Origin of the sequence: Phycicoccus sp. 3266 (assembly GCF_031456495.1) — a bacterium.
Lineage (GTDB): Bacteria > Actinomycetota > Actinomycetes > Actinomycetales > Dermatophilaceae > Pedococcus.
Genome location: NZ_JAVDUW010000001.1, coordinates 1,984,073 through 2,038,370, shown reverse-complemented (window position 1 = coordinate 2,038,370; position 54,298 = coordinate 1,984,073). Strand labels below are relative to the sequence as shown.

Here is a 54,298-nt window from a genome sequence, read left to right as displayed (position 1 = left end):
TCGGCGCCCCCGCCGGGGGCCTACCCCCGGCGCGGGGGGTCGCCACCGGGGGCGCCCCGTAATTCCCGGGCGCGGGGGGGGGCGCGGCCGGGGGGGGCCGGCGCGGGGCGGGGCCGGCGGCCCGCCCCCGGCGGGGTCAGCTGCCCCGGTAGGTGCTGTAGCCGTAGGGGTTGAGCAGCACCGGCACGTGGTAGTGCTGGTCGGCGTCGCCGATCGTGAAGACGACGACGACCTCGGGGTAGAACCCGGTGGTTCCCTGCGCGGCGAAGTACTCACCCGACGCGAACCGCAGCCGGTAGTCGCCCGCCTCGATCCGGTCAGGGCCGATCGTGCCGACCCGGCCGTCCGCGTCGGTCACGCCCTCCCCCACCGGGTCGCCGGCGGCCGTCTCGAGGCGGATGCCCACCCCCTGGGCCGGCCGGCCCAGGCTGGTGTCGAGGACGTGCGTGCTGAGGGTCCCCATCAGGAGGCCACCTCCCGGAGTCGGAGCAGCGCGATCTCGCGCAGCTGGCGGACGGTCTCGTCGCGCTCGGTGGCGTCGTCGTTGCCGAGCCGCCGGTCCAGCTCGGCCAGCACCTCGGGTGCCGACCGGCCGGCCGCGCGGATGATGAACACCCGCCCGAACCGCCGTTCGTATGCCGCGTTGCCCTCGGCGAGCGCCCGCGCCACCTCGGCGTCGGACCGGTCGACGCCCGACTGCTCGCGGGCGCTGGCCTCCGCGTGGTGGGCGGGCGAGGACGCCCGCTCACCGATCCGCGGGTGGCCTGCCAGCGCGTCGTCGAGCTCGCCGTCATCGAGGTGACCGGCCGCCCGGGCGGCCTGCGCCTCGAGCTCGGGCCACTCGGCATACGGGCGGCCGTCACGGACGGCGGCCACCCACCGTGGCACCGGGAGGCACCGGCTGAGCACCGCGTCCGCGTCCTGCGGCGGCAGCGTGTTGAACTCCGTCAGGGTCACGCCGTCCTCCTCAGTCGTGGGCGAAGCGGGCACGGGCCGCGTGGATCGGGTTGGCGTCGGCGACGAGGTCGTCGAACCGGTACCCGGCGATCTTGGCGATCTCCACGAGCGCGGCGGCGTGCTCCTGCGACTCGGAGTTCTCGAGCCGGTCCCATCCTGCCCGCACGATCTGCTCGAAGGAGTCGCGGTCGCGCACGCAGGTCACCAGCGGGAAGCCGAACCGGTCGCGGTACCGGCTGGTGAGGTCGGACAGCTCGCCCTGGGCCTTCTCGTCGAGGCGGGTGAGGCCGAGCGAGGCCTGGTCGACGAGCGAGCCCTGACCCTCCATGCCCTCGGCCACGCTGTCGGCGCCGAGGTCGGGGTAGGCGTCGATGAGCTGCCGCTGCTCCTCCGCGGTCGCCGAGAACAGCGCCTCCTGGAACGAGCGGCGCAGGTCGGTCGTGTCGCTGAACGGCCTGCTGTCGTAGGCGCGCTCTGCAGCCCACCGCGGACCCTGGAAGAGGCCGCCGAAGGTGTCGACGAACTGCTCGCGCGACATCGAGTTCACCTCGGCCAGACGGACCAGCCCGCTGCCGGGAGCGCCGGCGACGGCCGGGCCGCGGCTCGTGCCCACGTGGTGGAAGAGCAGGTTGAGGACGATCGCGGTGATCGAGCCGAGGGTGATGCCCGAGCCGAGGATGATCTGCGCCCACTGCGGGACGGCCTTGGCCACGTCGGGCTGGGCGGTGACGTACATCGCCAGGCCGACGCTGGTCGCCACGATGACGACGTTGCGGTGGTCGTGGAAGTCGACCCGCGACAGCGTCTGGAAGCCGACGACCGCGACGGTGGCGAACATCGCCAGCGCCGCACCACCGAGCACCGGGTGCGGGATCCCTGCGACGATCGCGCCTGCCTTGGGGATGAGCCCGATGAGGATCATGATCGCGCCGGCGGCGGCGACGACCCAGCGGCTCTTGACCCGGGTGAGCCGGACGAGGCCGACGTTCTCGGCGAAGCAGGTGTAGGGGAAGGAGTTGAAGACGCCGCCGATGGTGGTCGACAGCCCGTCGGCCCGCAGCGCCCGCGCGATGTCGTCGCGACCGACCCGCTTCTCGACGATCTCACCGGTGGCGAACACGTCACCGGTCGTCTCGACGGCGGTGATGAGCATGACGACGATCATCGAGATGATCGCGGCGATCGAGAACTTGGGCCAGCCGAAGTGGAACGGCGTCGTGACGCCGACCCAGCCCGAGCCCGACACGGCGTCGAAGTTGGCGTCGCCCAGCGCCCACGCGACGAGCGTGCCCACGACGAGGCCCACCAGGACCGCGACCGTGGCCATGAAGCCCTTGAAGATGCGCTGGATCGCGACGATGAGCGCGAGCGTGCCGATGGCGTATGCCAGGTTGGCGCCACTCTCGGGGTGCAGCGTCGGGCCGGCGCCGCCGGCTGCGTCCGCCGCTGCCACGGGCAGCAGGGCCAGGCCGATGATCGTGATGACCGACCCCGTGACCACCGGCGGGAAGAACCGGATCAGCCGGCTGAAGTACGGCGCGATGAGGAAGGTGAAGAGCCCGGCGACGATGACCGCGCCGTAGATGACGAGCAGGCCGTCGGTGCCTCCACCGGCCGCGAGGCCGATCGCGATCATCGGCGACACCGCCGTGAAGGTCACGCCCTGAAGCAGCGGCAGGCGCACGCCCACCTTCCAGAACCCGACGGACTGGATGATCGAGGCGATGCCGCACGTGAAGAGGTCGGCGTTGATGAGGTGGATCAGCTGCTGGGTCGACAGGCCGATCGCGCTGGCGAGCAGGATCGGCACGATGACCGCGCCGGCGTAGAACGCCAGGACGTGCTGGAAGCCGTAGACGGCGAGCCGTGGGACCGGCAGCACCTCGTCGACGGGGTGGCGGGACGTGCGCGAGGTGGTGCGGGGTGTGTCGGTGGCTGCGCTCATGACAGGCACCTTCCTTCCGGCAGAAGGGTCGGGATGGGTTGGGGTGGAACGGGTGGTGCTCAGTGGGACGTGCCGGCGAGCTCGTCCTTCTCGCTCTCGGCGGCGGCGAACACCGAGGCGCCGGGCCGGTTGCCGGCCCTGACCTCGTTGAAGAGCACGTTGAGCAGGACGGCGACGACCGCGGTCGCGCTGATGCCCGAGTGCATGATCGTGGCGAACCAGTCCGGGAAGCGGTCCCAGAAGGTCGGCGCCGCGATCGGGATGATGCCGACGGCGATCGCCACCGACACGATGACCATGTTGAGGTTGTCGTGGTATCTCACCCGCGACAGCGTCCGGATGCCGCTGGCGGCCACCGAGCCGAAGAGCACGATGCCTGCGCCACCGAGGACGGGGTACGGGATCGCCGCGACGACGGCCCCCACGACCGGGAGCAGCCCGAGCAGCAGGAGGACCCCGCCACCGGCGGCCACGGCATACCGGCTCTTGATGCCGGTGAGCGCGACCAGGCCGACGTTCTGCGCGAAGGCGCTGGCGGGGAAGGTGCCGAACACCGGGGCGACGGTCGTCGCGGCCATGTCGGCGCGCAGGCCGTCGGCCACCCGCCGGGCGTCGACGGGCGTGCCCACGATCTCGCCGATGGCGAGGATGTCGGCGGTGGTCTCGGTCATGATGACGAAGACGACGATGGTCATCGAGACGATCGCGCCGGCTTGGAACGTCGGCGACCCGAAGTGGAACAGCTGCGGCAGCGCGACGATCTTGGCGTCGCCCACGGAGGAGAAGTCCGCGCGTCCGGTGAGGGCGGCGATGACGGTGCCCACGACGAGGCCGATGAGGATCGACAGGCGCGAGATCGCCCCCTGGAAGACCCGGCTGATCACGAGGATGACGAGGAGCGTCAGCCCGGCGAAGCCGATGTTGCCCATCGACCCGAAGTCGGGCGCCTTGTCGTTGTTGCCCATGGCCCAGCGGAACGCGACCGGCAGCAGGGACAGGCCGATGACGGTGATGATGGTGCCGGTGACGACCGCCGGGAACAGGCGTACGAGCTGGGCGAAGAAGGACGAGGCCACCAGACCGATGAGTCCGGCCACGATGATCGAGCCGAAGACCGGGCGCAGGCCGCCCTCGCTCGCGATCGCCACCATCGTCGAGACGCTGGCGAAGGAGATGCCCTGGACGATCGGCAGCCGGCTTCCGAACGGGCCGAGGCCGAGCGTCTGCAGGAGGGTCGCGAGGCCGCTGACGAACAGGCCGGCCGTGACGAGCAGGGCCATGTCGGTGGGCTTGAGGCCGGCGGCACCGCCGACGATCAGCGGGGGCGCGATGACGCCGCCGTACATCGTCAGGATGTGCTGGGTACCGTAGGCGAGGAGGGGACCGGGACCGTACTTCTGGTCCTCGGGGCGCCCCTGGTGCTGACGGGGGTTCCTGGGCGCGGACGTCGTTGTCCGCTGTCGCAGTCGCACGCCGGCCTCAGCAGAACCCGGGGACGGTGAGCCAGGCGTCGCCGGCGTCCGACCCGCCCTCGCGCTGCACCGTCGCCTCGATGAGGCCGTACGGGCGGTCGGCGGCGATGAACACCTCACCGTCGTTCTCCACCCCGAACGGGCTGAGGTCGACGAGGAAGTGGTGCTTGTTCGGCGCGGAGAACTTGATCTCGGCGACCTCGGGGTGGGTCTCGAGGACCGCGGACCCCATCGCGTAGAGCGACTGCTGGAGCGCGTGGCTGTAGGTCGTCGCGAAGGTCTCGAGCAGCACGGTGCGGATGTCGTCGAACGACTTGTTCCAGTCGACGCCCTCGGTGGTCTCGTAGCGCCAGCGGGCGACGAGCGAGGTGGCGAGGATGCGGTCGTCGGTCTCCTGCAGGGTCGTGTACTCGTCCTGGAGGAAGCCCTTGAACTCCGAGCCGGTCGACTTCAGGACGACGAGGTCCTTCAGGCCGGAGACGACCCACTGGCGCGGGGTGTCGCCGCTGCGGTCCTGGGTGACGACGGTGGTGCGCACCTCGCCGCCGCGGCGGGCGAAGGCGTGGTCGTGGCCCTGGCCGCCGACGTCGATGCGGTCCCAGGCGTACTCCTCGACCTCGACGCGGCTGGCCGTGGCGGCCGGCGTGACGTCGAGGAATCGGGAGCCGAGGGCGAGCGCGTAGTCCTCCGGGGAGGTGATCCCGTGCTGCTTGGCGAAGGCGAACGCCGTGTTCTTCTGCGTGTCGGTCGGCAGGACGTTGGCCTGGTCGCCGGTGACGTGCGCGTCGGTGAAGTCGCCGCGCAGGGCGCTGGAGACGTTGAGGTCGCGGATCTCGTGGCGTGCCGTGTCGCGGTAGATCCGCACGACGCGGTTCTCCGCCTTGCCGTACTGGTTGGGTCCGAGGACGTAGGTCATGACAAGTGCTCCTCGCGGGTGCTCCGTCGGGCCGCGCGGCTGGTGCCGGGGCGAGTGGGTTCGGGTCCGGGCGCCCGCGCTGTGCGGGGCCGTGTGCCGCGGCACGAGGGCCGGTGGGCCGTATGCCGCGTGGCGCCTGGGATGGTGCGCCGGTCGGTTCCTGATTCCGTGATGCGGAAACCTATTTACGAATGATGGAACGATAGGTGCGCGCTGGAGCCGCGTCAACAGTTTGTTGAAAAGGAGTGTGGCCGAAATGTCGGCCCCACGGAAGGTTCGCGCGCGCCCAATCCCGACATCACCGGCACGCGGCGCCGGCTCATGGCCCCCGAAGTCCCAGACTTGCGCGCCATTGAGCCCCTGAAGACCCGAAGTCCCAGACTTCGGTGCAACGGAGGCTCTATGGCCCCGAGGTCCCAGACTTCGGCGCAACGGAGGCTCCCTGGCCTCGAGGTCCCAGACTTCGGGGCCGGGCGGCCAGGGGGCTCAGCTGGCCGGCGGCTCTGCGGGCTCGCGCACCCGGTTGAGGTAGTTGTAGACGGTGAAGCGGGTCAGGCCCATCGCCTCGGCCACGGTCTCCGCGCTGCGGCGCATCTCGAACGCCCCCCGCTCCTCGAGCAGCCGGACCGCCTGCTGCTTGCCGGCCCGGGGCAGGTCGGCAAGTGGGCTGCCGAGCTCCTCCTCGACGGCCGCGATGAGCCGCGCCAGCCCGTCGGACAGGTCGGGCGCCGGCGCGGTGCGACGACCGGGGCCCCGGCGGCGGGCGGCGGCCAGCTGGGGCGCGGGCGTCTCGCCCAGCGTGGCCGCGAGGTCGCTGACGGTGAGCGTGACCCGGGTGGCGCCCTGGGAGAGGGCCGCGCGGACGGCCTCGGCCACCGCGGTGACGACCACGTCGGCGTCGCCGTCGACGGCGGTGCCCAGGGGCCCGAGGTCGGGCTCGAGGCCGGCATCCGTGAGGGCGGCCGCGGCAGCGGTCACGTGCGCGGGGACGTGCTCGTCCTCCCCGTGGAACGGCTCGGTGGTGAACTCGGCTCGCACCCGCATGGCGCTCACGGTACTTCGCAGCGGTCCCGACCGTGCACATACCTCTGCTAGCAGAGGAAGAAGCGCCCCAGCAGAGGGTGGAACCTGCGCTGAGGGCGCGAACCTCTGCTAGCAGAGGTTCGTGACCGAGCGAAGGCGGGCTACTGGCAGCTACCCGGCGGTGCGCTTGGCCAGGACGTCCAGGCGGTGGCGGTCGATGCCGGTCAGCTCCTTGACCTCCGCGTCGTCCGTGGCGCCACAGTCCAGTCCTCGCACCACGAAGTCGGCGAGCGCCCGGGCCGTCGCCGGCTCGTCCATCACCCCGGAGTCGACCTGTCCGACGTAGTTCCGCAGCCGCTCGGCAGCAGCCGGCAGGCCCTCGCGGTAGAAGGCGTACGTCGCGGCATACCGGCTCGGGAGCTGTGCCGGGTGGAGGTCCCAGCCCTGGTAGTAGCCGCGCTCGAGCGAGCGCCGCACGAGCCGCGCGTGCAGCGCCCAGGCGGCGCGGACTGCCTCGCGACCGCCGACCGGGAGGATGTTGGTGGAGCCGTCCGAGAGCCGCACCCCGGTGCCGGCTGCGGCCACCTGCATCACCGCCTTGGCGTGGTCGGCGGCCGGGTGCTCCATCGACTGGTATGCCGCGGCGACGCCCAGCGAGGCCGAGTAGTCGTACGTGCCGTAGTGGAGACCGGTGCAGCGACCGGCCGCGGCGTGGACCATCCGCGCCACCAGCGCGGTGCCGTCAGGCCCGAGGATCGCCTGTGGCGTCTCGACCTGGATCTCGAAACCCATTGCGCCCGAGCGCAGTCCGAGCCCCGACTCGATCCGTTCGCAGGCCACGACCATCGCCTCGACCTGCTCGACCGACGTCACCTTGGGCAGCGTGACCACGAAGCCCTCCGGCAGCGAGCCGTCGGCCGCGACGGCCTCGACGAACCGCGCCAGCGTCCGCACGCCCCGCGCCCGCGTCGGCGCCTCGAAGCTCTTGAACCGGATCCCGTGGAACGGCGCGGCCGTCCCGCCGCGCACCGACTCCAGCAGCGCCGCGGAACTGGCGTCGACGGCGGCGTCCTCGACGTCGTCCGCCGGCGCCCCGTAGCCGTCCTCGAAGTCGATCCGCAGGTCCTCGACCGGCTCGGCGGCGAGCTTGGCCCGCACCCGGCCCACCACGTCCTCGGCGAGGTCGGGGCCGATGCCGAGCAGCGCGGCATACGCCTGCGCGTCCCCACCGTGCTCGTCGAGGACGGCCAGGGCCTCCTGGCCCCACCGGGGCACCAGGCCGGCGTCGTACCGGCTGGCGGGCACGTAGACCGTGTGGACCGGCTGTCGGTCGGGGCGCTCGCCCGGGAAGCCTTGCGCCAGAGCGGAATCCGCGTCGGCCAGGTGCGCGTCGAGCTCACGGGTGAGGTCGGTGGCGTCGAACGTCATCGGGTCAGCCCTTCCCTTCCACGCCCGCGGCGTGCCGCACGGCGGACGCCACCGCCGGCGCCACCTTCGGGTCGAAGACGCTGGGCACGATGAAGCTCGCGTTGAGCTCGTCGGCGTGGACGCAGTCGGCGATGGCGGTGGCCGCGGCGATCATCATCTCGTCGGTGATGTCGCTGACCCCCGCGTCGAGCAGGCCGCGGAAGAACCCCGGGAAGGCCAGGACGTTGTTGATCTGGTTGGCGTAGTCGGAGCGACCGGTCGCGACGACAGCAGCGTGCCGGCTCGCGGCGATCGGGTCGACCTCGGGGTCGGGGTTGGCCAGGGCGAAGACGATCGCACCGGGCGCCATGCCGGCGATGTCGTCCTCGTCGAGCAGGTTGGGCGCGGAGACGCCGATGAAGACGTCGGCCCCGGCCAGCACCTCCTTGAGCGTGCCGAGGACCTTGCGGGGGTTGGTGTTCCGGGCGATCCAGCCGCGGAACTCGTCGGTGTGCTGCGCCTCCGGGTCCAGCGCCCCGTGCCGGTCGCAGCCGACGATGTCGCCCGCCCCCTGCGCGTCGAGCAGCCGGACGATCGCGTGCCCCGCCGCACCGACGCCGGAGACGACGATGCGCACGTCCTGCACCGTCTTGCCGACCACCCGCAGTGCGTTGGTCAGCGCGGCCAGGACGACGATGGCGGTGCCGTGCTGGTCGTCGTGGAAGACGGGGATGTCGAGCTCGTCGCGCAGCCGCCGCTCGATCTCGAAGCAGCGCGGGGCCGAGATGTCCTCGAGGTTGACGCCGCCGTAGACGGGGGCGATCGCCTTGACGGTGCGGATGATCTCCTCGGTGTCCTGCGTGTCCAGGCAGACCGGCCAGGCATCGACGCCGGCGAACTGCTTGAACAGCGCGGCCTTGCCCTCCATCACCGGGAGCGCCGCCGCCGGGCCGATGTTGCCCAGCCCGAGCACCGCCGACCCGTCGGTGACGACGGCGACGGTGTTGCGCTTGATGGTGAGGCGGCGCACGTCCTCGGGGTTCTCGGCGATGGCCAGGCAGACGCGGGCCACGCCGGGGGTGTAGGCGCGGGAGAGGTCGTCGCGGTGCTTGAGCGGCACCTTGGGCACGACCTCGAGCTTGCCGCCGAGGTGCAGCAGGAAGGTGCGGTCGCTGACCTTGCGGACCTTCACCCCGGGCACCGCGGCGATCCGCGCGGTGATCCGGTCCGCGTGGTCGGCGTCCGAGGCGTTGCACGTGACGTCGACGACCAGGCTCTGCCCGCGCGACTCCACGACGTCGAGCGCGGTGAGAGCGCCGCCGGCCTCCGCGACCGCCGCCGCCACCACCCCCGTCGTGTCGATCGCTGCGGGCGCCTCGGCGCGCACGGTGATGGAGTACCCGGGACTCGGTGCAGGCATCGGTCGGCCGCCTTCTTCCACGATACGGAGTGACACTTCTGTCTGACGGAAGACTAGGGCTTGGCGTCCCCACCGGACAACCCCCGTCCACCGCATCCCACTGCGGCTACTGTGCCCCCGTGACGACGACGGACCTCGACGGTGGCGCCGACCGCGGCCCCCAACCACCCCGGGCCCTCATCGTCACCCTGCTCGGGCTCTACGTCCGCGACCTCGGCGGCTGGATCAGCGTCAGCGCGCTCATCCGGCTCATGGCCGCCGCCGGCGTCGACGAGCAGGCCGTGCGCTCCGCGCTGACCCGACTCAAGCGGCGCGGCATCGTCGAGTCCGAGCGCCGCGACGGCGTGGCCGGCTACGCGCTGTCGGGGTATGCCGGTCGCGTCCTCGAGCTGGGCGACCGCCGGATCTTCGCCACCCGCCCCGACTCCGAGCGCGACTGGGTGCTCGCCGTGTTCTCGGTGCCCGAGAGCGAGCGCCAGAAGCGGCACACCCTGCGGGCCCGGCTGTCGTGGCTGGGGTTCGGGACCGTGGCGTCGGGGGTGTGGATCGCACCCGGGCACCTGGCCCAGGACACGCGCGAGGCCCTCCTCGCGGACGGGCTGGAGCCGTACGTCGACCTCTTCCGCGCGGAGTACCTCGCGTTCGGCGACCCGGCGACCAAGGTCGCGCAGTGGTGGGACCTCGAGGCACTCGAGCAGCTCTACGACGACTTCCTCGAGGCGCACGAGCCCGCCCTGCGACGGTGGGAGCGCGCCACCCCCGAGACTGCGGCGGGGACGGAGGCGGCCGAGGCGGCGGCCGGGGTGGAGGCATCCGGCCCCGACACGTTCGGACCCGAGGCGTTCGCCGACCACCTGCGCGCGCTGACCGCGTGGCGCCGGCTGCCCTACCTCGACCCCGGACTGCCGACCGACCTGCTGCCCGCAGGGTGGTCCGGGACCCGGGCCGCGGAGACGTTCTTCGCCCTGCACCGCACCCTGGCCGGGCCGGCGCACGACTTCGTCACCGCGCAGGCCGCAGCCTCTCGTCCGGGATGACCGCGACGCCGAGGATCTCGATCATCGCCTCGGGCTGCCACAGCGCCGTCGTGCCGATGCCCGCCATCGCGGGGTAGACCGGCCCGGCGAGCTCGCGCCAGACCTCCCCGATCTCGCGGCCATGGGCCTGGTAGTCCGGGATGTCGGTCAGGTAGATCGTGATGCTGACGAGGTCCTCCGGCACGCCCCCGGCCTCCGCCAGGGTCGCCAGCACGTTGGAGAACGCCTGCCGGAACTGCTCGACGATACCGCCGGGGACGATCCGCATGTCTGCGTCCAGGGCGGTCTGGCCGCCGAGGTGGAGGGTGTTGCCCGACAGCGTCCCGTGCGAGTAGCCGCTCGGCGCGGGCAGCGAGGCCGGGTTCACGGCGACGGGGGTCAGCGGGTGCGCGGGCATCGGGTCCTCCAGCGGTCGGCGGGTCGTCGGCCGTCGACCGGGACGCGTCGTCGCGCGCCGGCCGGATCCACGGCACACCCCGAGCCTAGCGGACCTATTGACGTTTGACGACGGTCGTGAAAATCTCGCTATATGCAGTTCGGCACCGTCGCCATGCGCGGCACCACCACGGCCGCGGCGCGGACGTCGGACGGCTGGCGGGCGCTCCCCGCGCCCGACCTCTCCGCCTACCTCGCGGGCGGTGGTCGGCTCGACGACGGCGCCCCGCTCGGCGACGCGCTCGACGACGCCGAGGTCCTCACCCCGCTCCCCCGCCCGGGCAAGGTCGTCTGCTGCGGCCTCAACTACGGCGACCACATCCGCGAGACCGGCCGCGACCTGCCCACCCACCCCACGCTGTTCGCCAAGTACGCCGACAGCCTCGTCGGCCCCACCGACGACATCTGCCTGCCCGCCGACGTCGACGTCGACTGGGAGGCCGAGCTCGCCGTCGTCGTCGGCGACACGATCCGGGGCGCCGACCGTGCGACCGCGGCAGCCGCGATCGCCGGGTACACCGTGGCCAACGACGTCTCCGTGCGCGACTGGCAGTACCGCACGCTGCAGTGGTTCCAGGGCAAGGCGTGGGACCGCTCGACCCCGGTCGGGCCGGTCGTCGTGACACCGGACGAGGCCGACCCCTCGGCCGGGCTGACGATCACCTGCCGCGTCGACGGCGAGGAGGTCCAGCACGACAGCACGAAGACCCTCGTCTTCGATGCCGCCGACCTCCTCTCGTACATCTCGACCTTCACCGTCCTGCGCCCCGGCGACCTCGTGCTCACCGGGACGCCCGGCGGGGTCGGCACCGCGCGCGACCCGCAGCGCTTCCTCGCCGACGGCCAGGTCCTCGAGACCGAGATCGCGGGAATCGGCTTGCTGCGCAACACGATCCGCCTCACCTGACGACCGCCCGGACCCGCACACCCCCTTCCGAAGGAGCACCCGTGGAACCCGACTTCAGCAAGTACCAGCTCGAGGGCGACCCGACCCCCTGGGCGAACGAGAACGGTCTCGTCGTCCCGGTCGTCACCCGGGCCGGCTCGGAGCTGGGCGACACCGGCCAGTCCGGCGGCGCGAGCCGCATCTCCGGCGTCAGCATCCAGCACACGCCGGCCAAGCGGCTCTGGTTCGGCAAGGTGAGCAACGAGGCCGGGTACCGCTCGGTCCCCCACCACCACGGCGAGGCGGAGACCGGCGGCTACGTGCTGTCGGGCCGGGCGCGCATCTACTTCGGCGAGCGGTTCGAGGACTACCTCGACATGGAGGAGGGCGACTGGGTCTTCGTGCCCCCGTTCATGCCGCACGTCGAGTGCAACCTCGACCGCAACAACCCGCTCACCTGGATGACCACCCGGACGCCCGAGAACATCGTCGTCAACCTCCCGCAGGTCGACGACGCCGTCCTGCGCAACTGGGTGGACCGCCCGTGACCGGACCGACGTCCGAGGTGCTCGCCCGCGCCCTCGTCCTGACCCCGGCCGCGCCGCAGCACTTCGACCTCGCCTTCACCGCGACCACCCAGCCGTGCCCGTGGCCGAAGGCCTACGGCGGCGACATGGTCGCGCAGGCGGCCGCCGCCGCGATGCTCAGCGTCACCGACGGCAAGGCCATGCACTCGATGCACAGCTACTTCATGCGGCCCGTCGACATCGGTGCGCCGGTGACCTACGAGGTCGAGGTCCTGCGCGACGGCCGCGGCTACGCCACGCGGCAGGTGCGGGCGTTCCAGAACGGCAAGGCCGCCTACGCCTGCCTCGCCAGCTTCGCCGCCGGCGAGGACGGTGGCCGGTATGCCGCGCCGGCGCCGGCCGAGGTGCCGGCACCGGACTCGCTGGCCAGCTCCGCGGCACACCTCGCGGACGTCGCACCGGGCGACGGCACGACGATGACCGCGGAGTCCAGGGAGTACTGGTCGGGCGGGCGCAGCTTCGACATGCGGCACGTCCCCGGCCCGGTGTACGTCGAGGTCGACGGTGGCCGCGCACCGCAGCAGGCCGTGTGGGTCAAGCCGTTCGACGCCCTGCGTCCCGTCGACGGGCTCACCGACGCCATGCGCGACCTCGCGGCCCTGGCCTACGTCTGCGACTACACGATCCTCGAGCCCGTGCTGCGGGTGCTCGGGGTGCCGTGGGCCCAGCCGGGGCTCGTCACCGCCAGCCTCGACCACGCGATGTGGTTCCACCGCGTGCCGGGACCCGGGGTCCTCGACGGCTGGCTGCTGTACGCGCAGGAGGCGGTCGCCGCCGACGCCGGCCGTGGCGTCGGCCTCGGCCGGTTCTTCACCCCCGACGGCGAGCACCTCGCGACCGTCGTCCAGGAAGGCATGATCCGCACCAGCTCCGGAGGCTCGTGATGTCGTCCACCCCCACCCGTCCCCGACCCGGCCTGTCGCCGAGCGGTCACACCGACACCTTCGCCCGCGACCACCTGCCGCCGGCCGAGCAGTGGCCGGTGCTGGAGTTCACCACGCCGGAGCTGCAGTACCCCGACCGGCTCAACGCCACGGTCGGGCTGCTCGACGAGACCATCCGCACCCACGGCCCCGACCGCCCGGCGCTGCGGACCCCCGACGGCACGGTCTGGACCTACGGCGAGCTGCTGACCCGCACCAACCAGGTCGCCGCCGTCCTCACCGAGGACCTCGGGCTCGTGCCCGGCAACCGCGTCCTGCTGCGCTCGCCCAACACCCCGTGGACCGTCGCCGCCTGGCTCGGAGTCCTGCGTGCCGGAGGCGTCGTCGTCACGACGATGGCCGCGCTGCGCGCCCGCGAGCTCGGCCCGATCGTCGAGAAGACGCAGCCGTCCGTCGCCCTCGTCGACCACCGCTTCGTCGAGGACGTCCATGCCGTCCGCGACTCCGTGGCGCCGGGCCTGCTCGTCGTGCCCTTCGACGGCGACTCCGACGACGACCTCACCCAGCGGGCCGCCGCCAAGTCCGGCGACTTCAAGGCCGCCGACACCGCAGCCGACGACGTCGCCCTCTTCGGCCCCACCTCGGGCAGCACCGGCGTCCCCAAGATCACGACCCACTTCCACCGCGACGTCCTGTCGATCGACAACACCTTCGGCCGGCACCTCCTGCGCCTCGAGCCCGACGACGTGGTCGCCTGCACCGCGCCGTTCGCCTTCACCTTCGGGCTCGGCATGCTCGTCGTCTTCCCGCTGCGGGCCGGCGCCTGCGCACTGCTCACCGAGTCCGCCACGCCGGTCCAGCTCGCCGAGATCGTGGAGGAGCACGGGGTGACGGTCCTCGCGACGGCCCCCACGGCATACAAGCAGGTCATCAAGAGCGGCAGCCTCGGGCGGCTGCGCGGCCTGCGCAAGGCGGTCAGCGCGGGTGAGCACATCGCCCAGGACGTCTGGGAGGCGATCCGCGACGAGCTGGGGCTCAAGGTCATCGACGGAATCGGCGCCACCGAGATGCTGCACATCTTCATCTCCGCCGCCGGCGACGACATCCGGGCGGGCAGCACCGGGAAGCCCGTGCCCGGGTACCGCGCCACGATCCTCGGCCCCGACGACCGGCCCGTCCCGCCCGGCACCGAGGGCAGGCTCGCGGTCATCGGCCCCGTCGGCTGCCGCTACCTCGACGACGAGCGCCAGCTCGGCTACGTCGTCGACGGCTGGAACGTCACGGGCGACACCTTCGTGCAGGACGACGACGGCTACTTCTTCTACCGCGCCCGCACCGACAGCATGATCGTGTCCTCCGGCTACAACATCGGCGCGCCCGAGGTCGAGGCGGCGATCGACGCGCACCCCGATGTCGTCGAGGTCGGGGTCGTGGGCGAGCCCGATGCCGAGCGCGGCTCGATCGTGAGCGCCTTCGTCGTCCTGCGCGAGGGAGTGGCCGGCGACGACGCGAAGGTCCGCGAGATCCAGGACCACGTCAAGGCCACCCTCGCCCCCTACAAGTACCCGCGCCGGGTCCGCTTCGTGGACCGGCTGCCCCGCAACACCAGCGGCAAGCTCCAGCACTTCAAGCTGCGCGAGCAGGCCCAGCACGCCCAGGCCGACGCGGCCGGCAACGCACCCGAGGAGTCGTCATGAGGATCGCGGTCGTCGGCGGGGGGCCCGGTGGGCTCTACCTCGCCGCCCTGATGAAGCAGCTCGACCCGGCGCACGAGGTCACCGTCTGGGAGCGCAACGCCCCCGACGACACGTTCGGCTTCGGCGTCGTGTTCTCCGACGAGACGCTCGGCGGGATCGAGAACGCCGACACCACGATCCACGCCGCCATGGAGCGGCAGTTCGCGCGCTGGACCGACATCGACGTCACCGTCGACGGGCGGTCCTCGACGATCGGCGGGCAGGGCTTCGCGGCGATGAGCCGCAAGGAGCTGCTGCGGCTGCTGCAGGAGCGGGCGGCCGAGCTCGGCGTCGTCGTCCACTACCGCACCGAGGCGCCCGACACCGAGGAGCTGCGCGCGACGCACGACCTCGTCGTGGCCGCGGACGGCCTCAACTCCCAGGTGCGCACGCGGTATGCCGATGCGTTCGGCCCCAGCCTCGACCGCCGCCACAACAAGTACATCTGGTTCGGCACCGACCTCGTCTTCGAGGCGTTCCAGTTCATCGTCCGCAACACCGAGTTCGGGACGATGCAGATCCACGGGTACCCGTACTCCGACCAGGGCTCGACGTTCATCGTCGAGATGCACGAGGACGTCTGGCGCGCAGCGGGGTTCGACCGCACCGAGCACGAGGTCTTCCCGCCCGGGGAGTCCGACGAGTACGCCGTGCAGCGGGTCGCCGAGATCTTCGCCGACGACCTGCACGGCCACCGCATCCTGACCAACAACTCCAAGTGGATCAGCTTCACCACGGTCCGCAACGAGTCGTGGCACCACGGCAACGTCGTGCTGCTCGGCGACGCCGCCCACACCGCCCACTTCTCCATCGGGTCCGGCACCAAGCTGGCCATGGAGGACGCCCTCGCCCTGGCCGCCTGCCTGCACGAGCACCCGACCGTCGAGGCGGCGCTCACGGCATACCAGGAGGAGCGCAAGCCGGTCGTGGAGTCGACCCAGCGCGCGGCCCAGGCCAGCCTGGAGTGGTTCGAGAACATCGGGATGTACGCCGACCAGGACCACGACGCCTTCGTCTTCAACCTGCTCACCCGCTCGCGCCGCATCACCTTCGAGAACCTCAAGGAGCGCGACGCCGAGTTCGCCGCGCGCATCCAGGCGGCGTACGCCCGCGAGGTCGCCCGTGACATGGCCGCGGCCCCGGCGGCCGGCAGCGCCCCCGTGTCGTCACCGGACGAGGAGGCGCCGGCGATGTTCCAGCCGGTGCGGATCGGCGCCCTGGAGCTGAAGAACCGCGTGGTGCTGTCCCCCATGGACATGTACGTCGCGGTCGACGGCGTGCCGGGCGAGTTCCACCTCGTGCACCTCGGCTCCAAGGCCTTGGGGGGCGCCGGGCTGGTGATGTCGGAGATGACGTGCGTGTCGCCCGAGGGCCGCATCACCCTCGGCTGCCCCGGACTGTGGGACGACGAGCAGAGGGACGCGTGGGCGCGGATCACCCGGTTCGTCCACGAGCGCAGCACCGCCAAGATCGGCCTCCAGCTCGGCCACTCCGGCCGCAAGGGCTCGACCAAGCTCATGTGGGAGGGCATGGACGAGCCTCTGCCCGACGGCAACTGGGAGGTCGTGGGCCCGTCCCCGCTGCCCTACGGCGAGGCCACGCACGTGCCCCGCGAGATGACCCGGGCCGACATGGACACGGTCGTCGCCGACTTCCGCGACGCCGCCCGCCGGGGCGTCGACGCCGGCTTCGACCTCGTCGAGGTCCACGCCGCCCACGGCTACCTGCTCTCCTCGTTCCTGTCGCCGATCTCGAACGTCCGCACCGACGAGTACGGCGGCTCGCTGGAGAACCGGCTCCGCTTCCCGCTCGAGGTGTTCGACGCGGTGCGAGCGGTCGTGCCCGAGCCGGTGCCGGTCACCGTGCGCATCTCCGCGACCGACTGGGTGCCCGACGGCAACACCGAGCACGACGCCGTCGAGATCGCGCGCGCCTTCATCGAGCACGGGGCCGCCGCCATCGACGTCTCCTCCGGCCAGGTCACCCAGGACGAGAAGCCGGCGTTCGGCCGGTCGTACCAGACGCCGTTCGCCGACCGGATCCGCCACGAGGTGGCCGGCCCCGCCGGTGTCGCCGTCATCGCCGTGGGCGCCATCTCCTCCCACGACGACGTCAACTCGATCCTGCTGGCAGGCCGCGCCGACCTCTGCGCCCTCGGGCGCACCCACCTCTACGACCCGCAGTGGACGCTCCACGCCGCGGCCGAGCAGGGGTATGCCGGTCCGGCCGCCGAGTGGCCCGACCCCTGGAAGGCCGGGCGCCGGCGCCCGCCGACCTCGCGCACCGACCGGGTGCCGCCGCGGCTCGCGCTGCTGCGCGAGGGCGAGCAGGGCGAGGTCCACCTGCGCTGGCGCCCCGGCGCCGCGGGTGCGGAGAGGCACCCGGCGGGTCTCGTGCCGGCGGCACCTGAGACCGTGTCGGCGTGACCGACTCCGCCACCGAGACCGTCGTGACCGACTCCGCCACCGAGGCCGTCGCGAGCGCGACGCTGCGCTCCCGGATCGAGTGGGTCGACACCGACGCGGCCGGGATCTACCACAACAGCACCGTCACCCGGCTGGTCGAGTCGGCCGAGGCGGCACTGGTCCGCGAGCGCGGCCTCCACGGCTACTTCCCCGTGGCGCCGCGGGTCCGGTTCGAGGCCGACTTCGAGGCGCCGCTGTACTTCGGGCAGGAGGTCACGACGACGGTCCGCGTCACCCGGCTCGGGTCCTCGTCGATGACCTTCGAGTTCGAGGTGTGGGGCGAGCCGTTCGAGGGGTCGGGGCGGGTGCGCGCCGCCAGGGGTCGGTACGTCACGGTCCACCTCGACCGCAGCGGCCCCGGACCCGCGCGCAGCACGCCGTGGCCGACCGAGTGGGTGGAGCGGCTCACCACCGGCGGACCGCCGGCTGACCGCCCCACCTAGGCTGCCGGCATGGGTCGTCCCCGCCTCTCCGTCGTCATCGCGAGCACCCGGCCGACCCGCATCGGCCACCACGTCGCCGAGTGGGTGCTCGACCGGGTGCCCGACGACCTCGACGTCACCGTCCACGACCTGCGCGAGCTCGACCTGCCGTTCCTCGACGAGCCGGGTCAGCCGGCCGACGGCAACTACGCCCACGACCACACCCGTCGCTGGTCGGCGGCCATGCTCGCGACCGACGCGCTCGTCCTCGTCATGCCCGAGTACAACCGCGGCTACAACGCAGCCCTGAAGAACGCGATCGACTACCTGTACGCCGAGTGGGAGGGCCTGCCCGTGGCGTGCGTCGGCTACGGCTGGCACGGCGCGTCGTACGCGAAGTCCGCCCTGCGGCAGACCCTCGAGCGGGTGAAAATGGTCGTCGTCGACGGGCCGGGGCTGTCCTTCGAGGACACGCTCACCCTGGACGGTGTCGTCGGCGCCGGTCCCTGGGAGGAGGCCGCGCTGGCGAGCATGTTCGACGGGCTGCGCGCCGCGGCCCGGGCACCGCTCGACCGGTAGGCTGGTCCACGGTGCGTCGGGAAGGCTGGTCGACACGTCCTTCGTGCTGCCTCCCCTGAAAGGCCCCTCGTGAGCCTGACCACCAAGCCCCGCCTCTTCGCCCGCTCCAGCTGGGCCGAGGCCCAACGCGTCGCGGAGGCGCTGCGCACCGAGACGGTCGGCGGCGCGCTGCTGCTCGCCGCCGCCGTCGCGGCCCTGGTGTGGGCCAACTCGCCGTGGCACACGGCATACGCCGGGCTGCGGGACACGACGTTCGGCCCGCACGCGCTGCACCTCGACCTCACGGTCGGCCAGTGGGCCGCCGACGGGCTGCTCGCGCTCTTCTTCTTCGTCGCCGGGCTCGAGCTCAAGCGCGAGTTCCTCGTCGGCGAGCTGCGCGACCCGGCGCGCGCCGCCCTGCCCGTCGCCGCCGCCCTGTGCGGGGTTGCCCTGCCCGCCCTCGTGTATGCCGGGAGCGTCACCGTCCTGGGCGCGGGGGGCGACGCCCTGCGCGGGTGGGCCGTGCCGACCGCGACCGACATCGCGTTCGCCCTCGCGGTACTGGCGGTGATCGGGACGCACCTGCCGTCGGCGCTGCGCTCGTTCCTGCTCACCCTGGCCGTCGTCGACGACCTCGTGGCCATCACGATCATCGCGATCTTCTACACCGACTCCCTCGACCTGCCCGCGCTCGGCCTGGCGCTCGTCCCGCTGGCCGCGTTCGCGTGGCTGGTGCAGCGGCGGGTCGCCCGGTGGTGGTTGCTGGTCCCGCTGGCCGCGGCGACGTGGGCGCTGGTCCACGCGTCCGGCATCCACGCCACCGTGGCCGGCGTGCTCCTCGGCCTCGTCGTGCCGGTGCGGCCCCGGGCCCGGGTGCCCGAGCGGCTGAGCACGCTGCCGCGCGACCTCGACGTCGCCGAGCGGTTCGAGCACCGGCTGCGGCCGCTGTCCGCCGGGGTGGCGGTGCCGGTGTTCGCGTTCTTCGCCGCCGGGGTCCGCGTCGTCGGCGGCGGGCTCGGCGCCACGGCCACCGACGCCGCCGCCATCGGCGTGGTGCTCGCGCTCGTCGTCGGCAAGCTGGTGGGAGTGCTCGGCGGGACGTGGGCGTTCGCCCGGTTCACCCGCGCCGAGCTGGACGAGGACCTCGCGTGGTGGGACGTCGTCGGCCTGGCACTGCTCGCCGGGATCGGTTTCACCGTCTCGCTGCTCGTGGGCGAGCTCGCGTTCGGGGCCGGCAGCCCGCGCGACGAGCACGTCAAGCTCGCCGTGCTCGTCGGGTCGCTGGTCTCCGCGTGCCTCGCGACGGTCGTCCTGCGAGCACGCAACCGGTTGTACCGCCGGCTCGCCGAGCTGGAGACGCGCGACGAGGACGGCGACGGCATACCGGACTGCTACCAGGCCGCGCCGGATGTGGAGCCGACCTCCCGCGGCTAGGGTGGACGTGGCCCACCCGACCGGACGAAAGCGCAGGTGAAGGCGCATGACCTCCCCGCAGGACACGCCCGAACGCACCATCGGACAGCTCGTCGCCGACGCCACCCACGACGTGTCGACCATCGTCCGCAGCGAGATCGCCCTGGCCAAGGCCGAGATCACCGCAGACGTCAAAAAGGCCGGGACCGGGGCCGGGATGTTCGCCGGGGCCGCGTTCGTCGGCCTGCTCGGCCTCATCTTCCTGTTCCACACGGTCGTCGCGGTGCTCGACATCTGGCTGCCGCTGTGGGCCGCCTACCTCATCACGACGGCCCTGCTGTTCGCCATCGCCGGGATCCTGGCGATGGTCGGGCGCTCGCAGCTCAAGCGGATGAAGGGCAAGCCGGAGCGGACCATCAAGAACGCCGAGCAGACCATCGACGCCATCAAGGGCGCGTCCTGACCGCGACAGCCCCGCTGCCGTCCGTCGTCGCCGCCGTCGCCCTCACCCCGAGCCCGGATCCGAGCACCCCACGATGACCCTCGACGCGTCCCTGGCCCTGGTGGAGGGTCCCTGGGAGCACCGGTTCGTCGCGGCCAACGGCGCGCGCTTCCACGTCGCCGAGCTCGGTGAGGGCCCGACCGTCCTGCTGCTGCACGGGTTCCCGCAGTTCTGGTGGGCCTGGCGGCACCAGCTGGTCGCGCTCGCCGAGGCGGGGTACCGCGCGTGCGCCATGGACCTGCGCGGCTACGGCGCCTCCGACAAGCCGCCCCGTGGGTACGACACCCACACCTCGGCCACCGACGTCGCGAGCGTCCTGCGCTCGCTCGGCGCCTCCTCCGCCGCTGTGGTCGGCCACGGGTGGGGTGGCTGGATCGCGTGGAGCATGCCGACGCTGCAGCCGACGGTGACGCGGGCGGTGGCGTCGCTGTCGATGCCGCACCCGCTCGTCTTCCGCAAGGCGTCGTTCAGCCACGCCGGGCAGCTGCGGGCCAACGCCTACCTCGGCGGGCTGCAGCGGCCATTCGTGCCGGAGCGGCAGATGACGGTGCACGGCGGGTACGTCCAGCGGCTGCTGCGCGAGTGGGCCAGCCCCGAGGGCATCTGGCCGTCGCCGGAGGAGGCGAGGCTCTACTCCGACGCGATGGCGCTGCCGTTCGTGGCGCACTCGGCCGCGGAGTACTACCGCTGGGTGGTGCGCAGCCAGCTGCGGCCCGACGGCTGGCGGTTCGCCGCCCGCATGCGCACGCCCATCCGTGTGCCCGTGCTTCAGCTGCACGGCGAGCACGACCGGGCGGTGCTGCCGTCGTCGGCCGGCGGCTCCGAGGCGTACTGCGAGGGCCGCTTCGAGCGGCACCTGCTGCCCCGAGTCGGGCACTTCCTGCCGGAGGAGGCGCCCGAGCTCGTCAGCCGCCACCTCGTCCGCTGGCTCGACGACCTCGGCTGAGGCCGCGACCGGCGGCCGTCGCTGCCGGGTCAGCCGGCGACGCAGAGTCAGCCGGCGACGCAGGGGCCGGTGCCGACCGGGGTGCTGGCCGACGCGGCCGCGTCGAGGACGGGACGGGCCTCGTCCATCGTGAGCGCGTAGCCGGTGCGGTCGTCGTCGAGCGACTTGGCGAAGACGACGCCGACCACGCGGCCGTCGGTGCTCAGCAGCGGACCGCCGGAGTTGCCCGGGCGGACCTGCGCGTAGAGCGAGTAGACCTCGCGGCTCGTGCCGGGACGGCCGTAGATGTCCGAGCCACGAGCCTGGACGACCTCGCGGACGCGGGCGGCGTCGAGGCGGTACGGGCCGTCGAGCGGGAACCCGGCGACCACCCCACCCTGGCCCCGGCTGAGGTCCGGTCCCTGGCGCAGCGGCTGGGCCGGCAGGCCGGGCACGGCCAGGACCGCCAGGTCGCGGCGGGCGTCGAAGAGCACGACCCGGCCGGTGTAGGACCGCCCGGTGCCGTGGATCCGCAGCGTCGCGCGGGTCATGCCGGCCACGACGTGGGCGTTGGTGACGACGCGCTCGGGCGCGACGACCCAGCCGCTGCCCTCCTGCCCGCGGTTGCACGACTCGGCGACGCCGGTGATCTTGATGACCGACCCGGAGGCCTCACGCACGCCGGCCGTCTGGGCGACCGAGGGGTCGGGCGGCGCGACGGGCGTGATCCGCTCGCTCTGCAGCCCGTCGAACACGCGCGGGAAGCCCTCGCGGTCGAGCACCTCGCGGAACCCGGCGAACAGCCGGGAGGTCTGCGGCGGCACGAAGCGGTCGATCGTGGCGAGGACGCGGGACTCGCCGATGGCCTTGGCGATCGGCGCCGGGGCGCCACCGCGCAGCGCGCCCGCGATGAACCAGACCAGCACCGCGGCGGAGAGCACCACGACGACGGCACCGAGGCCGGCGTCCACGGCGCGGGCCGGGCGGATCCGCACGGCCCGGCGCAGCCGCCCACCGACAGCCACGAACGCCGCCTGCCCCACCGAGGCGAGGATGAAGACGCCGGCGATCAGCACGACCGACCGCAGCAGGGGCGAGGCGTCGAGCGCCGCCCACTGGTTGACCGCGAGCGGAAGCAGCCACATGGCCAGCGCGCCACCGGCGAGGAACCCCGCGAGGGACAGCACGCTCACGACGAGGCCCTGGCGGTACCCGGTGACGGCGTAGCTGGCGAACAGCAGGATGAGGACGTAGTCCAGGACGGTCAGTCCGAGGAACATCTAGCTCCGGCCTTCCGTCGCGGTCTGGGTCAAGGCGTCTCGTCGACCCCCCGGACGGTAGCTGTCGGGCAGCGGTCGCTCAACGTCACGGTCCCACGGAACGGTCAGACCGCCGAAATCGAGCACGGCGGACAGCAACCCGGCCGTGAAGCCCCAGATGAACAGGCCGTCGAACTCGAACCCCGGGCCCCGGTAGCCGCTGGGGTGCGTCACGGTGAAGCGCGCGGCCGGGTCGAGCAGGTGCGACAGCGGCGCCCGCACGGCGCGGTGCACCTCGCGCGGGTCCACCGCGTCGACGGGACCGGGCTCGCGCCACCAGCCCAGCACCGGCGTGACGACGAACTGCCGCGGTGACAGGTAGATGTCGGGCAGCTCGGCGACCACGTCGACCGTGGCCGGGTCGATGCCGACCTCCTCGTGGGTCTCACGCAGGGCGGCGTCGGCCGGCGTCGCGTCGGACGGCTCGCGCTTGCCGCCGGGGAAGGAGACGTCACCCGGCTGGCTGCGCAGCGTGTGCGCGCGCTGGGTCAGGACCACGTCCTCGCCGCCCCCGTCGTGCGGCCCGAAGAGGATGAGGACGCTCGACTGCCGGCCGCCCTCCTCGGGCGGCGAGAAGCGTTCGAAGTAGCCGGAGTCCGCCGCGGAGATGGCGTCGCGGGCGCGGTCGATCCAGGCCGGTCGGGTCATGCCTGCACAACGTCCGGGACGTCGCCCGGTATGCCGTCGGAGTCGCCGCGCGCGGCGCCGCCCACCGGCGCATCGGGCGACGGCACGCCGGGCAGGTCCGCGGCATACGGGTTGGCGGCGCCGGGCGCGAGCTCGAACTTGAGCAGCTTCTGCGCCTTGACCGGGTCGACCTCGCCGATGCCGTACGACGGGCACAGGGAGGCGATGGGGCACGCGCCGCACGCGGGCTTCTTGGCGTGGCAGGTGCGCCGCCCGTGGAAGATCAGGACGTGGCTGAGCATCGTCCACTCCTTGCGGGGGATGAGCTCGCCGACGACCTGCTCGACCTTGACCGGGTCCTCCTCGGCGGTCCAGCCGAAGCGGCGCACGAGCCGCCCGAAGTGGGTGTCGACGGTGATGCCGGGGATGCCGAACGCGTTGCCCAGCACCACGTTCGCGGTCTTGCGGCCCACACCCGGGAGGGTCACGAGGTCCTTCATCCGCGGCGGCACCTCGCCGTCGAAGCGCTCGACGAGGTCGGCGGCGAGCCGCATCACGGAGTTCGTCTTGGCGCGGAAGAAGCCGGTCGGCTTGAGCAGCGTCTCGAGCTCCTCGCGGTCGGCGCCGGCGAGCGCGGCCGCGTCCGGGTAGCGGGCGAAGAGGGTCGGCGTCACCTTGTTGACCATGACGTCGGTCGTCTGCGCCGACAGCACGGTGGCGACGAGGAGCTGGAGCGGGTTCTCGAAGTCGAGCTCGCAGTGGGCGTACGGGTACCGCTCGTGGAGCAGCTTGTACATCCGCCGGGCGCGCCGGGTCAGGGCGAGCGGGGTCTCCTGCGCGACGTCGCGGGCACGGGGTCCTGGCACCGGCACAGCCTACGGGCGAAGGCTGACAGGCACCTGACGACGCGAACGCCCCCGCCCGCGGCCCACCCGTCCCAGCCCCCAGGACGCGGATCTGCCCACCGCAGCGCGCTTCTCGTGGCACGCCGTCCCTCTCGTGGCACACTGTCGCCCGTGGATCACGACGTGGTGAAGAAGGCCCCGCTGTTCGCAGCCCTCGACGACGAGGCCTCGTCGACCCTGATGCGGTCGATGTCGCAGACGCGGCTCGAGCGCGGCGACGTGCTGTTCCACGAGGGCGACCAGGGCGACCGGCTCTACGTCATCCGCGAGGGCAAGATCAAGCTCGGCCGCCGCTCCGCTGACGGCCGCGAGAACCTCGTCGCGATCCTCGGTCCCGGCGAGATGTTCGGTGAGCTCTCGCTCTTCGACCCGGGGCCGCGCACCATGACCGCCACCGCGGTCGCCGAGACGCAGCTGCTCGGCCTCGGCAACGAGGACCTCAACGGCCTGCTCGAGGGTCGCCCCGGTGTGGCGAAGGTGCTGCTCGCTGCGCTGGCCCAGCGGCTGCGGCGCACCAACGAGAACCTCGCCGACCTCGTCTTCACCGACGTTCCCGGCCGTGTGGCCAAGGCGCTGCTCGACCTGTCCGCCCGGTTCGGCCGGCCGGTCGAGGAGGGCGTGCTCGTCGCCCACGACCTCACCCAGGAGGAGCTCGCCCAGCTCGTCGGCGCCTCCCGCGAGACCGTCAACAAGGCGCTGGCGGACTTCGCCACCCGCGGCTGGCTGCGGCTCGAGGCCCGCGCGGTCCTGCTCATGGACGTCGAGCGGCTCAAGCGCCGGGCCCGCTGACCCGACCACGCCCCGACTTCTTGCCCGGCAGCTCCCGAGAAGCCCGGCAAACCAGGCCCCGGCGGTCGCGCCCGGGCAAGAAGTCGGACGAGGGTGGAGGTCAGCCTGTGGCGCGCAGGTACTCCAACTGCGCCGCCACGCTCTGCGCGGCCGCGGGCCACACCTCGCGGGGCACGTCGGCATAGACGCGCTCGACCACGGCCTGCACGACGTCCGGCGCCTGCGCCGCCCCGTCCGCGAGCGCCTGGCGCACCTGCTCGAGCCGCTCCGCCCGGTGGACGCGGTAGAACGCGACCATCGCCGACGCGTCAGGCACGACCGGCCCGTGCCCGGGCAGGATCGAGGTCACGGCGCCGCCACCGGTGAGGGCGGCGAGGCGCTCCAGCGAGTCGAGGTATGCCGCGAGCTCGCCGTCGGGGTGCGCCACCACCGTGGTCCCGCGGCCGAGGACGGTGTCGCCGGTGAGCAGGGCCGAGTCGGCGGGCAGGGCGAAGGACAGCGAGTCGGACGTGTGACCCGGGGTGGCCACGACACGGAGCTCGAGGCCCCCGACCCGCACGACGCCGCCGTCGGTGAGGTCGTCGTGGCCGCGCCCCACGGCACGAGTCGGCGCCCCCGTCAGCTCGGCGAACCGCTCCGCCCCCTCGGCGTGGTCGGCGTGGCCGTGCGTCAGGATCGTCGCGCCGACCCGGGCGCCGAGCGCCTCGACCTCGGCGACGACGTGGCGCAGGTGCTCATCGTGCAGCGGCCCGGGGTCGATGACGACCGCCTCGGTCGCGCCGGGCTCGAGCAGGACCCACGTGTTCGTGCCGTCGAGGGTCATCGGGCCGGGGTTGGGCGCGAGCACGCACAGCGCGCGCTCGCTGACCCAGCCGCCGTGCCAGTCGCCGACGGCGACCGACGGGGCCGGTGGCGGGGTGGGGCTCACCGCGGCAGCTCCGCCCGCAGCACCAGCCCGTCGCCGGTGTCGACGAGCTCGGGCTGGACCCGCGCGATGCGCGGGCGCTCGGCGACGAACGCCGCGGCCGACCCGGCGGCGGCGACCTCCTCGACCGCGACCACGGTGGGCGGCAGCATCAGCGCGGCGCCGTCGCGCCAGGCGGCGACCAGCTCGGCCGGCTGCACCCAGTCGGCGACGTCCGCCTCGGACGACAGGTCGTCGGCCCGCTGCCCCTGCGGCAGCAGCGCGGAGAAGAACCGGGTGTCGTAGCGCCGGGCCTCGAACTCCGGGGTGACCCAGTGGGCGCGGTAGCCCAGCAGGTCCGAGCGCAGGACGAGGTCGTGCTCGCGCAGCACCTCCGAGAGCGAGGCGTCCCGCGACAGCAGCCGCTGGCGCTGGGCGTGCCAGTGCTCGCCGCTGACGTCGTCGATGACGACCTCGGGGGACCGGCCGGCCAGCAGGACCCCGCACTCCTCGAAGACCTCGCGCACGGCCGCGGCGACCAGCTCGCGGGCGGTGCCCTCGTCGACCTGCATCAGCGCCGCCCACTCGCCGGGCGACGGGCCGGCCCACGGAAGGTCCGGGTCGGCGTCGCGCGGGTCGACCCCGCCGCCGGGGAAGACCATCATCCGCGGGGCGAACGCCATCGTCGCGACGCGGCGCAGCATGAAGACCTCGACCCCCGCCGACCCGTCACGCACGACCATGACGGTCGCGGCGCTGCGGGGCTCGACGGGCGTCACCGGGTCCCCGGCCGCGAGCCACCGCTCCGCGCGCTCGCGCAGGGTCGGCGACTCGGCGACCGGGAACTCCCGGGTGACCATGTCGGACAGGTCAGTCGTCCTCGAGCGCGACGACGATCTCGACCTCGACCGGGGCGTCGAGCGGCAGCACGGCCACGCCGACGGCGGACCGGGCGTGGACGCCCTTGTCCCCGAACGCCTTCCCGAGCAGCTCGCTGGCGCCGTTGATGACGCCGGGCTGGCCGGTGAAGGACGGGTCGGAGGCCACGAAGCCGACGACCTTGACGACCTGGGCGACCTTGTCGAGGTCACCGACGACGGCCTTCACGGCGGCGATGGCGTTGAGCGCGCACAGCTCGGCGAGCTTCTTGGCGTCCTCGGCCGGGACGAGCCCGTGGCCGTCGCCGACCTTGCCGGTCTGGACGAGGGAGCCGGACTGCATCGGCAGCTGGCCCGAGGTGTAGATGCGTCGGCCGTCCTGCACCGCGGGGACGTATGCCGCGACGGGCGGCACGACCTCGGGGACGGACAGGCCGAGCTCGGCCAGGCGGTCTTCGACTGCGGACATGTCAGGCCTTCTCCCTCTTCAGGTAGGCGACGAGGTTGCCACCGTCGCCGGACAGGACCTGCACGAGCTCCCAGCCGTCCTCGCCCCACTGGTCGAGGATCTGCTTGGTCGCGTGCACGATGAGCGGCACGGTCGCGTACTCCCACTTCTTCATGGCTCGCAGCCTAGCCACCGCTGGCAGGATGGGTGCCATGGCCCGTGACCCCATCGAGGTGCTCGACGAACGGGCCGCCCCGCCGGCCCGTACCACGGCATACGGCGAGCACGCCGACCAGGTGTACGACGTCCGGCTGCCGGCCCGCACGACCCGCGGCCTCACGGTCGTCGTGGTGCACGGCGGCTTCTGGCGCCCGGAGTACGACCGGGCGCACGCGAGCCGGCAGGCGCAGGCCTTCGCCGACGCCGGGTACCCGGTCGCGGTGGTCGAGTACCGCCGGACCGGCGTCGCCGGCGGCGGCTGGCCGGGAACCGCCGAGGACGTCCGCGACGCCCTCGTCGCGATCCGGCGTGACCCGCAGGTCGGCGGCTCCCCCGCGGTCCTGGTCGGGCACTCCGCCGGTGGCCAGCTCGTCGCCTGGGCGGCAGCCCAGCCGTGGGCCCACGGGCTGCGTGGCGTGGTCAGCCTGGCGGGAGTCCTCGACCTCGCCCGCGGGCAGGCCACCGACGTCGGCGGCGGGGCGATCGACGCGTTCCTCGGCGGCACCCCCGAGCAGGTCCCCGGGGCGTACGCCGCGGCCGACCCGATGGGGCTCAGCCCGAACGTGCCCGCCCTCGTCGTGCACGCGCGCGACGACGACGTCGTGCCGTTCGAGCTCAGCGAGCGGTATGCCGCGGCGCACCACGGGCCGTCCGTGCGGCTGCGGCCGGTGGCGGACGGCGGGCACTACGGGTTGATCGACCCCGAGCACCCGGCCTTCGCGGAGGTCCTCTCAGCGGTCGACCTGCTCGCCTCCTAGGCTTGCCGCATGGCCCACCCCGACCTGTCCCACGTGCGGCTGCACGTCGTCACGGGCAAGGGCGGCACCGGCAAGACGACCGTCGCGTCGGCCGTCGCCGTCGCGCTGGCCCGCCAGGGGCGCCGGGTGCTGATCGCCGAGGTCGAGGGCCGGCAGGGCATCTCGCAGACGTTCGACGTGCCGCCGCTCGGGCACACCGAGACCCGGATCCTGCACGACCGCAGCGGCGGCGAGGTGTGGGGCCTGTCGGTGGACCCCAAGGAGTCGCTGCTGGAGTACCTCCAGAAGTTCTACAAGGCGGGCCGCGCGGGATCGGTGCTGGAGAAGTTCGGCGCCATCGACTTCGCCACGACCATCGCCCCCGGCGTCCGCGACGTGCTGCTCATCGGCAAGGTCTACGAGGCCGCGGGCCGGCGGGCAGGCGGTCGCGACACCCGCTCGGGGCGGCCGCACGGCGAGCTCGCCTACGACGCCGTCGTCCTCGACGCGCCGCCGACGGGGCGGGTCGTGCGCTTCCTCAACGTCAACGCCGAGGTGGCCGACGTCGCACGCGTCGGCCCGATCCGCAGTCAGGCCGACTCGATCACGCGGATGGTGCGCAGCCACACCACGGCCGTGCACGTCGTCACCCTGCTCGAGGAGATGCCGGTGCAGGAGACCGTCGACGCCCTCGCCGAGCTGCGCTCGGCCCAGCTGCCCCTCGGCGCGATCGTCGTCAACCAGGTCCGCGAGCCGCTGCTGTCCGAACCGACCCTGAAGGCCATCGGGCGCTCGCGCCCCACGACGGGCGTCGCGTCCGACCTCAAGGCTGCGGGCGTGGCCGTCACCAACGGGATGGCTGCCGCCCTGGTCACCGAGGCCCGCGAATACCGCGACCGGCTCGACCTCGAGGGGCGGCTGGCCGAGGTCGTGCAGGAGCAAGGCCGGCTCGTGGCCCGCCTGGCGTACCTGCCCGAGGGCGTCGAGGCCGGCGGGATCGCCCAGCTCGCCGCCGCCGCTGCCGAGCAGGGGCTGGTCTGACGTGGCAGGCACCGGCGGCACCCGCACGGCGAACGGCTTCGACGTCGCGTCCATGGTCCGCGACCCGGCGACCCGCATCGTGGTCTGCTGCGGCGCAGGCGGCGTCGGCAAGACCACGACCGCGGCCGCGCTCGGGCTCTGGGCGGCGGAGCAGGGGCGCAGGGTCGTCGTCCTGACCATCGACCCGGCGCGCCGGCTCGCCCAGTCCCTCGGCCTCACCGAGCTCGACAACACCCCCCGCCCGGTGTCCGGCGTCGACACCTCCATGGGCGGGTCGCTCGACGCGATGATGCTCGACATGAAGCGCACCTTCGACGAGGTGGTCGAGCAGCACGCGACCCCCGAGAAGGCGGCGCAGATCCTCGCCAACCCCTTCTACCAGGCGGTCTCCAGCTCCTTCGCCGGCACGCAGGAGTACATGGCGATGGAGAAGCTGGGCCAGCTGCGGGCGCAGGCCGACCGCGACGGCCGCTGGGACCTCGTCATCGTCGACACCCCGCCGTCGCGCTCGGCGCTGGACTTCCTCGACGCCCCCAAGCGGCTCGGCTCGTTCCTCGACGGCCGCTTCATCCGCCTCATCTCCACGCCGGCCAAGGCCAGCGGGCGCGCCGGCCTCAAGGTCTTCAGCATGGGCGTCGGCATGGTCACGAGCACCATGTCCAAGCTGCTCGGCGGCCAGCTGCTCCAGGACGTGCAGACGTTCGTCGCCGCGCTGGACACCATGTTCGGCGGCTTCCGCGAGCGGGCGGACCAGACCTATGCGCTGCTCAAGCGGCCCGAGACCGCGTTCGTCGTGGTCGCCGCCCCCGAGCGTGACGCCCTGCGGGAGGCCTCGTTCTTCGCGGGCCGGCTGGACGAGGAGGGTATGCCGCTCGCCGGCCTGGTCGTGAACCGCATCCAGCGTGTGGCGGCCGAGATCTCCGCGCCGCAGGCGCGGGCCGCGGTCGACCAGCTCGCCACGGTGGAGCCCCGGTCCGCGAGCGCCGAGGTGACCGAGGACCTGCTGCGGCTGCACGCGGACCTGGCTGAGACGGCGGAGCGGCAGGAGCGGCTGGTGCGGCGGTTCACCGCCGGGCACCCCGGCATACCCGTGGTGGAGGTGCCGGCCAGCGGTGGCGACATCCACGACCTGGACGGCCTGCGGACGATGGGCTCGGCGCTCACCGCGCGCTGAGCGCTCAGGCGGTCCGGGCGAGGGTCAGGCGGTCTCGATCTGGGCCGAGCGGTGCTGGGCGAACAGGGCTGCCCACGACGTGATGTTGGGCCGGCGCTTGAGCAGCGCGCGGCGCTCGCGCTCGGTCATGCCGCCCCAGACACCGAACTCGGTGCGGTTGTCCAGCGCGTCGGCGAGGCACTCGGCGATGACCGGGCAGCGCTGGCAGACGACCTTGGCGGTCTGCTGGGCCGCGCCCTGGACGAAGAGTGCGTCGGGGTCGGACTTGGAGCACGCACCCAGCGGCGCCCAGTCGTCGACCCACGCAGACCCGTGGGGACGCTGCCGCATGTCCTGCTCCGGTGCGATCGTCATCCTGGTGCCCCTCCAGCTGTGCTCCAGACGCGTTTCCTTGCGTCTGACGTCGTTGTCGACGTTCGAAAACGATAGGAATTCGGGCGCTTCCGGGACATGGTCCATTCGTGTAGTTCTGCGATGACCGAAGGGACTAGTCATTGCGAACCACACCGTTTCGTGGCCCTGACCAGCCCGTTCGTGCCACGAGGCGGGACCCCCTCCGCCACGCGGGCAGGGAACCCGGGCGTCCCGCCACCCGGGACCGGGACGAATCGACAGTTACCCTTGGCACATGCCTGGACGCGCCGCCAACCTCGGGAACGTCGTCAGCCTGCTCGGAGCCTTCGTCGCCACGGCGCTGGTCATGGGCCTGCTGGCGGCCGGACTGCTCATCCCCGCCGTCGGCGCGACCGGCAGTGTCGCCACCGCGGGCGTGAAGGCCTTCGACGACCTGCCCAGCGAGTTCACCACCTCGCCACTGTCGCAGCAGTCGCGCATCGTCGACGCCCGTGGCCGGGTGCTCGCTACGCCGCAGGAGGAGAACCGCGTCATCGTCAGCCTCGACCAGGTCGCGCCGATCATGCGCAAGGCCCAGGTCGCGATCGAGGACAGCCGGTTCTACGAGCACGGTGGCGTGGACCCCCGCGGCATCACCCGCGCGGCCGTCTCGAACTTCCAGGGCCACGACGTCCAGGGCGCGTCCACCCTCACCCAGCAGTACGTGAAGCTGACGCTGCAGGAGAACGCCCTGCGGAACAACGACAAGGCGGCGGCCGACGCCGCCGTGCGGGTCAGCGCGGCCCGCAAGATCCAGGAGATCAAGTACGCGGTCACCCTCGAGAAGGAGATGACCAAGGACCAGATCCTCGCCGGCTACCTCAACCTGGCCTACTACGGCGACCTCGCGTACGGCATCCAGGCGGCGGCCGAGCACTACTTCTCCGTCCCGGCCAGCAAGCTCAACCTGCCGCAGGCGGCCACGCTGGCCGGCCTGGTGCAGAACCCGAGCCGCACCGACCCGTTCAACAACGGCCCCGAGCGCGCCCAGGCCCGCCGCAACGTCGTCCTCGACCGGATGCACGAGCTCGGCATCATCAACGACAAGGACTGGAAGGCCGCCAAGGCCATCCCGCTGGCGAAGATGCTCAAGCGCAAGGACCCGCTCAGCAACTGCGCGGCGTCGAGCGAGCCGTACTTCTGCAACTACGTGATGGCGTACCTCAAGGACACGAGCAACCACAACCTCGACGCCCTCGGCAAGACCGTGCCGGAGCGGGTCAAGAACATCACCCAGGGCGGCCTGACGATCCAGACCACCCTCGACCCGACCGTCCAGAAGGCCGCCCTGGCCGACCTGACCGCCCGGGTGCCCAAGGGCAACAAGGCGATGCCGAAGGACTCCTACGACAGGAGCAAGGCCGGCATCTCGCGGCTGGTGGGCGCCGCCTCCACGCTCATCGAGCCGAGCACCGGGCGGGTCATCGCCATGGTGCAGAACTCGAGCTACCCGACCACCTCCAAGCAGCAGACGGCCTACGGATACACCCAGGTCAACTGGAACGTCGACACCAAGTACGGCGGCACCAGCGGCTTCCAGTTCGGGTCGACGGCCAAGATGTTCTCCATCGTCCGTGCCCTGGAGACGGGCATGTCGGTCAACGGCACCATCCCGTCCAAGTTCGCGAGCACGACCCAGTCGGCGTACTACTCCCCCGAGGAGCAGGGGTCCTGCCACGACACCAAGCCGTACCCCATCCGCAACGACTACCCGGTGGGCGGCAAGCCGATCCCGTTCCGCAAGGCGACGGCCGACTCCATCAACACCGCCTTCGCGTCGCTGACCTTCAAGCTCGGCACCCGCAACGTGCTCAACACGATGACGAAGATGCACCTGCACACCGGCGACGGCGGCAACCTCCCCTGCTACGCCAGCTCGGTCCTCGGCACCGGTGACGTCACCCCGATGACGCTGGCCAGCTCGTACGCGATCCTCGCCAACAACGGCAAGTACTGCGCGCCGAACCCGATCCTGTCGATCACCACCCCGGACAAGAAGCCGGTCAAGATCGGCACCACCCCGTGCCAGCAGGTCATCGACCCCGACGTGGCCAAGGGTGCGACCGAGCTCCTCAAGGGCGTCATCAAGAGCGGCACCGGCACCAGGGCCTCCCTCGGCTCCCGGCCGGCGGCCGGCAAGACCGGTACCACCGACAACCACGTCGAGTCCTGGTTCGTGGGCTACACCGCCCAGCGCGCCGCCGCGGTATGGGTCGGCACGCCGTACTCCCAGCGGGGCATGAACCGGATCACCCTGGCCGGTCAGTGGTACAAGGGCGTGTTCGGTGGCGACATCGCCGCACCCATCTGGAAGGGCATCATCGAGGCCGCCTCGACCGACCTGCCCGACCGCGACTTCGGCGACGCGAGCAGCAAGGTCCTCAACGGCGACAACATCGCCATCCCGTATGTCAGCGGCATGTCCGTCGCGCAGGCCATCTCGACCCTGCAGGCCGCCGGGTTCAGCGCCCAGGTCGCGGGCACCACGAGCAGTGGCATCGCGCGCGGGCTCGTGGTCTACACCAACCCCAGCGGGACGGCCACCAAGGGCACCACGATCGGTCTCTACCTGTCCAGCGGCCAGGCGCAGCAGGCGCCGCCACCGACGACCAAGAGCACGCCGACACCCAAGCCCACCAAGACGAAACCCGGCAAGGGCTGACCGGCCGGGCGGACCAGCCGCCCGGGACCTGAGAGGGGCTCCCCACCAGCGGGTGGGGAGCCCCTCTCGTCGTATCGGTAATCAGCGGCCGGAGAGCGCGGCCTTCACGACCGCGGCCACGCGGCCGCCGTCGGCGCGTCCGGCGACCCGCGCCTGGGCGGCCTTCATGACCTGGCCCATCTGCGGCATACCGGTGGCGCCGGTCTCCTCGACAGCTGCGGCGACGATCTGCTCGAGCTCGGCGTCGGACAGCTGGGCGGGCAGGTAGGTCTCGAGGACGGCGTACTCGGCCTCCTCCTTCGCCGCGAGCTCGGGCCGGTTCGCGTCGGTGTACGCGGTCGCAGCCTCCTTGCGCTTCTTGGCCTCCTTGGCCAGCACCTTGAGCACCTCGTCGTCGGTGAGCTCGCGGGCCGTGGTTCCGGAGACCTCCTCGTTGGTGATGGCGGTCAGGGCCAGGCGCAGCGTGCCGGCGCGGACCTGGTCGCGGCCGCGGATGGCGCTGGTGAGGTCGTCCTGCACGGTGGCCTTGAGGCTCTTGTCGCTCATGGAGCCCAGTCTCTCAGGCCGCGGCAACCGGGTATCCGCGCGGCCTCCGGGGACATTTGCGAGGATGGCTGACGATGATGCGAACGGTGGGCACGACGGTCGGCGGCGCGGTCGCACTCGCAGCGGGTGCGGTGGCGTACGCGGCGCTGGTCGAGCGCAGCTGGTTCGCCCTGCGGCGCTTCACGGTGCCCGTGCTGCCCGCGGGCTCCGCGCCGGTCCGGGTGCTGCAGGTGTCGGACCTGCACCTCGTGCCGCGGCAGCGCGCCCGGATCGAGTGGGTGCGCGGGCTGGCGACGCTGGCGCCCGACCTGGTCGTGAACACCGGCGACAACCTGGCCGCGCTCGACGCCGTGCCCAGCGTGCTCGAGGCCCTGGAGCCGCTGTTCCGGTTCCCGGGAGCGTTCGTCATGGGCTCGAACGACTACTTCGCGCCGGTGCCCAAGAACCCGGCGCGCTACCTCACCCGCCGGCACGCGGAGGCGCCCCCGGGCCGCCTGCGGCTGCCCACGGAGGACCTGCGCGAGGGCATGGTCGCCGGGGGCTGGCTCGACCTGGACAACGCGCGCACGACCATCTCCGTGGCCGGCCGGGAGCTCGAGCTCGTGGGCACCGGGGACGCGCACATCCGGGCCGACCGGTATGCCGCCGTGGCCGGCCCCGCGTCCGCCTCGGCCGACCTGACGGTCGGCGTGACGCACGCGCCCTACCAGCGCGTGCTCGACCCCATGGTCGCCGACGGCGCCCGGCTCGTCCTCGCCGGCCACACCCACGGCGGCCAGCTCGCCGTCCCCGGGTACGGCGCGCTGGTCACGAACTGCGACCTGCCCACCGACCGGGCCAAGGGCCTGTCGCGGTGGTGGCCAGGTGCCGGTGCGCCGTATGCCGGTCGCGCCCAGTGGCACCAGAAGCTCGACCGGTGGGGCGAGGTCCACCTGCGCGGTGGCGACGAGTCGCAGTGGGAGGCGCCGCAGGACGCGGCGTGGCTGCACGTGTCGGCCGGGCTGGGCACCTCGCCGTACGCGCCGGTGCGGTTCGCGTGCCGCCCCGAGGCGACGCTGCTGACCCTCGTGCCCGAGACGTCCACGGCCTGACGGGAGCCGACCGGCCGGGCGGGCGACCTCCGCGACCGGACCGTTCGTGCCACATCCGCCACGAACCGCCCTCCGCGCGCCCGCGACAGGACCGTTCGTGCCACATCCGCCACGAATCGCCCTCACCGGGGGATGGAGGCGGAGGCTCGTCGTCTCCGCAACCCACCGCGTGGCGGCACGACGGCATACCGATTGGGAGGCGGAACGGGTGGTGGGCTATCCTTCATTGTCGCTGCTTCCGGACCGCGGTTCGGGGTGGCGATTGCCACGGGGTGTGGCGCAGCTTGGTAGCGCGCTTCGTTCGGGACGAAGAGGTCGCAGGTTCAAATCCTGTCACCCCGACCACACACAACAGCAGGTCAGAGGCCCTCCACCGCACCAGCGGGGAGGGCCTTCGTCATGGACAGGCGCACGGCGTCGGCGCGGATACTGGGGGCATGGGTGCTGGCGCACTGGGTGGCCTCATGGCGGCGGTGGTCGTCGCCATCGCCAGCCTCTGGGTGCTGCAGGACGCCCGGGCGCGCGCCAGGCTCGGACGACCGGTCGTCGCGACGTTCGGCGCCCTGACGGTCGACCGACCCGAGGTGTGGGCGGCCTTGTCCCTGGTGGTCGTGGTCGTGTTCCTGCCGCTGTACCTGGTGGCACGCGCCGCGGACTGATGCCCACCCGCCTGGTGCCAGGCACCTGGCCCCCACGACCCCTGCTCGTGCCGGCAACGGCGTCCGCCCGTCTGGCACGCTGGCGCCCGTGCCGACATTCACGAGCCCCCAGATCGTCCTGTTCAGCGCCGACCTCCCGCGCGCGGTCGAGTTCTACACACGGCTCGGCTTCGAGGAGGTCTTCCGGACACCCCGCGAGGGCACGCCCATCCACGTGGACCTGGTCCTCGACGGCTACCGCATCGGGCTGGCGAGCGAGACCTCGACGAGGGACGACCACGGCCTGGACCCCGTCGTCGAGGGCCAGCGCGCCGCGGTGATCCTGTGGACGGACGACGTGCCCGCGGCATACGCGCAGCTGCTGGAGGTGGGGGCCACGGCGGTCAAGGCGCCCGAGCCCTGGCTCGGACGGCTCCTCATCGCCTGGGCGACGGACCCGGACGGTCACCTCGTCCAGGTCGTCCAGGACGCCGAGCCGCCCACGACCTGAGCCGCCCCGCACACGGGGACGTCGGCAAGGCCCTCCGGGGCAGGGTCGCCGGTCAGGGGAAGGCCTTCCACGTGCCCTCGGAGACGACCTCCGGGGTGCCGTCGACGACCGCGATCGCCGTCTGCTCGTCGATGGCGTAGGCGGGACCGCCGACCTCGGCCGCCCACTTCTCGGCGTTGGCCAGGACGTTCCAGGCCATGTCGGGGTGGTTCAGGTGCGGGAAGATCGAGAAGTCGACGAGGCCCAGGGTCCGGTCGCCGTCGGTGGACCCGCTCCAGGAGACGAAGTCCTCGCCGATGTGGGGCGTCATCACCATGCTGCCGGCGCTCACGCCGACCCAGACCGTGTCGGTCAGCGACGGGAACAGCTCAGCCAGCCCCGACTCGCGCAGCCAGTGGCACAAGTACGTCGCGTCCCCGCCGTCCACCAGCAGCACGTCGGCCTCCCGGACCCACGGCTCCCACCGGTCCCGGCCGATGCCGGGCAGTGCGGTGAGCTCGAGCAGCCCGACCGACCTCCAGCCCAGGTCGACCATGGGGGACGACGGCTCGCCGCCCGGAGCCAACCCCGACACGAAGCGCCAGGCCGACTGCGGCGTGCACCACGGGTGGCCCCACTCGGCGCTCGGGATGCAGAGTGCGGTGGACTCCTCGACGGGCTTCCCGAGGAGGCTGACCAAGCGTTCCCGGATGCTCGCGTTGGTGACACCCCCGGACGTCAGCAGCAGCTTCACGACGACTCCCCTCCTGCTCGTGGTGCGCGGTCCCCGTGCGGTCAGGACGACGCGGTGGTCATTCTGACCGGTCGACCGGCCGGGAGTCATCGGTCCCGCCGAACCCGCCAGGCCCCCGGGGTCCGGGCCGTCGCGCCCTTCGGGCCTCGACCGGTCAGCTCGCGAGGCGGTCGAGGGCGGCGAGGTAGCGCCGGGTCATCGCGTCCTGGACGACCGTGCCGACCGGGCCGCCGAGCCGGGCGAGCGCGGTCGCCGGCCGCGAGAAGGCGGTGATGGTGAAGGTGATGCGCCCGTCGCCCCCGCGGCGCAGCAGGAACAGCTCCTCGCCCGACTCGGGGTGCCCGAGCAGCGTCCCGTAGGCGAAGCCGCGCCGGTCAGGCTCGTCCACCACGGAGACGACCCGGCAGGGGATCCGGACGGACAGCGGCCCCACCCCCAGGCGCATGTCGACGACCGCGCCGGGGACCGCGCGGGGACCCGAGGCGGCGACGCGCAGGCCGGCGCGCTGGTGCACCCGCCAGGCCAGCAGGTCCTCGGCCGCCCCGTCGAGGTCCCGCCGGGCCAGGACGCGCTCCTCGCGTACCGCCCGGTAGCCGGCCGGCGGCGACGCCGAGCCGCTGGCGCCCACGGCGGCATACGTCAGGGGCGCGGCACGGAGCTGCTCGAGGCGGCCGGGTGGGATCGGGCTGGTGGCCATGGCCCATTGTGGGGGTGCGCCCCGGCGGAGGTGTCCGGCGCCACGGCGCGGGCGCCGGGTGTGAGAGCGTTCGGCGCATGGACGGCTGGCGCGCGGACCGCATCGGCGCGGCACTGCGCGGGGAGAACCCGACGGTGCTGCGGCGTATGCCGGGTGGCTTCGCGGTGGTGGGCGACGTGCAGTGGCTCCCGGGGTACTGCGTCCTGCTGACCGACGACCCCCAGGTCCAGCGGCTGTCCGACCTCCCCCGCGGGCGCCGGCTGGAGTTCCTCGACTCGATGGCTCGCCTCGGCGAGGCGGTCGAGCGTGCCTGTGGCGAGAGCGATCCCGCGTTCCGCCGGGTCAACCTGGAGATCCTCGGTAACACCGACCCGTACCTGCACGCCCACGTCTGGCCGCGCTACGGCTGGGAGCCGCCGGAGCTCGTGCGCAAGCCCGTCTGGCTGTACCCGCCCGGCCACTGGTCCGACCCGGCCACGGCCCTCGGGCCGCAGCACGACGCCCTCCGTGCCGCCATCGCCGCGCACCTCGCCGAGGAGCCTGTGTAGGGGCTCCCCCGAGTGGGTAGGAGCAGGCGCCGAGGGCAGTGCCGTCGGCGTGTGCGCCTGCCGACCGGCCGGTGCCGAGCCGGAAAGGACGTGCTGGATGCCGCAGGAGCTGTGGGAGATCGAGACCCAGGAGCCGACCGTGCTGGTCCGCTGGAACTACCTCGACCACGACGGCGCGCTCGACAGCGAGGTGTGGCAGGGGACGCTGCGGGCGGCCAAGGACGCCTCCGCCTCGACCCGGGTGCCGGAGCTGGGGCTGCGGACCTACCTGGAGGTGATCCTCACGACCGTCGGCACGCAGGGGACGGTCGAGTTCTTCTGCACGCTGCCGGAGGAGGAGCGCACCGTGGGCTACTCCATCGACACCAGTGGTGCGCTCACGGTGACCATGGACGGCCTGCCCCGCTTCGTCTTCAACGCCCGCTCGTGGGACTCGATCAAGCTCAACGGCGCGACCATCCGCGACTGAGCCGTCGTCCCCTTCCTGCCGTCCCAGCCCGGAGACCCGGGTTCAGAGCCGACGCGAAGGCGTACCGCCCCGTGCCATGCGCTCCAGGGCCGCCGGTTGCGGCAAGACACGGACCAGTGCGCCCGTCTGGAAACCCCTTTGCCCCGTAGGGTGAAGGTTGGCCCAGGCCCGGATCGATGAGGATGTGGCGATGGCGGACGTACTGCTCGGCGTGGACACCGGGACGGGCAGCACCAAGGGGGTGCTCACCACTGCCGACGGGACCATCCTGCGTACCGCGGTCCGGCAGCACTCGATGAGTCTGCCGCGTCCGGGGTGGGCCGAGGTGGACGCCGAGGCGGTCTGGTGGGCGGACTTCGTGGGCGTGTGCCGCGAGCTGGTGACAGACCTCGGCGAGCACCAGCTGGTGGGTATGTGCGTCAGCGGCGTGGGCCCGTGCCTCCTGCTGTGCGACGCGGACCTGGCTCCGGTCCGGCCGGCCATCCTCTACGGCATCGACATGCGCGCCACCGCGGAGATCGAGGAGCTGACCGAGCGACTCGGCGCCGAGCACGTGCTCGAGCGGTGCGGCAAGGCCCTGTCCACCCAGGCGGTCGGCCCCAAGATGACATGGGTCCAGCGCCACGAGCCGGACGCCTGGCAGCGGGCCCGCCGGTGGTTCAACTCCAATTCCTACCTCGTGGCGAAGCTCACGGGTGAGTACGTCCTGGACCACCACACCGCGAGCCAGAACGACCCCCTGTACGACCTGCAGCGCAACGACTGGGCGCACGACTGGCTCGACGGCATCGTCGGGCACCTGGAGGTTCCCCGACTGGTGTGGCCGGCCGAGGTCGTCGGGCACGTCACCGCGGAGGCGGCAGCCCAGACGGGTCTGCCCGAGGGCGTCCCCGTCTGCGCCGGGACGGTCGACGCCTGGAGCGAGGCCTTCTCGGCCGGCGTCCGCCATCCCGGGGACCTCATGCTGATGTACGGCTCGACGATGTTCTTCGTCCAGGTCCTGCCCTCGATGCAGACACACCCACTGCTGTGGACCACGTCGGGCGTCGAACCGGGCCAGTACACCCTCGCTGCGGGCATGTCGACGTCCGGCTCCCTCACCTCGTGGGTGCAGCAGCTGACGGGCGGCGCTCCGTTCGAGCAGCTCGTCTCCGAGGCCGCCGCTCTTCCACCGGGATCGGACGGCCTCGTGCTGCTGCCGTACTTCGCCGGTGAGCGCACGCCGATCTTCGACCCGAGGGCGCGCGGCGTCGTGGCCGGCCTCAGCCTCAGGCACGAGCGCGGGCACCTGTTCCGGGCGGTCTACGAAGGCATCGCCTACGGCATACGGCAGATCGTCGAGTTCCTCGACGGCGAGCAGACACCCATCGAGCGGCTCGTGGCAGTGGGCGGCGGTACCCAGGGCGGCCTGTGGACCCAGATCGTCAGTGACGTGGTCGGACGTCCACAGGTCGTCCCCACCCAGACGGTCGGTGCGAGCTACGGCGACGCGCTCCTGGCCGCCATCGGCACCGAGCTCGTGGCGCCGGAGACCGACTGGGCCTCGGTGGGGACGGTCGTCGAGCCCAACAAGGAGAACCACGAGCTCTACGACCGTCTGTACCGCGTGTACGGCGACCTCTACCCGGCGACCAAGTCCTTGGTGCACACCCTCGCGTCGACGCAGGAGGACGCCTTCCGGAGCTGAGGCACCGGCGCCCGTAGTCGGACCTGCCAACCGGTCCCTGCGCGGGCACGGGGACGGGCCGGACGCGGAGTGTCCGCGCCCGGCCCGCCTCGGCCGCTCTCAGGCTCTTCCGTGGGAGACCCGCGAGCGCCGCGCCAGCGAGTCGATGAGCACGGCGAGCGCGAGAACCCCGCCGGTGATCATGAACCGTGGCGCCGACGAGAGGTTGAGGAGCGTCAGGCCGTTCGAGATCGACTGGATGACCAGGATCCCGAGCAGGGCCGAGTAGGCGGACCCGCGGCCGCCGAACAGGCTCGTTCCTCCGATGACGGCCGCTGCGATGGCGTTCAGGTTGACGTCGCCGGTGCCTGCGCTCTGGCTCGACGACGCCAACCGGGCCGCGCTGAGGACGCCACCCGTCGCGGCCAGCAGGCCGGTCAGGACGAACGCCGACAGGTACACCCTCTTGACGTTGATGCCCGCGCGACGGGCGGCCTCGACACTGCCACCTACCGCGAACATGTGCCTGCCCCAGCTGGTCCGGGTCAGGGCGTAGTTCGCGACCACGACGGCGATGACGAACAGCATGAACATCCACGGGACGCCGTTGTCACGGTTGAGATACCACGCAGCGAGCAGGAAGAGCACCAGGAGGGCGACCGCACGGAGCACGAGGATCTGGGTGCTCGTGTACGACAGGTTGGCCTTCCGCCGTTCGCGGGTGTTGAGGAGCCCCGTGAGGAACACGACCCCGGCGGCCACCACCGCGAAGACGTAGGCCACCACCGGAGGCAGGAACTGCTGCTGGCCGAAGGTCACCAAGGCCGTGCCGTAGGGAAGGTTGATCGACCCCTGGTTGCCGAGCAGCTGCAGCTGCAGTCCCAGGAAGGCGAGAAGACCGGCAAGGGTCACGACGAAGCTGGGCATCCCGAAGCGGGTGAAGACGACGCCGTAGAGCAGACCGATGACCGCCCCGCTCAGCATGGCTGCACCGATGGCCAGGAGCACGGGCCAGCCCTGGTTGACCCAGAGCACCCCAAGGAAGGCCGAGGACAGCCCGCTGAGCGAGCCGACCGAGAGGTCGATCTCTCCGAGGATCAGCACGAGGACGATGCCCAGGGAGATCGTGCCGACTGCGGCACTGTCGTACAGCAGGTTGACCAGGTTGGTGGAGGTCAGGAAGACCGGGTTCAGCGCCTGGAAGATGATCGCGATGATCACCAGGCCCACGACGACCGGCAGCGGTCCGAGGTCGCCGGACCTCACCCGTCGGCCGAAGTCGCCGACGGCACCTCGCACGCCACCCTGCCCGACCGAGACCCGGCTGTCCTGGCGGTCCAGGGTCGCCCCACCGGGGCGAACCCCGCCGGCCGGCTCCGCCGGGGTGGTGGCGGTCTGTGGCGATCGTTCCTGCGTCATGACGGCTCCTCCGGGGGTTGGATGGACGACCCGGCCTCAGCGGCTCGCCGTTCCGAGCGGCGGGTGACGACGTTGTCGGTCGCCCCCGTGATGGCCGCGACGAGGTCGTGGCTGCTTGCCTCGGGACCGAAGACGCCGTTGTTGCGGCCGAGGCGCAGGACGACGATGCGGTCGGCCACGGCGCGCACGTCCTCCATGTTGTGGCTGATCATGACGACGCCCAGGCCGCGGGCCCTGACGCGCTCGATGAGGTTGAGGACCTCCGCCGTCTGCGCCACGCCGAGGGCGGCGGTGGGCTCGTCGAGCATGATGATCCGCGGGTTCACCAGCAGCGACCGAGCGATCGCGACCGTCTGCCGTTGACCACCTGACAATGAGGCGATCGGCACCCGGACGCTCGGGATCCGGGCCGAGAGCTCCCCGAGCAGCTCCCAGGACCGCGTCTCCATCTCCACCTCGCTGAGGCGCATCGGCCCCACCTCGCGGCCGAGGAAGAGGTTGGCGACCACGTCGAGGTTCTCGCACAGGGCGAGGTCCTGGAACACGGTCGCGATGCCGAGCTCCAGCGCGGCGGAGGGCGACTCGATCGAGACACGCTCCCCGTCGAAGAACAGCTCGCCCGCGTCGGGCTGGTGCACTCCGGACAGGACCTTGACGAGCGTGGACTTCCCGGCGCCGTTGTCACCGACGAGGGCGACCACCTCACCGGCGTGGACCTCCAGGTCGATGTCGGTGAGGGCCGAGACGGCACCGAAAGTCTTGCCGACCCCGTGCAGGCTCAGGATCGGGGTGGTCTCGCCCGTCGCGGCAGGAGTCGTTGCTGTGGCTGTCATGGTGAGGCCTTCCTTGGACTCGACACCGTGCTGCGCGTCAGGAGATTCCGAGCGTCTTGCAGCCGGCCGCGTAGGCACCGGTGCACAGGTCGGAGGCCTTGGCGATGTTGGTGTCGATGATCTCCGCCTTGAGGTTCTCCTTGGTGATCACCTTGGGGACGAAGAGCATGGTGGGCGCGTTGAAGACGGTGGTGAGCTTCCCGCCACCGACTGCCTCGACCTGCTTGCCCTGGACCAGGTCGACGACCACCTGCGCGGCTGCACCGGCGACGATCTCGCTCGGCTTGGAGATGGTGTTGTACTGGTCGCCGGCGATGATGAGCTGCAGGCCGGCGGTGGTGGCGTCGTTGCCGGTGACCGGCGGGACGGGCTTGACGTTGGCTGCCTTCAGGGCCGCGATCGAGCCACCACCGGTGCCGTCGTTGGCCGCGACGATGCCGCCGATCTTGTCGCCGAAGCGGGAGACCTGGCCCGCGACCCACTGCTGGGCCTTGGTCGGCTCCCAGTCAGGGGTGTCGTACTCCGCCAGCGTCGTGTAGCCACTCCCCGCGAGCCCCTCGTGGATGCCCTTCTTGATCAGGCCCGCCGCCGCATCGGTCGGGGAGCCGTTGACCTCGAGGATGCCCTTGCTCGTCGGCACCGAGGTGTCCTTCAGGTGCTTGACCAGGGACTGGGCGATCGACTTGCCGATCTCCTCGTTGTCGAAGGACACGTAGTAGTCGACCTTGGCGTTGGGGATGGGCCGGTCGTATGCGACGACCTTGATCCCGCGCGCTTGCGCCCGGGCCACCATGGAAGTCGCGGCCGTCGAGTCGACCGGGTCGAGCACGATGGCCTTCACGCCCTGGGAGATGGCTGCGTTGAACTGCTGCTGCTGCTTGGAGGCGTCACCGGTCGCGTTGTTGTAGAGGACGCTGCAGCTCGAGCAGAGCTTGGCGAGGGCGCTCTTGAAGCCCGGGGCGTCGTGCTGCTCGTACCGCGTGGATGCCTCGTCGGGCATGAGGAAGGCGACCTTCGCACCCTCGATGGAACCCTTGGCGGACCCGGACGAACCGGTGCTGGCTGACTTGCCCGAGCTGCATGCCGCGAGCGGCACGACCAGCGCGGCGGACAGCAGGATGGTGGCCTTCGTGGCGCGGGGGTGCTTCATGGCGTGGTCCTTGTCTCAGATGGGTGGTCGGGTGGGGCTGGGTGGACGGAACCGCAGGAGGTGTGGACGGGATGTCCTGCCTCAGGGCAGGAGGGAGACCTTGATCGACTCGGAGCCGCTCGCGACCAGGTTGAGGCCACGTGCGAACTCGCTGATGGGCAGCTGGTGGGTGCAGATGTCGTCGAGGGGTAGCCGCCCCTCCTCGATCAGCCGGATGGCCGCCGGCCAGCAGTTCGGGCCGAGGTGCGCACCGAGGACGTCCAGCTCCTTGTCGTCGCTGATGATCGTCCAGTCGACAGTCACCTCGTCCTTGAAGACGCTGTACTCGACGAAGCGCCCGAGCTTGCGCAGCAGCGAGAGGCCTTGCACGACCGCCGACGGGTGCCCCGTGCCCTCGAGGTAGACGTCGGCCCCGTAGCCGTCCGTGAGCTCCATGACCGTGGCGACGGGGTCCTGCTTGCCGATGTCGATCGTGACGGTGGCACCGGTACGTGCGGCGAGCTCCAGCTTGCGCGGTTCGAGGTCGAGGGCGATGACCTGCGCGGGGGACTTCGCAGCCGCACCGGCGATCATGCCCAGTCCGATCGGCCCGCAGCCGGCCACGACCACGACGTCGGAGAACCCGATGCGGGCCCGCTCGACGGCGTGCAGGGCGCACGAGAGCGGTTCGGCGAAGGCGGCGTGGGCGGGCGGGATGTCCGATCGCACGCGGTGCACCAGGGAGCCGCGGGTCAGCACCATGTACTCCTGCATCCCGCCCTGGGTCGCGCGCTTGAAGCCGTAGATGTTGTGCACCTGGCACATGTGGTACGCCCCCTCGAGGCAGTACCGGCAGGCGCCGCACGGCACGATCTGCTCGACGACGACGCGATCCCCTTCGTCGACCTGCCAGCGCTCGCGCGCCTCGGGCGAGATGGCGACGACGCGTCCGGTCACCTCGTGCCCGGGAACGACCTGGGTTTCCGCCCAGGCCGGCCGAGTGGCATCCCCCCAGAACTTGGCGGCGCCGTGGAAGCACTTGAGGTCGCTGGCGCAGATCCCGACGGCCTCGACGCGGATCAGCGCCTCCCCGGGACCGGCAGTGGGGACCGGGAGCCGCTCCAGCCGGTAGTCACCCGGCCCGTGGCAGACGACCGCCTGCATCGTCCCGTCGGCGTCGCCGAGCTCCTCAACGGTCTCGACCATGGGTGACCTCCTTTGGCCTGGTTGTCCGATCTGCCCTGAACCGGCATCGGATCCGCCATCACCGTAGGACTCGGTTGCACAATTGTCCAGCACAAATGTTCAAGCGATTCCACTATGCTGAACATCCGTGCACCAGCGCACGGCTCGACGACGCACCAGGGGGCGACCACGGTGGCAAGGGACTCGACCCCGAGGAACGAGCACGGGCCTGTGCGCCAACGCTTTCCGTCGCGACTGGTCTACGAGGCGGCACGGCTCTACTACCTCGAGGACGCCACCCAGGCGGAGATCGCGCGCCGCATCGGCACGAGCCGTCCCACGGTGAGCCGGCTGCTGGCGGCAGCCCGGGAGACGGGCATCGTGGAGGTCCGGGTCCGGGACCCCGAGCACGGTGCCGCTGCGGACCTTGAGCGTCGGCTCATCTCCTCGCTGGGGCTGACCAGCGCCTACGTCACCCCGTCGGCCCGAGGGGTGGAACCCGGGGTGCTGCTCGCCCCCCGGGTCGTCGAGGCTCTGGCTGCCGCCCAGCTCCGGGCGGGCGACGTCCTCATCGTGTCGTCAGGCGCGACGGTCTACACCGTCGCCCAGCAGAGCCTGCCTGCCATGCCGGGAGTCGTCCTGTGCCCGACGGTCGGTGGGGTGGAGGAGCCGGAGCCGCAGTACCAGACCAACGAGATCACCCGTGCCCTCGCCTTCAAGGTCCAGGGGAACCCCGTCATGCTGTACGCGCCGGCCATGCCCACGCCGTCGCTCCACCGGGTGCTCGTGAAGGACCCCCAGGTGCAGCGCGTGCACAACCTGTGGGACCGCGCCGACGCCGCCCTACTGGGCATCGGCGCACCCCCACACCGGCGATGGTCACTGCCCAGCGTCATCTCGGCCCACGAAGAGGCCATGCAGGCAGCCGTCGGGGACATCTGTGCGCGGCCCTACGACCGGGACGGCCAGCCGATCGACTTCCCCGGGTCGGAGCGTCTCATCGCGATCACCCTCGACGGGTTGCGCCGCATCCCGCACACCATCGGAGTGGGAGTGGGCGCCGACAAGGTCGAGTCGATCCGGGTTGCGGTGCGTGCCGGGTACGTGAAGGTCTTGGTCACGGACACGGCCACCGCCGAGCTGCTGCTCTCCGGCGACGAGGTCTGAGCGCCACGCGCGGGAGTACGACGGCACCACGGTCCGCCGGCGGGCAGGTCGTCAGGTCTGCGTCGACACGATGTCGACCGAGACCTCGACGGCCGTCTCGGTGCCCCGGTTCTCCAGCCAGTGCAGGGTGTTCCGGTCCTCCGGCCACCCGAGCCCCGGCCCGTACTCGGTTGCCACACCGTCCCGGTGGTCGGTGATGGTGCCCTGCAGCACGTAGACGGTGCCGGGCCGGCCCTTGTGATCGTGCTCGGGGCCGAAGGTGGCGCCTGGCGCCATGGTCACCAGGCGCATCCGCAGCTGCCGGCCCGCCATCCCCTCGATCTCCGGACCGAGGTCGACGGCGGCCAGGAGCTCGACGGTGACGCCCTGCGTCGAGGGCGAGGTCTGTTCGCTCACGGCGCCATGGTCCTCCGCCGCGCTGCACGGCGGAAGGGGCTCAGGCTCAGAGGCCCGCGCGGAGCAGCACCGTCAGCAGCACGGCCGCGGCATACAGGACCGCGACGGCGCCGGCCACGGCGGCGACGGTGTGCCCCACCCACCAGCGCGGCTGGTGGTGTGCAACGTGCAGGTGGTCGAGTGCTGTGCGCATTCCGCACCCCCTCGTCTCGGGTACCGGCCACTTCGAGGGTAGCCAGTTTCGACGGTAGGACCGCAGGGGCGAAGGTCACAGCCGCCACGCCGGAGCCCGGGCGGCCGCGATCGGGGCTCAGCCCCGGTAGTTCTCCACCGTCTTTGCGTCACGGACCTGGGCGCCACCCGGGTCCTCGCCGAACTCGCGACGGGCGCGGCGCTGGCGCAGCAGGTCCCAGCACTGGTCGAGCTCGACCTCGAGCGAGCGCAGTCGCGAGTTCTCCTCCTCGACGCTGATGTCGCCGTCGCCGAGCTGCGCGCGCAGCGAGTGCTCCTCGTCGATGAGTCCCTTGATGCGTTGGTGGATGTCGATGTCCTCGGCCACCCGCCCACTATGGCACCGAGGCCTTCCGCGGGCGAGGGATCCGCTGCTTTCATGGACGCGTGGCACCGGACGGTGTCGAGAGCCGGGAACCGCTCGCCTGCACCGTGGTCGGCGGCGGTGGTGTCGCGGGCCTGGACGCCGCGTGCGAGCGACTCGGCGTCGACATCGCAGGCCCGGCCGTGGTCCTCGCCCGCGTCAGCCCGCCCACCCCCGCGAGCGCGGAGGTCGTCCACGCCGTCGTCGACCTGCTCCACCGGCACGGGTGCGACGACGTGTCCGTCGGCGTCCGGCTCACCGTCGGTGACCACGACCGGGGGCACCGGTCCGCGTCCCTGCTCGCGCTCGACGCCGGCTTCAGCGGGCGCACCACCGAGGGGTGTCCGTATGCCGTGGTCGACCTCGGCGACGAGCTCGTCGCCGCCCCCGTGCCCGACACGGCCGTGCTCTCGGGCCACCCGTGCAGCGCCGTGTGGGCGGCCGCCGGCACGCGGGTGGTCGTCGGGCGTGCCGTCACCGACCTCGTCGACGGGTTCGCCGGGTCGCTGGAGACCCTGCTGGGTGCTGCCCCCGAGGTGGCCGGGGCCGAGCCGGCGGACGTCGCGGTCGATCTGCTGGTCCACCTGCCGCCCACGCTCGTCGTCGTCGACGCCCTGGCGCCGGCCGGTGGTGTGGACGGGGCCCGGCTGCCGGTCCCCCTGGACACCGGGGTCCTCGTGGTCGCGACGGATGCGGTCCTGGCGGACACCTGCGTCGCCGCCCTCCTCGGCCAGGACCGCGGCGCCTCCAGGCTCGTGGCCCGCGCCGTGCAGCGGCGCGGCTCGTCGCACGGCCGGCTCGAGGGCCGGGTCCCTGAGCCGACCCGGCCCCGTGGCCCGCACCCGCGCCTGCGGTCGGCGGCTGCGGCCCTGTCTGCCGAGCCGAGGCTCGAGCGGGTGCTGAGGGCGGCGGTCGGCCGCGCCGACGAGGGCGGGGAGCCGCCCGACCCGGTGGTGGCGACCTTGCGGGGACTTGTGACACCGCTGGTCGAGGCGGCGGACGACCTCGCTGGCCAGCTCGCCCTGGAGTCGCTGCTCACCCTCGCCCACGGCGTCGCGGGCTCGGCCCGGGCCTGGGCGGTCGCCGCGGACAAGGACGCGGCCGACCGGCGCGAGGTCCCGCTCGGGTTCGACCCCGCGGACTGGCCGGCCGAGGCGTACGACGGGCTGCCGGCGTTCCTCGCACCGTTCGAGGCGCTGCTCGACGGCTCCCGGTCCAACGCCGACGGGATGCGCTGGCGGCTCGTCGACGGCGCGACGGTCTTCGAGGTGTCCCGCGAGGTGCCGGCGGACTTCGACGCCTGGGTCGCCCGGGTCGACGTGGCGGCCGGGATCAGCCTGATGGCCGACTACCTGGGCGGACGGCGGGTCACCGTGCCCGGCAGCCCCGACCCCGGCGTGACGCGGCAGGCCGAGCGCAACCTCTACCTGCCCCAGCCGAACTGGGTCGCGGCCTGGGGCGGCCGGGCGATCGACGTCGGCAAGGTCGAGCTCGTCGAACGGCGCGAGGACGAGCACCGCCTGACCTGGCGGACCGTGGTCAGCCCCAACGGTTCCGCGACCTACGACGACGGGCTGCTCAGCTTCCGGCGGGCCGGGCGCGGGACCCGGGTCACGGTGCGCGGTCGCCAGCTCTTCTCGCTGCCCCCGGCGTGGGCCGGGGTCGACCTCGACCAGTGGCCGGAGGTGCGCACCCCGCTGCTCGAGGAGGCGTACCGCCGGTTCTTCACCACGACGTTCGACAACCTCGAGGCATGCTTCGAGGGGCGCGAGTTCCGCATCGGGCGGCCGCCACCCGACCCGCGCGAGCCGTTGCTCACCCGGTCGGTGGAGCTGCTCCTCGCCGCTGCGAGGGACTGGCTGGCCGACCGCAGCGCCGCGCGCGACGGGGTCCCCGCGGGGGACCCGGCCGAAGGAAGGGCGGAGGGCCCGCTCGTCGACGACCGCGGCTTCACCCACGTGCGGGGCCCGCGATGAGGGTGGCGGTCACCGGGGCCACCGGCCTGGTCGGCACGCAGGTCGTGGCGGCCGCGCTGGCGCACGGGCACGAGGTCGTGGCCGTGGCGCGGGAACCCGGCCCACCCGTGCCCGTGGCCGGCGGGGCTGCGGTGGAGCGGCGCGTCGCCGCGCTCACGGACCCGGAAGGCCTGCGGAGCGCCTTCGCCGGCTGCGACGCAGTGGTGCACTGCGCGGCCGTGTACGCGTTCGGGGCGGCGCGTGCGGCCGAGGTAGGGCAGGTCAACGTGGACGGCACCACCTCCGTGGTGCACGCCGCCGCCGACGCCGGGCTCGACCGGGTCGTGGTGACGAGCTCGAGCGTGACCCGCGGCTCCAGCGTGCTCCCCGTCTCCCGTACCGAGGACGACCGGCTCGGTGACGAGCCCGCTCCCGCCTACTACGCCAGCAAGGTGGCACAGGAGGAGGCGGCCCTCGCGGCCGGGCGCGAGCACGGCATACCGGTCGTCCTGGCCCTGCCCACCGTCGTCCTCGGCGGCCCGTTCACCCGCCTCGCACCGAGCAACGCCATCGTCCTGCGCTACCTGCTCGACCCGACCCGCAGCACCTTCCCCGGCGGCTGCAACGTGGTCGACGCCCGCGACGTCGGCGCCGGGCACGTCGTCCTGCTCGAGCGGGGCGAGCCGGGCGGGCGCTACCTGCTCGGTGGCGAGGACGTCACCTGGCGGACTCTGCACACCCTCGTCTCCGAGCTGGCCGGGCTGCCGGGGCCCTTCGCCGAGCTGCCGGCCGCGAGCGCGTGGGGCATCGCCGCCGTCACCGAGTGGTGGGCGAGCCTCACCGAGCAGCAGCCGCTGTCGACCCGCGACGAGGCCAGCACGGTGGGCCGCCACTACTGGTACTCCAGCGCCAGGGCGCGCGGGCTCGGGTATGCCGCGCGGCCGGCGCGCGAGGCGGTCGCCGCCTCGCTGGCGTGGCTGGCGGTGAGCCGGGACCTGCCGCGCTGGGCGCGCGAGGGCCTGCGGCTGCACGCGGACGTGCGGGCCGCACGGGAGCTCGTGCCCGGGCCCCTCGGCGACGTCCAGGGCGATGCGGGTGTGGACGCGGGCGCCGGGGCGGGTTCGCCCGAGGGCGGTGCCGGCGGGTCGACAGCGGGGCCCGCGGCGGTCAGGCCACGACCTCGACGGTCACCTCCAGCGTGGCCTCGTCGCCCCCGCTGACCTCGACCGTCCCCTGGTACCGGTCACCGACCGCCGCGTCGGCGGCGTCGAGGTCCACCTCGAGGCGCACCGGGTGGTCCCCGCCGGCGGCAACTGTGACGTGCTCAGGGTCGACCCGCAGCCGGGCGGCCACGAGGGCGCCCGCGGGGTCGCGCAGGTCGCTGGGTGTCAGCTCCACCCGGCGGGCCCGGGTGTGCCGGTTGACGACCGTCACCGTGGCCTGGGCGGTCTGGCCGAGCACGCCGCGCAGGACGACGGCCGAGCGGCGGGTGCCGTCGGGTGCGCCCTCGGCCGGAGGCGGGCCGCCCGCGGACGGTCCCCGGGTCGGCCGGGTGTGGTCCCTGCCCCGTGAGCCGGCCGCCGAGGCCTCGCTCACCACACGGGCCGCGCTGCGCGTGCCGAGGGCGAGCAGCTCGCTGGCGTAGTCGAGGCCGAGGGCCCCGACCTCGCGCCAGTAGCGCGCCCCCTCGCGGCTGACCGCGTCCACGTAGGCGCGGCCCGCGCTCGACCGATCGACCTCACCGCTCAGCGTCGCGCGGCCGAGCTCGAGCGACTGCTTGGCGAGGTTGGCCTGGGCCTGCAGCGCCTGCCGGGCCAGCTCGGTGATCCGCGCGAGGGTCTCGTCGGTGCCGGTCGTGCGCTCGCTCATCGGTGCCCCTCGCAGCAGCACCCGCAGCCGCACCCGACGTCGACGGGGTCGCACTCGGCCGGCAGCACCACGAGCGCGACCCGCTGGGGCCGGGCGCACCCCTCGAACCGCACGTCGGCATACGCCGTGGAACAGGAGTCCACGTCCACGCCGCGCAGGACGGACGCCTGCCGGACCGCCTCCTCCCCCACGTCGGCGGCAGAACGCGCACGCTCGTCCTTGGCGGGATCAGCCTGTCCCGGTTTCCCCGGGGGCTCGGTCGTGGTGTCGCCGGCGGCCTTGGAACCGGTGGCGGTGACGAGCAGCCGCACGACGCGGTCCTCGCACGGCGCCAGCGTGAGGCTCGTGTCCTCGAGACGGGCCCGGACCTCGAGCGCGTCACCTCCGCAGGCGTGCCACGGCCCGACCTCGAGGGTGACCTCGCGCTCCCGGCGCCATGGGTTGTGCAGGCGGAACGGCACCACGCGGACCTCGCCGGCCCGCGCCCGGACGATGACGTCCGCCTCGGGGACGCAGCAGTCGCAGGGACCGGCGCAGCAGCCGTGGGTGTGCTCGTGAGCGCGACACTCCGCGCACCCGCAGCCCTCGTGGTGGCGTGCGTGCTCGTGACCGCGACACTCCCCGCACCCGCAGCCCTCGTGGTGGTGCCCGGCACGCTGCTCCCAGCCGTGGTGGTCGTGGTGGTGCTCGTGGCCCGGGTGACCGCCGCGCACGTGATCGTGGCGGGCGGCCGTACCCGCGCCCGGCACGACCCGGGGCGGCGAGCCCGGCTGCACCCGCGGCATCCCGAGCGCGTCGGCGCCTGCGTCGGCGACCGGCTGCCACGCCCGCGTCCACTGCTCCCAGGCGGACGTGGACTGGTCCGCCCACTGCTGCACGGCCTCGGCCAGGCCGGTGCGCAGCGTCGTGAGGTACTCCGGTGCCGTGGTGCTCATGACAACTCCTCCGATGCGGTGCGAGGCAGGACGACGACCTCGAGGTCGGCGGTCCCGACGGGGATGCGGGCGACGTGTCGCCGGGTGGGGTCCAGGTCGTCGGGGACGGTGAGGTCGGCGGCGACGCTGACGATGGCGCCGGGCTCGACGGTGGTCGGGTCGAGCACCGTGAGGGAGACGTCCGGGCCCGGGTCGGGGCCGCCGTCGTCGGTCCGCGCCCGGGTGAGCGCGGCCAGGGGGATGTCGACGTTGCCGTGGTTGACGAGGGTCAGCGGCAGGCGCTGGCGCCCCGGCGTGGCGAGCACGCGGGACGGGCTCAGGTGGAGGTCGAGCTCCGGCTCGACCAGGACCCGCACCGGTCGGCGCGTGCCGCCGACCTCCAGCTCGGCCTCGAGCTCGCCGGGTGGCGTCGTGCGGGAGAGGCTGACCGACACCGGCACGGAGGCGGTCGCGCCCGGGGAGATCAGGGCGGTGGCGAGTCCGGCGACGGGTTCCTGTCCGGACCGGTGCAGCACGGCTCCCCGCACCGACACCCGCTCGGAGACGGCGTTCTCGACCGAGACCGTCGCGTGCAGCCGGCCCGGCGGTCCGGTCAGGACGATCTCGTCCGCGACGGAGGCCGTCCGTGCGCGCTCGGCGGGACCGGGATCGGCGGAGCGGCCCGCCGCGCGTGGGGATCGCGCGCTGGAGGCGCGGGCGGTGGACGAGGGCTTGCGGCGGCTGGTCGGCATGGCGCCCTCACAGGTCGATCACGACGGGGCCGTGGTGCTCGGGACGGATGTGCGCGGTGGCGCGCCCCCGCACCGTGAGCGAGAACAGCTCCAGGCCGAGGACCGACCAGCCCCACGTCTGCTCGTACGGCGTGCACACCTCGGTGGCGGGGGGCGGCCCCAGCTCCAGTCGCACGCACGTGTCGACGGCCACCGGCTTGAGGTCCACCGATGACGTGGTGTCCACGCTCGACCGGCTCTCGAGGTTCGAGGTGGTGTTCACCGTCGAGGTCGTCGTCACCGGCTCGAGGGTGATCGTCGCGTCGGAGTGCACGGTGTTGGTGCCGTTGTTGGTGTTGGTCGTCCCACCGGCCAGCGTCAGCTTCATGTCGTCGAGCCCCGTGAGGGTCGAGGTCACGTCGGCGTTCACGTCCGAGCTGAAGGTGTTGCCCCCGTAGACGGTGGTGTCGATGCTGTAGTTGGCCATCAGGGCTCTCCTGCGGTGGGCGTGGGTGGGCTGACGAGGTAGGAGTGGTGGAAGCCGAGGCGCGGGTCGCCGAACGCGCCCACCCTGGGGTCGAGGTCCTGCAGCTCCGGCATGACGACGCGGTCACGCAGCTCCAGCGACGGGTAGTCGTAGACGGTGATGTGGTTCTGCCCGCGGTTGGCCGTGAAGAGCAGCGTCTGGTCGGCGGACAGCTGGCACGCGTAGATGCCGTCGACGAACGCGCCACGGCTCACCCGCAGCGACTCGGCATACAGGTGGCTGTTGCCGAAGACGTTGCCGCGCATGAACGACTCGGCGATGGTGCTCGCGCTCTGGCGCGTCAGCGCCAGGCTCTCCAGCGCGCCCGGGTGCTCGTCGATGAGGCGGTGGTGGCTCAGCGTGAGCAGGTCGACGAGGACGACCGTGTGGCTGCCGCCGGTGCAGAAGATCAGCTCGGAGTCGGAGATGGTGACGTCGGAGTTGACGTGCGCGGGCAGGTCACGGTCACCGGTCCAGTGCCGGACCACGCGGCCGTCCTCGGCGTCGATCTCGAAGGCGTACTGGCGCAGCCACGCCATGCCCCAGTGCTCGTAGTCGGTGCGGTCCGCGGGGTGCACGCGGAACGAGATCGCGTAGAAGACGTCGAGCACCGGGTGGCACACGACGTGCCAGCAGGTGGTCGGCAGGGGCACGCGCCGGACCTCGCCGGTGACGGTGTCGAGGATCCCGACCTCCTTGGCCTCACCGCGGGTCGGGTGGTCCATCCCGCCGTAGACGACGTAGCGACCGGAGGCGGTGCGCTTCATGGCGTGCGGGATCTTGAGCTGGTGCGGCGCGACCTGCTCGGCCTTGGTGAGCCGGTTGACGTCGAACTTCCACAGGTGCTCGCCGATCGAGGTGACGAACTGGGTGTCGTCGAGCCAGACCAGGTGGGTGCTGCCCTTGATCGTCGTGTCGGGCACCTCGAACCGCAGGGTGGAGACCCGGTCCGCCTCCTCGAGCGTGGCGAGGTCATAGAAGAGCAGGTGCTGGCCGGTGTTGCCCAGGAACCCGATCCGGCGGCTGGGGTCGACGCTGGGCGCGTGGCCACCGGAGGCGCCGTCGAAGTAGGTGACCTTGTACGCGTGGTCGCCGGTCTCGGGGTCGTAGTGGAACAGGCACACGCCGGCCCTGCCCTCGAGCCCGTTCAGCCCATTGCCGTCGAGGGCGACGTGGAACGCATATGGGTAGGTGCGCATGTGCCCCCGGCCCGCTTGCCCCGGTCGTGCAGTCGGCGGCCCTGGCGGAACCACCGCACTTCACGGTACCCGCGACCGAACCGGCGTGACAGGGGTCAACGGCGCCCCAGTCCGCCCAACCACGCGCTGGGCCGGCCCTTTTGCCCGCTATCGGCGCATTTCACGGACACCGTTGCGCCGCAACGAGTTGCGTCAGGCCACAGGGCGCCGGGTCAGCGGAACAGCTCGGGGAACTGGTCGTCCCGGAACTCCTCCGACAGCGACGTCCCGCCGTCGAACGCCTGCTGCTCCCGGTCGCGCAGCTCGACCCGGCGGATCTTGCCCGAGATGGTCTTGGGCAGCTCGTAGAACTCGATGCGGCGCACGCGCAGGTACGGCGCGAGGTTGGCGCGGGC

58 protein-coding genes and 1 tRNA gene (1 of these 59 only partly in view) are annotated in these 54,298 nt (G+C 72.6%); 26 read left to right on the top strand and 33 right to left on the bottom strand.

What is annotated here, in order from left to right:
• Positions 1 to 136 precede the first annotated feature (136 nt).
• The 8 genes from uraH to J2X64_RS09765 all read right to left on the bottom strand — a co-directional run bounded on the left by uraH (position 137) and on the right by J2X64_RS09765 (position 9,140).
• Complete coding sequence (gene uraH, locus J2X64_RS09800) at positions 137 to 463, bottom strand: hydroxyisourate hydrolase (protein WP_310153050.1); 327 nt, start codon at positions 461 to 463, stop codon at positions 137 to 139.
• On the bottom strand, positions 463 to 957 hold the full coding sequence (gene uraD, locus J2X64_RS09795) for a 2-oxo-4-hydroxy-4-carboxy-5-ureidoimidazoline decarboxylase (RefSeq protein WP_310153048.1): 495 nt from the start codon (positions 955 to 957) through the stop codon (positions 463 to 465). Before uraD (J2X64_RS09795) ends, uraH begins: the two co-directional genes overlap by 1 nt.
• A gap of 10 nt (positions 958 to 967) precedes the next feature.
• Positions 968 to 2,902 (bottom strand): 2-oxo-4-hydroxy-4-carboxy-5-ureidoimidazoline decarboxylase, encoded by a 1,935-nt coding sequence (uraD, locus tag J2X64_RS09790; RefSeq protein ID WP_310153043.1) that lies wholly within the window; start codon positions 2,900 to 2,902, stop codon positions 968 to 970.
• A 59-nt stretch (positions 2,903 to 2,961) separates the two neighbouring features.
• A complete protein-coding gene (locus J2X64_RS09785; protein WP_310153040.1) occupies positions 2,962 to 4,374 on the bottom strand; it encodes a nucleobase:cation symporter-2 family protein in 1,413 nt (470 codons plus the stop codon).
• A 7-nt stretch (positions 4,375 to 4,381) separates the two neighbouring features.
• Entirely contained in the window at positions 4,382 to 5,290 is a 909-nt protein-coding gene (gene pucL / locus J2X64_RS09780) for a factor-independent urate hydroxylase (protein WP_310153037.1), read from the bottom strand.
• Positions 5,291 to 5,776: 486 nt separating this feature from the next.
• The gene (locus tag J2X64_RS09775) at positions 5,777 to 6,334 is read right to left on the bottom strand and encodes a helix-turn-helix domain-containing protein (RefSeq protein WP_310153034.1); all 558 of its coding nucleotides are present in this window, start codon (positions 6,332 to 6,334) and stop codon (positions 5,777 to 5,779) included.
• A 150-nt stretch (positions 6,335 to 6,484) separates the two neighbouring features.
• Positions 6,485 to 7,741: a DUF6986 family protein gene (locus J2X64_RS09770; protein WP_310153031.1), complete on the bottom strand. Its 1,257-nt coding sequence runs from the start codon at positions 7,739 to 7,741 to the stop codon at positions 6,485 to 6,487.
• A gap of 4 nt (positions 7,742 to 7,745) precedes the next feature.
• Entirely contained in the window at positions 7,746 to 9,140 is a 1,395-nt protein-coding gene (locus J2X64_RS09765) for an NAD-dependent malic enzyme (protein WP_310153029.1), read from the bottom strand.
• Between the two features lie 119 nt (positions 9,141 to 9,259).
• Here J2X64_RS09765 and J2X64_RS09760 point away from each other — a divergent pair, with 119 nt between their 5' ends.
• Positions 9,260 to 10,177: a PaaX family transcriptional regulator C-terminal domain-containing protein gene (locus J2X64_RS09760; protein ID WP_310153026.1), complete on the top strand. Its 918-nt coding sequence runs from the start codon at positions 9,260 to 9,262 to the stop codon at positions 10,175 to 10,177.
• On the opposite strand, the gene J2X64_RS09755 is transcribed toward J2X64_RS09760, so the two are convergent.
• Entirely contained in the window at positions 10,143 to 10,574 is a 432-nt protein-coding gene (locus tag J2X64_RS09755) for a RidA family protein (RefSeq protein ID WP_310153022.1), read from the bottom strand. The genes J2X64_RS09760 and J2X64_RS09755 overlap by 35 nt on opposite strands.
• A 132-nt stretch (positions 10,575 to 10,706) precedes the next feature.
• Between J2X64_RS09755 and J2X64_RS09750 the strand changes: the two genes are divergently transcribed.
• The 10 genes from J2X64_RS09750 (at position 10,707) to J2X64_RS09705 (ending at position 21,011) form a co-directional block, all read left to right on the top strand.
• Positions 10,707 to 11,519, top strand: coding sequence for a fumarylacetoacetate hydrolase family protein (locus J2X64_RS09750; protein ID WP_310153019.1), 813 nt, complete (start codon positions 10,707 to 10,709; stop codon positions 11,517 to 11,519).
• 41 nt (positions 11,520 to 11,560) lie between these two features.
• Entirely contained in the window at positions 11,561 to 12,046 is a 486-nt protein-coding gene (locus tag J2X64_RS09745) for a cupin domain-containing protein (protein WP_310153016.1), read from the top strand.
• On the top strand, positions 12,043 to 12,969 hold the full coding sequence (locus J2X64_RS09740) for an acyl-CoA thioesterase domain-containing protein (RefSeq protein WP_310153013.1): 927 nt from the start codon (positions 12,043 to 12,045) through the stop codon (positions 12,967 to 12,969). The genes J2X64_RS09745 and J2X64_RS09740 overlap by 4 nt, the downstream gene beginning before the upstream one ends.
• Positions 12,969 to 14,666 (top strand): AMP-binding protein, encoded by a 1,698-nt coding sequence (locus J2X64_RS09735; protein WP_310153010.1) that lies wholly within the window; start codon positions 12,969 to 12,971, stop codon positions 14,664 to 14,666. Before J2X64_RS09740 ends, J2X64_RS09735 begins: the two co-directional genes overlap by 1 nt.
• The gene (locus J2X64_RS09730; protein ID WP_310153007.1) at positions 14,663 to 17,131 is read left to right on the top strand and encodes a bifunctional salicylyl-CoA 5-hydroxylase/oxidoreductase; all 2,469 of its coding nucleotides are present in this window, start codon (positions 14,663 to 14,665) and stop codon (positions 17,129 to 17,131) included. Before J2X64_RS09735 ends, J2X64_RS09730 begins: the two co-directional genes overlap by 4 nt.
• Positions 17,128 to 17,613 carry a hotdog domain-containing protein gene (locus J2X64_RS09725; RefSeq protein ID WP_310153004.1) on the top strand — a complete coding sequence of 162 codons (486 nt, stop codon included), beginning with the start codon at positions 17,128 to 17,130 and terminating at the stop codon, positions 17,611 to 17,613. The genes J2X64_RS09730 and J2X64_RS09725 overlap by 4 nt, the downstream gene beginning before the upstream one ends.
• A 9-nt stretch (positions 17,614 to 17,622) precedes the next feature.
• Positions 17,623 to 18,171 (top strand): NAD(P)H-dependent oxidoreductase, encoded by a 549-nt coding sequence (locus tag J2X64_RS09720; RefSeq protein ID WP_310153001.1) that lies wholly within the window; start codon positions 17,623 to 17,625, stop codon positions 18,169 to 18,171.
• A gap of 69 nt (positions 18,172 to 18,240) precedes the next feature.
• Entirely contained in the window at positions 18,241 to 19,584 is a 1,344-nt protein-coding gene (nhaA, locus tag J2X64_RS09715) for a Na+/H+ antiporter NhaA (RefSeq protein WP_310152997.1), read from the top strand.
• 46 nt (positions 19,585 to 19,630) lie between these two features.
• The gene (locus tag J2X64_RS09710; RefSeq protein WP_310152994.1) at positions 19,631 to 20,026 is read left to right on the top strand and encodes a phage holin family protein; all 396 of its coding nucleotides are present in this window, start codon (positions 19,631 to 19,633) and stop codon (positions 20,024 to 20,026) included.
• Positions 20,027 to 20,099: 73 nt separating this feature from the next.
• A complete protein-coding gene (locus tag J2X64_RS09705) occupies positions 20,100 to 21,011 on the top strand; it encodes an alpha/beta hydrolase (protein ID WP_310152992.1) in 912 nt (303 codons plus the stop codon).
• Positions 21,012 to 21,058: 47 nt separating this feature from the next.
• Here J2X64_RS09705 and J2X64_RS09700 read toward each other — a convergent pair whose 3' ends face one another.
• The 3 genes from J2X64_RS09700 to nth are packed head-to-tail and all read right to left on the bottom strand — an operon-like array spanning position 21,059 to position 23,733.
• Complete coding sequence (locus tag J2X64_RS09700; RefSeq protein ID WP_310152989.1) at positions 21,059 to 22,270, bottom strand: MarP family serine protease; 1,212 nt, start codon at positions 22,268 to 22,270, stop codon at positions 21,059 to 21,061.
• Positions 22,271 to 22,957, bottom strand: coding sequence for a CoA pyrophosphatase (locus J2X64_RS09695; protein ID WP_310152985.1), 687 nt, complete (start codon positions 22,955 to 22,957; stop codon positions 22,271 to 22,273).
• Positions 22,954 to 23,733 (bottom strand): endonuclease III, encoded by a 780-nt coding sequence (gene nth, locus J2X64_RS09690; RefSeq protein WP_310153212.1) that lies wholly within the window; start codon positions 23,731 to 23,733, stop codon positions 22,954 to 22,956. The genes J2X64_RS09695 and nth overlap by 4 nt, the downstream gene beginning before the upstream one ends.
• A gap of 219 nt (positions 23,734 to 23,952) precedes the next feature.
• Between nth and J2X64_RS09685 the strand changes: the two genes are divergently transcribed.
• Positions 23,953 to 24,630 (top strand): Crp/Fnr family transcriptional regulator, encoded by a 678-nt coding sequence (locus J2X64_RS09685; RefSeq protein ID WP_310152983.1) that lies wholly within the window; start codon positions 23,953 to 23,955, stop codon positions 24,628 to 24,630.
• Positions 24,631 to 24,730: 100 nt separating this feature from the next.
• Here J2X64_RS09685 and J2X64_RS09680 read toward each other — a convergent pair whose 3' ends face one another.
• Genes J2X64_RS09680 through J2X64_RS09665 form a run of 4 tightly spaced genes read right to left on the bottom strand, consistent with a single transcriptional unit; the run spans position 24,731 to position 27,035 of the window.
• Complete coding sequence (locus tag J2X64_RS09680) at positions 24,731 to 25,558, bottom strand: MBL fold metallo-hydrolase (protein ID WP_397444026.1); 828 nt, start codon at positions 25,556 to 25,558, stop codon at positions 24,731 to 24,733.
• Positions 25,555 to 26,394 (bottom strand): NUDIX domain-containing protein, encoded by an 840-nt coding sequence (locus J2X64_RS09675; RefSeq protein WP_310152980.1) that lies wholly within the window; start codon positions 26,392 to 26,394, stop codon positions 25,555 to 25,557. The genes J2X64_RS09680 and J2X64_RS09675 overlap by 4 nt, the downstream gene beginning before the upstream one ends.
• A 10-nt stretch (positions 26,395 to 26,404) precedes the next feature.
• Positions 26,405 to 26,881: a RidA family protein gene (locus tag J2X64_RS09670; protein WP_310152977.1), complete on the bottom strand. Its 477-nt coding sequence runs from the start codon at positions 26,879 to 26,881 to the stop codon at positions 26,405 to 26,407.
• A gap of 1 nt (position 26,882) precedes the next feature.
• The gene (locus J2X64_RS09665) at positions 26,883 to 27,035 is read right to left on the bottom strand and encodes a DUF4177 domain-containing protein (protein WP_310152974.1); all 153 of its coding nucleotides are present in this window, start codon (positions 27,033 to 27,035) and stop codon (positions 26,883 to 26,885) included.
• A gap of 37 nt (positions 27,036 to 27,072) precedes the next feature.
• On the opposite strand from J2X64_RS09665, the gene J2X64_RS09660 reads away from it, so the two are divergent.
• From J2X64_RS09660 to J2X64_RS09650, 3 genes are read left to right on the top strand one after another with little or no spacing between them, the layout of a single operon-like run.
• The gene (locus J2X64_RS09660) at positions 27,073 to 27,837 is read left to right on the top strand and encodes an alpha/beta hydrolase (RefSeq protein ID WP_310152971.1); all 765 of its coding nucleotides are present in this window, start codon (positions 27,073 to 27,075) and stop codon (positions 27,835 to 27,837) included.
• A gap of 9 nt (positions 27,838 to 27,846) precedes the next feature.
• Positions 27,847 to 28,857, top strand: coding sequence for an ArsA-related P-loop ATPase (locus tag J2X64_RS09655; protein ID WP_310152969.1), 1,011 nt, complete (start codon positions 27,847 to 27,849; stop codon positions 28,855 to 28,857).
• Between the two features lie 52 nt (positions 28,858 to 28,909).
• Positions 28,910 to 30,031 carry an ArsA family ATPase gene (locus J2X64_RS09650; RefSeq protein ID WP_310153207.1) on the top strand — a complete coding sequence of 374 codons (1,122 nt, stop codon included), beginning with the start codon at positions 28,910 to 28,912 and terminating at the stop codon, positions 30,029 to 30,031.
• A gap of 24 nt (positions 30,032 to 30,055) precedes the next feature.
• Here J2X64_RS09650 and J2X64_RS09645 read toward each other — a convergent pair whose 3' ends face one another.
• The gene (locus J2X64_RS09645) at positions 30,056 to 30,385 is read right to left on the bottom strand and encodes a WhiB family transcriptional regulator (protein ID WP_310152967.1); all 330 of its coding nucleotides are present in this window, start codon (positions 30,383 to 30,385) and stop codon (positions 30,056 to 30,058) included.
• A 274-nt stretch (positions 30,386 to 30,659) separates the two neighbouring features.
• Here J2X64_RS09645 and J2X64_RS09640 point away from each other — a divergent pair, with 274 nt between their 5' ends.
• Entirely contained in the window at positions 30,660 to 33,086 is a 2,427-nt protein-coding gene (locus J2X64_RS09640; protein WP_310152965.1) for a transglycosylase domain-containing protein, read from the top strand.
• A gap of 81 nt (positions 33,087 to 33,167) precedes the next feature.
• On the opposite strand, the gene J2X64_RS09635 is transcribed toward J2X64_RS09640, so the two are convergent.
• Complete coding sequence (locus J2X64_RS09635) at positions 33,168 to 33,632, bottom strand: GatB/YqeY domain-containing protein (protein WP_310152959.1); 465 nt, start codon at positions 33,630 to 33,632, stop codon at positions 33,168 to 33,170.
• 77 nt (positions 33,633 to 33,709) lie between these two features.
• Here J2X64_RS09635 and J2X64_RS09630 point away from each other — a divergent pair, with 77 nt between their 5' ends.
• From J2X64_RS09630 to J2X64_RS09615, 4 genes are all read left to right on the top strand, one after another.
• Positions 33,710 to 34,723 carry a metallophosphoesterase gene (locus J2X64_RS09630; RefSeq protein ID WP_310153204.1) on the top strand — a complete coding sequence of 338 codons (1,014 nt, stop codon included), beginning with the start codon at positions 33,710 to 33,712 and terminating at the stop codon, positions 34,721 to 34,723.
• A 268-nt stretch (positions 34,724 to 34,991) separates the two neighbouring features.
• Positions 34,992 to 35,068 (top strand) — tRNA-Pro (locus tag J2X64_RS09625).
• Between the two features lie 92 nt (positions 35,069 to 35,160).
• Positions 35,161 to 35,382 (top strand): hypothetical protein, encoded by a 222-nt coding sequence (locus J2X64_RS09620; protein ID WP_310152956.1) that lies wholly within the window; start codon positions 35,161 to 35,163, stop codon positions 35,380 to 35,382.
• 88 nt (positions 35,383 to 35,470) lie between these two features.
• On the top strand, positions 35,471 to 35,872 hold the full coding sequence (locus tag J2X64_RS09615) for a VOC family protein (protein ID WP_310152953.1): 402 nt from the start codon (positions 35,471 to 35,473) through the stop codon (positions 35,870 to 35,872).
• A gap of 52 nt (positions 35,873 to 35,924) precedes the next feature.
• Here J2X64_RS09615 and J2X64_RS09610 read toward each other — a convergent pair whose 3' ends face one another.
• Together J2X64_RS09610 and J2X64_RS09605 are read right to left on the bottom strand one after the other, a co-directional pair.
• On the bottom strand, positions 35,925 to 36,605 hold the full coding sequence (locus tag J2X64_RS09610; RefSeq protein WP_310152949.1) for a Type 1 glutamine amidotransferase-like domain-containing protein: 681 nt from the start codon (positions 36,603 to 36,605) through the stop codon (positions 35,925 to 35,927).
• A 154-nt stretch (positions 36,606 to 36,759) separates the two neighbouring features.
• Complete coding sequence (locus J2X64_RS09605) at positions 36,760 to 37,302, bottom strand: DUF1990 domain-containing protein (protein WP_310152946.1); 543 nt, start codon at positions 37,300 to 37,302, stop codon at positions 36,760 to 36,762.
• A gap of 77 nt (positions 37,303 to 37,379) precedes the next feature.
• Between J2X64_RS09605 and J2X64_RS09600 the strand changes: the two genes are divergently transcribed.
• The 3 genes from J2X64_RS09600 (at position 37,380) to J2X64_RS09590 (ending at position 40,006) form a co-directional block, all read left to right on the top strand.
• Positions 37,380 to 37,850, top strand: coding sequence for a diadenosine tetraphosphate hydrolase (locus J2X64_RS09600; protein ID WP_310152943.1), 471 nt, complete (start codon positions 37,380 to 37,382; stop codon positions 37,848 to 37,850).
• A 97-nt stretch (positions 37,851 to 37,947) separates the two neighbouring features.
• Entirely contained in the window at positions 37,948 to 38,319 is a 372-nt protein-coding gene (locus J2X64_RS09595) for a hypothetical protein (protein WP_310152940.1), read from the top strand.
• 190 nt (positions 38,320 to 38,509) lie between these two features.
• Positions 38,510 to 40,006 carry an FGGY-family carbohydrate kinase gene (locus J2X64_RS09590; protein WP_310152936.1) on the top strand — a complete coding sequence of 499 codons (1,497 nt, stop codon included), beginning with the start codon at positions 38,510 to 38,512 and terminating at the stop codon, positions 40,004 to 40,006.
• Positions 40,007 to 40,105: 99 nt separating this feature from the next.
• Here J2X64_RS09590 and J2X64_RS09585 read toward each other — a convergent pair whose 3' ends face one another.
• The 4 genes from J2X64_RS09585 to J2X64_RS09570 all read right to left on the bottom strand — a co-directional run bounded on the left by J2X64_RS09585 (position 40,106) and on the right by J2X64_RS09570 (position 44,572).
• The gene (locus tag J2X64_RS09585; protein ID WP_310152933.1) at positions 40,106 to 41,404 is read right to left on the bottom strand and encodes an ABC transporter permease subunit; all 1,299 of its coding nucleotides are present in this window, start codon (positions 41,402 to 41,404) and stop codon (positions 40,106 to 40,108) included.
• On the bottom strand, positions 41,401 to 42,237 hold the full coding sequence (locus tag J2X64_RS09580) for an ATP-binding cassette domain-containing protein (RefSeq protein WP_310152929.1): 837 nt from the start codon (positions 42,235 to 42,237) through the stop codon (positions 41,401 to 41,403). Before J2X64_RS09580 ends, J2X64_RS09585 begins: the two co-directional genes overlap by 4 nt.
• A gap of 37 nt (positions 42,238 to 42,274) precedes the next feature.
• The gene (locus J2X64_RS09575; RefSeq protein WP_310152927.1) at positions 42,275 to 43,387 is read right to left on the bottom strand and encodes a sugar ABC transporter substrate-binding protein; all 1,113 of its coding nucleotides are present in this window, start codon (positions 43,385 to 43,387) and stop codon (positions 42,275 to 42,277) included.
• A gap of 81 nt (positions 43,388 to 43,468) precedes the next feature.
• Positions 43,469 to 44,572 (bottom strand): alcohol dehydrogenase catalytic domain-containing protein, encoded by a 1,104-nt coding sequence (locus J2X64_RS09570; protein WP_310152924.1) that lies wholly within the window; start codon positions 44,570 to 44,572, stop codon positions 43,469 to 43,471.
• Positions 44,573 to 44,782: 210 nt separating this feature from the next.
• On the opposite strand from J2X64_RS09570, the gene J2X64_RS09565 reads away from it, so the two are divergent.
• The gene (locus J2X64_RS09565; RefSeq protein ID WP_310152921.1) at positions 44,783 to 45,718 is read left to right on the top strand and encodes a sugar-binding domain-containing protein; all 936 of its coding nucleotides are present in this window, start codon (positions 44,783 to 44,785) and stop codon (positions 45,716 to 45,718) included.
• Positions 45,719 to 45,769: 51 nt separating this feature from the next.
• On the opposite strand, the gene J2X64_RS09560 is transcribed toward J2X64_RS09565, so the two are convergent.
• The 3 genes from J2X64_RS09560 to J2X64_RS09550 form a co-directional block, all read right to left on the bottom strand.
• The gene (locus tag J2X64_RS09560) at positions 45,770 to 46,114 is read right to left on the bottom strand and encodes a cupin domain-containing protein (protein WP_310152913.1); all 345 of its coding nucleotides are present in this window, start codon (positions 46,112 to 46,114) and stop codon (positions 45,770 to 45,772) included.
• Between the two features lie 46 nt (positions 46,115 to 46,160).
• The gene (locus J2X64_RS09555) at positions 46,161 to 46,307 is read right to left on the bottom strand and encodes a hypothetical protein (protein ID WP_310152911.1); all 147 of its coding nucleotides are present in this window, start codon (positions 46,305 to 46,307) and stop codon (positions 46,161 to 46,163) included.
• Positions 46,308 to 46,424: 117 nt separating this feature from the next.
• The gene (locus tag J2X64_RS09550) at positions 46,425 to 46,673 is read right to left on the bottom strand and encodes a DUF2630 family protein (RefSeq protein WP_310152910.1); all 249 of its coding nucleotides are present in this window, start codon (positions 46,671 to 46,673) and stop codon (positions 46,425 to 46,427) included.
• A gap of 59 nt (positions 46,674 to 46,732) precedes the next feature.
• Here J2X64_RS09550 and J2X64_RS09545 point away from each other — a divergent pair, with 59 nt between their 5' ends.
• Complete coding sequence (locus J2X64_RS09545; RefSeq protein WP_310152907.1) at positions 46,733 to 48,685, top strand: DUF362 domain-containing protein; 1,953 nt, start codon at positions 46,733 to 46,735, stop codon at positions 48,683 to 48,685.
• Positions 48,682 to 49,884, top strand: coding sequence for an NAD-dependent epimerase/dehydratase family protein (locus J2X64_RS09540; protein ID WP_310152904.1), 1,203 nt, complete (start codon positions 48,682 to 48,684; stop codon positions 49,882 to 49,884). The genes J2X64_RS09545 and J2X64_RS09540 overlap by 4 nt, the downstream gene beginning before the upstream one ends.
• Here the strand turns inward: J2X64_RS09540 and J2X64_RS09535 are convergent.
• The 6 genes from J2X64_RS09535 to J2X64_RS09510 all read right to left on the bottom strand — a co-directional run.
• Positions 49,832 to 50,533, bottom strand: coding sequence for a hypothetical protein (locus J2X64_RS09535; RefSeq protein WP_310152901.1), 702 nt, complete (start codon positions 50,531 to 50,533; stop codon positions 49,832 to 49,834). The two genes, J2X64_RS09540 and J2X64_RS09535, sit on opposite strands and share 53 nt — an antisense overlap.
• Positions 50,530 to 51,468: a hypothetical protein gene (locus J2X64_RS09530; RefSeq protein ID WP_310152898.1), complete on the bottom strand. Its 939-nt coding sequence runs from the start codon at positions 51,466 to 51,468 to the stop codon at positions 50,530 to 50,532. The genes J2X64_RS09535 and J2X64_RS09530 overlap by 4 nt, the downstream gene beginning before the upstream one ends.
• Positions 51,465 to 52,199: a hypothetical protein gene (locus tag J2X64_RS09525; RefSeq protein WP_310152895.1), complete on the bottom strand. Its 735-nt coding sequence runs from the start codon at positions 52,197 to 52,199 to the stop codon at positions 51,465 to 51,467. Before J2X64_RS09525 ends, J2X64_RS09530 begins: the two co-directional genes overlap by 4 nt.
• 7 nt (positions 52,200 to 52,206) lie before the next feature.
• Positions 52,207 to 52,665: a hypothetical protein gene (locus J2X64_RS09520; protein ID WP_310152892.1), complete on the bottom strand. Its 459-nt coding sequence runs from the start codon at positions 52,663 to 52,665 to the stop codon at positions 52,207 to 52,209.
• Positions 52,665 to 53,903, bottom strand: coding sequence for a hypothetical protein (locus tag J2X64_RS09515; RefSeq protein ID WP_310152889.1), 1,239 nt, complete (start codon positions 53,901 to 53,903; stop codon positions 52,665 to 52,667). Before J2X64_RS09515 ends, J2X64_RS09520 begins: the two co-directional genes overlap by 1 nt.
• 212 nt (positions 53,904 to 54,115) lie before the next feature.
• A protein-coding gene (locus J2X64_RS09510; RefSeq protein ID WP_310152886.1) for an AMP-binding protein crosses the window boundary here: on the bottom strand, positions 54,116 to 54,298 show its 3' end. 1,524 nt of this gene lie beyond the right edge of the window; only the last 183 of its 1,707 coding nucleotides appear in the window; its start codon lies off the right edge, out of view — the gene reads right to left on this strand; its stop codon occupies positions 54,116 to 54,118.

Coding starts and splice junctions, on each gene's coding strand:
- uraH (WP_310153050.1), bottom strand. CDS start 463: ATGGGGACCCTCAGCACGCACGTCCTCGACACCAGCCTGGGCCGGCCG.
- uraD (WP_310153043.1), bottom strand. CDS start 2,902: ATGAGCGCAGCCACCGACACACCCCGCACCACCTCGCGCACGTCCCGC.
- pucL (WP_310153037.1), bottom strand. CDS start 5,290: ATGACCTACGTCCTCGGACCCAACCAGTACGGCAAGGCGGAGAACCGC.
- J2X64_RS09775 (WP_310153034.1), bottom strand. CDS start 6,334: ATGCGGGTGCGAGCCGAGTTCACCACCGAGCCGTTCCACGGGGAGGAC.
- J2X64_RS09770 (WP_310153031.1), bottom strand. CDS start 7,741: ATGACGTTCGACGCCACCGACCTCACCCGTGAGCTCGACGCGCACCTG.
- J2X64_RS09765 (WP_310153029.1), bottom strand. CDS start 9,140: ATGCCTGCACCGAGTCCCGGGTACTCCATCACCGTGCGCGCCGAGGCG.
- J2X64_RS09755 (WP_310153022.1), bottom strand. CDS start 10,574: ATGCCCGCGCACCCGCTGACCCCCGTCGCCGTGAACCCGGCCTCGCTG.
- J2X64_RS09750 (WP_310153019.1), top strand. CDS start 10,707: ATGCAGTTCGGCACCGTCGCCATGCGCGGCACCACCACGGCCGCGGCG.
- J2X64_RS09735 (WP_310153010.1), top strand. CDS start 12,969: ATGTCGTCCACCCCCACCCGTCCCCGACCCGGCCTGTCGCCGAGCGGT.
- J2X64_RS09730 (WP_310153007.1), top strand. CDS start 14,663: ATGAGGATCGCGGTCGTCGGCGGGGGGCCCGGTGGGCTCTACCTCGCC.
- J2X64_RS09720 (WP_310153001.1), top strand. CDS start 17,623: ATGGGTCGTCCCCGCCTCTCCGTCGTCATCGCGAGCACCCGGCCGACC.
- J2X64_RS09710 (WP_310152994.1), top strand. CDS start 19,631: ATGACCTCCCCGCAGGACACGCCCGAACGCACCATCGGACAGCTCGTC.
- J2X64_RS09705 (WP_310152992.1), top strand. CDS start 20,100: ATGACCCTCGACGCGTCCCTGGCCCTGGTGGAGGGTCCCTGGGAGCAC.
- J2X64_RS09700 (WP_310152989.1), bottom strand. CDS start 22,270: ATGTTCCTCGGACTGACCGTCCTGGACTACGTCCTCATCCTGCTGTTC.
- J2X64_RS09695 (WP_310152985.1), bottom strand. CDS start 22,957: ATGACCCGACCGGCCTGGATCGACCGCGCCCGCGACGCCATCTCCGCG.
- nth (WP_310153212.1), bottom strand. CDS start 23,733: ATGTACAAGCTGCTCCACGAGCGGTACCCGTACGCCCACTGCGAGCTC.
- J2X64_RS09675 (WP_310152980.1), bottom strand. CDS start 26,394: ATGGTCACCCGGGAGTTCCCGGTCGCCGAGTCGCCGACCCTGCGCGAG.
- J2X64_RS09670 (WP_310152977.1), bottom strand. CDS start 26,881: ATGTCCGCAGTCGAAGACCGCCTGGCCGAGCTCGGCCTGTCCGTCCCC.
- J2X64_RS09665 (WP_310152974.1), bottom strand. CDS start 27,035: ATGAAGAAGTGGGAGTACGCGACCGTGCCGCTCATCGTGCACGCGACC.
- J2X64_RS09660 (WP_310152971.1), top strand. CDS start 27,073: ATGGCCCGTGACCCCATCGAGGTGCTCGACGAACGGGCCGCCCCGCCG.
- J2X64_RS09655 (WP_310152969.1), top strand. CDS start 27,847: ATGGCCCACCCCGACCTGTCCCACGTGCGGCTGCACGTCGTCACGGGC.
- J2X64_RS09650 (WP_310153207.1), top strand. CDS start 28,910: ATGGTCCGCGACCCGGCGACCCGCATCGTGGTCTGCTGCGGCGCAGGC.
- J2X64_RS09645 (WP_310152967.1), bottom strand. CDS start 30,385: ATGACGATCGCACCGGAGCAGGACATGCGGCAGCGTCCCCACGGGTCT.
- J2X64_RS09640 (WP_310152965.1), top strand. CDS start 30,660: ATGCCTGGACGCGCCGCCAACCTCGGGAACGTCGTCAGCCTGCTCGGA.
- J2X64_RS09635 (WP_310152959.1), bottom strand. CDS start 33,632: ATGAGCGACAAGAGCCTCAAGGCCACCGTGCAGGACGACCTCACCAGC.
- J2X64_RS09630 (WP_310153204.1), top strand. CDS start 33,710: ATGCGAACGGTGGGCACGACGGTCGGCGGCGCGGTCGCACTCGCAGCG.
- J2X64_RS09620 (WP_310152956.1), top strand. CDS start 35,161: ATGGGTGCTGGCGCACTGGGTGGCCTCATGGCGGCGGTGGTCGTCGCC.
- J2X64_RS09605 (WP_310152946.1), bottom strand. CDS start 37,302: ATGGCCACCAGCCCGATCCCACCCGGCCGCCTCGAGCAGCTCCGTGCC.
- J2X64_RS09600 (WP_310152943.1), top strand. CDS start 37,380: ATGGACGGCTGGCGCGCGGACCGCATCGGCGCGGCACTGCGCGGGGAG.
- J2X64_RS09595 (WP_310152940.1), top strand. CDS start 37,948: ATGCCGCAGGAGCTGTGGGAGATCGAGACCCAGGAGCCGACCGTGCTG.
- J2X64_RS09590 (WP_310152936.1), top strand. CDS start 38,510: ATGGCGGACGTACTGCTCGGCGTGGACACCGGGACGGGCAGCACCAAG.
- J2X64_RS09585 (WP_310152933.1), bottom strand. CDS start 41,404: ATGACGCAGGAACGATCGCCACAGACCGCCACCACCCCGGCGGAGCCG.
- J2X64_RS09580 (WP_310152929.1), bottom strand. CDS start 42,237: ATGACAGCCACAGCAACGACTCCTGCCGCGACGGGCGAGACCACCCCG.
- J2X64_RS09575 (WP_310152927.1), bottom strand. CDS start 43,387: ATGAAGCACCCCCGCGCCACGAAGGCCACCATCCTGCTGTCCGCCGCG.
- J2X64_RS09570 (WP_310152924.1), bottom strand. CDS start 44,572: ATGGTCGAGACCGTTGAGGAGCTCGGCGACGCCGACGGGACGATGCAG.
- J2X64_RS09555 (WP_310152911.1), bottom strand. CDS start 46,307: ATGCGCACAGCACTCGACCACCTGCACGTTGCACACCACCAGCCGCGC.
- J2X64_RS09540 (WP_310152904.1), top strand. CDS start 48,682: ATGAGGGTGGCGGTCACCGGGGCCACCGGCCTGGTCGGCACGCAGGTC.
- J2X64_RS09535 (WP_310152901.1), bottom strand. CDS start 50,533: ATGAGCGAGCGCACGACCGGCACCGACGAGACCCTCGCGCGGATCACC.
- J2X64_RS09530 (WP_310152898.1), bottom strand. CDS start 51,468: ATGAGCACCACGGCACCGGAGTACCTCACGACGCTGCGCACCGGCCTG.
- J2X64_RS09525 (WP_310152895.1), bottom strand. CDS start 52,199: ATGCCGACCAGCCGCCGCAAGCCCTCGTCCACCGCCCGCGCCTCCAGC.
- J2X64_RS09520 (WP_310152892.1), bottom strand. CDS start 52,665: ATGGCCAACTACAGCATCGACACCACCGTCTACGGGGGCAACACCTTC.
- J2X64_RS09515 (WP_310152889.1), bottom strand. CDS start 53,903: ATGCGCACCTACCCATATGCGTTCCACGTCGCCCTCGACGGCAATGGG.